This is a genomic window from Burkholderia sp. BKH01, from assembly GCF_025685725.1.
Classification (GTDB): Bacteria; Pseudomonadota; Gammaproteobacteria; order Burkholderiales; family Burkholderiaceae; genus Burkholderia; species Burkholderia pyrrocinia_C.
The window spans coordinates 227,306-284,703 of the sequence record NZ_JAOTQT010000001.1 but is presented as its reverse complement, the minus strand read 5'-3'; the positions used below and the strand labels follow the sequence as shown (position 1 = coordinate 284,703).

General features: G+C 67.9%; 51 protein-coding genes and 2 pseudogenes (1 of these 53 cut by a window edge). 37 read left to right on the top strand and 16 right to left on the bottom strand.

Features of this window, described 5'->3' with window-relative positions:
* Positions 1-134 precede the first annotated feature (134 nt).
* From OEJ37_RS01285 to argE, 14 genes are all read left to right on the top strand, one after another.
* Complete coding sequence (locus OEJ37_RS01285) at positions 135-1,763, top strand: tyrosinase family protein (RefSeq protein ID WP_263342922.1); 1,629 nt, start codon at positions 135-137, stop codon at positions 1,761-1,763.
* An 87-nt stretch (positions 1,764-1,850) separates the two neighbouring features.
* Positions 1,851-2,282 (top strand): hypothetical protein, encoded by a 432-nt coding sequence (locus tag OEJ37_RS01280; protein WP_175946101.1) that lies wholly within the window; start codon positions 1,851-1,853, stop codon positions 2,280-2,282.
* Between the two features lie 141 nt (positions 2,283-2,423).
* The gene (locus tag OEJ37_RS01275; protein ID WP_174418528.1) at positions 2,424-3,053 is read left to right on the top strand and encodes a hypothetical protein; all 630 of its coding nucleotides are present in this window, start codon (positions 2,424-2,426) and stop codon (positions 3,051-3,053) included.
* Between the two features lie 291 nt (positions 3,054-3,344).
* A complete protein-coding gene (locus OEJ37_RS01270; RefSeq protein ID WP_263342920.1) occupies positions 3,345-4,400 on the top strand; it encodes a deoxyribonuclease II family protein in 1,056 nt (351 codons plus the stop codon).
* A 74-nt stretch (positions 4,401-4,474) separates the two neighbouring features.
* Positions 4,475-7,417 (top strand): GTPase, encoded by a 2,943-nt coding sequence (locus OEJ37_RS01265; protein WP_263342919.1) that lies wholly within the window; start codon positions 4,475-4,477, stop codon positions 7,415-7,417.
* A complete protein-coding gene (locus OEJ37_RS01260; protein ID WP_175919694.1) occupies positions 7,414-8,196 on the top strand; it encodes a hypothetical protein in 783 nt (260 codons plus the stop codon). The genes OEJ37_RS01265 and OEJ37_RS01260 overlap by 4 nt, the downstream gene beginning before the upstream one ends.
* Positions 8,193-8,996 (top strand): hypothetical protein, encoded by an 804-nt coding sequence (locus OEJ37_RS01255; protein ID WP_174418532.1) that lies wholly within the window; start codon positions 8,193-8,195, stop codon positions 8,994-8,996. Before OEJ37_RS01260 ends, OEJ37_RS01255 begins: the two co-directional genes overlap by 4 nt.
* Positions 8,996-10,621, top strand: a complete 1,626-nt coding sequence (locus OEJ37_RS01250; RefSeq protein ID WP_263342918.1) for a metallophosphoesterase family protein — start codon at positions 8,996-8,998, stop codon at positions 10,619-10,621. Before OEJ37_RS01255 ends, OEJ37_RS01250 begins: the two co-directional genes overlap by 1 nt.
* A 52-nt stretch (positions 10,622-10,673) precedes the next feature.
* Positions 10,674-11,603, top strand: coding sequence for a hypothetical protein (locus OEJ37_RS01245; RefSeq protein ID WP_263342917.1), 930 nt, complete (start codon positions 10,674-10,676; stop codon positions 11,601-11,603).
* Between the two features lie 30 nt (positions 11,604-11,633).
* Positions 11,634-12,782, top strand: a complete 1,149-nt coding sequence (locus tag OEJ37_RS01240; protein WP_263342916.1) for a ferritin-like domain-containing protein — start codon at positions 11,634-11,636, stop codon at positions 12,780-12,782.
* 256 nt (positions 12,783-13,038) lie between these two features.
* Entirely contained in the window at positions 13,039-14,379 is a 1,341-nt protein-coding gene (locus OEJ37_RS01235; RefSeq protein WP_263342914.1) for a flavin-containing monooxygenase, read from the top strand.
* A gap of 75 nt (positions 14,380-14,454) precedes the next feature.
* Positions 14,455-14,904, top strand: coding sequence for a RidA family protein (locus OEJ37_RS01230; RefSeq protein WP_263342913.1), 450 nt, complete (start codon positions 14,455-14,457; stop codon positions 14,902-14,904).
* A complete protein-coding gene (locus OEJ37_RS01225; protein WP_174418538.1) occupies positions 14,901-15,578 on the top strand; it encodes a DUF1028 domain-containing protein in 678 nt (225 codons plus the stop codon). The genes OEJ37_RS01230 and OEJ37_RS01225 overlap by 4 nt, the downstream gene beginning before the upstream one ends.
* Positions 15,571-16,734, top strand: coding sequence for an acetylornithine deacetylase (gene argE / locus OEJ37_RS01220; RefSeq protein ID WP_263342911.1), 1,164 nt, complete (start codon positions 15,571-15,573; stop codon positions 16,732-16,734). Before OEJ37_RS01225 ends, argE begins: the two co-directional genes overlap by 8 nt.
* 54 nt (positions 16,735-16,788) lie before the next feature.
* Here argE and OEJ37_RS01215 read toward each other — a convergent pair whose 3' ends face one another.
* Positions 16,789-17,712, bottom strand: coding sequence for a LysR substrate-binding domain-containing protein (locus tag OEJ37_RS01215; protein WP_047904165.1), 924 nt, complete (start codon positions 17,710-17,712; stop codon positions 16,789-16,791).
* A gap of 388 nt (positions 17,713-18,100) precedes the next feature.
* On the opposite strand from OEJ37_RS01215, the gene OEJ37_RS01210 reads away from it, so the two are divergent.
* A complete protein-coding gene (locus OEJ37_RS01210) occupies positions 18,101-19,522 on the top strand; it encodes a purine-cytosine permease family protein (RefSeq protein ID WP_263342909.1) in 1,422 nt (473 codons plus the stop codon).
* 132 nt (positions 19,523-19,654) lie between these two features.
* Here OEJ37_RS01210 and OEJ37_RS01205 read toward each other — a convergent pair whose 3' ends face one another.
* From OEJ37_RS01205 to OEJ37_RS01185, 5 genes are all read right to left on the bottom strand, one after another.
* A complete protein-coding gene (locus OEJ37_RS01205) occupies positions 19,655-21,934 on the bottom strand; it encodes an FdhF/YdeP family oxidoreductase (protein WP_263342907.1) in 2,280 nt (759 codons plus the stop codon).
* A 125-nt stretch (positions 21,935-22,059) separates the two neighbouring features.
* Positions 22,060-24,909 carry an ATP-dependent Clp protease ATP-binding subunit gene (locus OEJ37_RS01200; RefSeq protein WP_263342906.1) on the bottom strand — a complete coding sequence of 950 codons (2,850 nt, stop codon included), beginning with the start codon at positions 24,907-24,909 and terminating at the stop codon, positions 22,060-22,062.
* 571 nt (positions 24,910-25,480) lie between these two features.
* Entirely contained in the window at positions 25,481-25,750 is a 270-nt protein-coding gene (locus tag OEJ37_RS01195) for a hypothetical protein (protein WP_263342905.1), read from the bottom strand.
* Positions 25,751-25,843: 93 nt separating this feature from the next.
* Entirely contained in the window at positions 25,844-26,659 is an 816-nt protein-coding gene (locus OEJ37_RS01190) for a family 1 encapsulin nanocompartment shell protein (RefSeq protein ID WP_263342904.1), read from the bottom strand.
* Positions 26,652-27,719 carry a Dyp-type peroxidase gene (locus tag OEJ37_RS01185; protein WP_263342902.1) on the bottom strand — a complete coding sequence of 356 codons (1,068 nt, stop codon included), beginning with the start codon at positions 27,717-27,719 and terminating at the stop codon, positions 26,652-26,654. Before OEJ37_RS01185 ends, OEJ37_RS01190 begins: the two co-directional genes overlap by 8 nt.
* Before the next feature lie 471 nt (positions 27,720-28,190).
* On the opposite strand from OEJ37_RS01185, the gene OEJ37_RS01180 reads away from it, so the two are divergent.
* From OEJ37_RS01180 to OEJ37_RS01160, 5 genes and pseudogenes are all read left to right on the top strand, one after another.
* Positions 28,191-28,640, top strand: coding sequence for a phosphate-starvation-inducible protein PsiE (locus OEJ37_RS01180; protein ID WP_072437823.1), 450 nt, complete (start codon positions 28,191-28,193; stop codon positions 28,638-28,640).
* A gap of 41 nt (positions 28,641-28,681) precedes the next feature.
* Positions 28,682-28,879 (top strand): hypothetical protein, encoded by a 198-nt coding sequence (locus OEJ37_RS01175; protein WP_174418545.1) that lies wholly within the window; start codon positions 28,682-28,684, stop codon positions 28,877-28,879.
* 75 nt (positions 28,880-28,954) lie between these two features.
* The gene (locus OEJ37_RS01170) at positions 28,955-29,410 is read left to right on the top strand and encodes a DUF1269 domain-containing protein (RefSeq protein WP_263342899.1); all 456 of its coding nucleotides are present in this window, start codon (positions 28,955-28,957) and stop codon (positions 29,408-29,410) included.
* A gap of 32 nt (positions 29,411-29,442) precedes the next feature.
* Positions 29,443-29,691: a hypothetical protein gene (locus OEJ37_RS01165; protein ID WP_174418547.1), complete on the top strand. Its 249-nt coding sequence runs from the start codon at positions 29,443-29,445 to the stop codon at positions 29,689-29,691.
* Positions 29,692-30,051: 360 nt separating this feature from the next.
* Positions 30,052-31,476 (top strand): annotated as a pseudogene (locus OEJ37_RS01160) (PLP-dependent aminotransferase family protein).
* Positions 31,477-31,526: 50 nt separating this feature from the next.
* Here OEJ37_RS01160 and OEJ37_RS01155 read toward each other — a convergent pair.
* The gene (locus OEJ37_RS01155) at positions 31,527-32,687 is read right to left on the bottom strand and encodes an NAD-dependent formate dehydrogenase (protein ID WP_174418549.1); all 1,161 of its coding nucleotides are present in this window, start codon (positions 32,685-32,687) and stop codon (positions 31,527-31,529) included.
* Positions 32,688-32,927: 240 nt separating this feature from the next.
* Here OEJ37_RS01155 and OEJ37_RS01150 point away from each other — a divergent pair, with 240 nt between their 5' ends.
* Positions 32,928-34,460: an FAD-dependent oxidoreductase gene (locus OEJ37_RS01150; protein WP_263342898.1), complete on the top strand. Its 1,533-nt coding sequence runs from the start codon at positions 32,928-32,930 to the stop codon at positions 34,458-34,460.
* Positions 34,461-34,565: 105 nt separating this feature from the next.
* Positions 34,566-34,889, top strand: coding sequence for a four-helix bundle copper-binding protein (locus OEJ37_RS01145; RefSeq protein WP_174418551.1), 324 nt, complete (start codon positions 34,566-34,568; stop codon positions 34,887-34,889).
* Between the two features lie 52 nt (positions 34,890-34,941).
* Here OEJ37_RS01145 and OEJ37_RS01140 read toward each other — a convergent pair whose 3' ends face one another.
* The gene (locus OEJ37_RS01140) at positions 34,942-35,997 is read right to left on the bottom strand and encodes a sigma-54 interaction domain-containing protein (RefSeq protein WP_174418552.1); all 1,056 of its coding nucleotides are present in this window, start codon (positions 35,995-35,997) and stop codon (positions 34,942-34,944) included.
* A gap of 347 nt (positions 35,998-36,344) precedes the next feature.
* Here OEJ37_RS01140 and OEJ37_RS01135 point away from each other — a divergent pair, with 347 nt between their 5' ends.
* From OEJ37_RS01135 to dctA, 4 genes are all read left to right on the top strand, one after another.
* Complete coding sequence (locus OEJ37_RS01135) at positions 36,345-37,712, top strand: sigma-54-dependent transcriptional regulator (protein ID WP_263342897.1); 1,368 nt, start codon at positions 36,345-36,347, stop codon at positions 37,710-37,712.
* Positions 37,713-37,788: 76 nt separating this feature from the next.
* Positions 37,789-40,095 carry an ATP-binding protein gene (locus OEJ37_RS01130; protein WP_263342896.1) on the top strand — a complete coding sequence of 769 codons (2,307 nt, stop codon included), beginning with the start codon at positions 37,789-37,791 and terminating at the stop codon, positions 40,093-40,095.
* A gap of 429 nt (positions 40,096-40,524) precedes the next feature.
* Positions 40,525-41,448, top strand: coding sequence for a LysR family transcriptional regulator (locus tag OEJ37_RS01125; RefSeq protein WP_263342895.1), 924 nt, complete (start codon positions 40,525-40,527; stop codon positions 41,446-41,448).
* A gap of 43 nt (positions 41,449-41,491) precedes the next feature.
* On the top strand, positions 41,492-42,814 hold the full coding sequence (dctA, locus tag OEJ37_RS01120; protein WP_263342894.1) for a C4-dicarboxylate transporter DctA: 1,323 nt from the start codon (positions 41,492-41,494) through the stop codon (positions 42,812-42,814).
* A 24-nt stretch (positions 42,815-42,838) separates the two neighbouring features.
* Here dctA and OEJ37_RS01115 read toward each other — a convergent pair whose 3' ends face one another.
* From OEJ37_RS01115 to OEJ37_RS01095, 5 genes are all read right to left on the bottom strand, one after another.
* Complete coding sequence (locus tag OEJ37_RS01115; RefSeq protein WP_263342893.1) at positions 42,839-43,621, bottom strand: substrate-binding domain-containing protein; 783 nt, start codon at positions 43,619-43,621, stop codon at positions 42,839-42,841.
* Between the two features lie 44 nt (positions 43,622-43,665).
* Positions 43,666-44,961 carry an MFS transporter gene (locus tag OEJ37_RS01110; RefSeq protein WP_174418557.1) on the bottom strand — a complete coding sequence of 432 codons (1,296 nt, stop codon included), beginning with the start codon at positions 44,959-44,961 and terminating at the stop codon, positions 43,666-43,668.
* Between the two features lie 207 nt (positions 44,962-45,168).
* A complete protein-coding gene (locus tag OEJ37_RS01105) occupies positions 45,169-45,651 on the bottom strand; it encodes a PRC-barrel domain-containing protein (protein WP_175919676.1) in 483 nt (160 codons plus the stop codon).
* A gap of 95 nt (positions 45,652-45,746) precedes the next feature.
* Complete coding sequence (locus OEJ37_RS01100) at positions 45,747-46,178, bottom strand: CBS domain-containing protein (RefSeq protein ID WP_174418559.1); 432 nt, start codon at positions 46,176-46,178, stop codon at positions 45,747-45,749.
* Positions 46,179-46,272: 94 nt separating this feature from the next.
* Positions 46,273-46,527, bottom strand: coding sequence for a hypothetical protein (locus OEJ37_RS01095; protein WP_263342892.1), 255 nt, complete (start codon positions 46,525-46,527; stop codon positions 46,273-46,275).
* Positions 46,528-46,692: 165 nt separating this feature from the next.
* Here OEJ37_RS01095 and OEJ37_RS01090 point away from each other — a divergent pair.
* From OEJ37_RS01090 to OEJ37_RS01045, 10 genes and pseudogenes are all read left to right on the top strand, one after another.
* Positions 46,693-46,899 (top strand): annotated as a pseudogene (locus tag OEJ37_RS01090) (hypothetical protein); the annotation flags it as partial.
* A gap of 99 nt (positions 46,900-46,998) precedes the next feature.
* On the top strand, positions 46,999-47,163 hold the full coding sequence (locus tag OEJ37_RS01085) for a hypothetical protein (protein WP_263342890.1): 165 nt from the start codon (positions 46,999-47,001) through the stop codon (positions 47,161-47,163).
* 218 nt (positions 47,164-47,381) lie between these two features.
* Positions 47,382-48,821, top strand: a complete 1,440-nt coding sequence (locus tag OEJ37_RS01080; protein ID WP_263342889.1) for an RNA polymerase factor sigma-54 — start codon at positions 47,382-47,384, stop codon at positions 48,819-48,821.
* Between the two features lie 85 nt (positions 48,822-48,906).
* A complete protein-coding gene (locus tag OEJ37_RS01075) occupies positions 48,907-49,095 on the top strand; it encodes a DUF3008 family protein (RefSeq protein WP_174418562.1) in 189 nt (62 codons plus the stop codon).
* A 46-nt stretch (positions 49,096-49,141) separates the two neighbouring features.
* Positions 49,142-49,303 carry a DUF1328 domain-containing protein gene (locus OEJ37_RS01070; RefSeq protein WP_152859985.1) on the top strand — a complete coding sequence of 54 codons (162 nt, stop codon included), beginning with the start codon at positions 49,142-49,144 and terminating at the stop codon, positions 49,301-49,303.
* Complete coding sequence (locus OEJ37_RS01065; protein ID WP_263342888.1) at positions 49,300-49,686, top strand: DUF3022 domain-containing protein; 387 nt, start codon at positions 49,300-49,302, stop codon at positions 49,684-49,686. The genes OEJ37_RS01070 and OEJ37_RS01065 overlap by 4 nt, the downstream gene beginning before the upstream one ends.
* Before the next feature lie 270 nt (positions 49,687-49,956).
* Positions 49,957-50,322, top strand: a complete 366-nt coding sequence (locus tag OEJ37_RS01060) for a hypothetical protein (RefSeq protein WP_175919670.1) — start codon at positions 49,957-49,959, stop codon at positions 50,320-50,322.
* A 180-nt stretch (positions 50,323-50,502) separates the two neighbouring features.
* Entirely contained in the window at positions 50,503-51,051 is a 549-nt protein-coding gene (locus OEJ37_RS01055; protein WP_174418565.1) for a type 1 glutamine amidotransferase domain-containing protein, read from the top strand.
* Positions 51,052-51,055: 4 nt separating this feature from the next.
* Positions 51,056-51,397, top strand: a complete 342-nt coding sequence (locus OEJ37_RS01050; RefSeq protein ID WP_174418566.1) for a DUF1488 domain-containing protein — start codon at positions 51,056-51,058, stop codon at positions 51,395-51,397.
* 248 nt (positions 51,398-51,645) lie between these two features.
* On the top strand, positions 51,646-51,888 hold the full coding sequence (locus tag OEJ37_RS01045) for a hypothetical protein (RefSeq protein ID WP_174418567.1): 243 nt from the start codon (positions 51,646-51,648) through the stop codon (positions 51,886-51,888).
* A 16-nt stretch (positions 51,889-51,904) separates the two neighbouring features.
* Here the strand turns inward: OEJ37_RS01045 and OEJ37_RS01040 are convergent, their stop codons facing one another.
* Positions 51,905-52,087, bottom strand: coding sequence for a hypothetical protein (locus OEJ37_RS01040; protein ID WP_263342886.1), 183 nt, complete (start codon positions 52,085-52,087; stop codon positions 51,905-51,907).
* Positions 52,088-52,227: 140 nt separating this feature from the next.
* Between OEJ37_RS01040 and OEJ37_RS01035 the strand changes: the two genes are divergently transcribed.
* The gene (locus tag OEJ37_RS01035; RefSeq protein WP_174418569.1) at positions 52,228-52,449 is read left to right on the top strand and encodes a hypothetical protein; all 222 of its coding nucleotides are present in this window, start codon (positions 52,228-52,230) and stop codon (positions 52,447-52,449) included.
* An 87-nt stretch (positions 52,450-52,536) separates the two neighbouring features.
* Here the strand turns inward: OEJ37_RS01035 and treY are convergent, their stop codons facing one another.
* Positions 52,537-55,311 carry a malto-oligosyltrehalose synthase gene (gene treY / locus OEJ37_RS01030; RefSeq protein WP_263342885.1) on the bottom strand — a complete coding sequence of 925 codons (2,775 nt, stop codon included), beginning with the start codon at positions 55,309-55,311 and terminating at the stop codon, positions 52,537-52,539.
* Positions 55,308-57,398, bottom strand: the 3' portion of a protein-coding gene (gene malQ / locus OEJ37_RS01025; protein ID WP_263342884.1) for a 4-alpha-glucanotransferase. It continues 117 nt past the right edge of the window; 2,091 of the gene's 2,208 nt are visible here — the last part of the coding sequence; its start codon lies off the right edge, out of view; it ends in the stop codon at positions 55,308-55,310. The genes treY and malQ overlap by 4 nt, the downstream gene beginning before the upstream one ends.

Genomic DNA, 57,398 nt, shown 5'->3' with positions numbered 1-57,398 from the left:
TCAAAATGCCAGGCGATATTTGAATAAAAAGAATTCGATTGAACGCGAGTTTCAATGCTTTATGAATTACCTGCTTACGTTCAAAACATGGCGGCCAGGCCGTAACGCTACCCACGAAGGAGACTGGACACATCATGAATAACGCACCTGGAGTCAGAGTTCGTCCGTCGATCGAATCGTTGCAAGTCGAATATCGGAAAGGCAACAAAAAGCCGCTGGAAGACCTGATGCGCGCGTGGAAAGGCATCAAGGAATTGCCGCCCGACGATCCGAACTCGTTCTTCATGATCGGCGGCTTCCACGGCGAACCGTTCCGCGGCGCCGGCTGGGGATCGGCGTCTTACTGGGGCGGCTATTGCAACCACGGAAACGTGCTGTTCCCTACCTGGCATCGTGCTTACCTGCTGCGGCTGGAACGGGCGCTGCAGAGCATCCCCGGTTGCGAGCAGGTGATGCTGCCGTTCTGGGACGAAACCGGCGAAGAGTCGCTGACGAACGGCATTCCGTGGGCACTGACCGACCCGGATTTCGAGCTCGACGGAAAAAAGATTCCGAACCCGCTGGCCTCCTTCTCGTTCAACAGGGCGATCACCGACAACATCAACGGCGACGATCCGAACTACAGCAAGCCGCTGCCCTACGTCACGGTTCGCTACCCGCTATCGGGGCTCGTGGGCACCGACAAGGACCGAGAGGCCACCAAAAAGCACAACGACAAGTTCCCCGACCCCACGGAGAACGTCATGTTGCTGAACCGGAACATCGTGGACTGGCTCACGTCGTACATCATCGTGGAGGGCAAGGTGGTGCCTACCAACGTGAAGAGCAAGTACGAGCAGTGCCTGGACGCGCCGAACTACACGGTGTTTTCCAATACGACGTCCGCGGCCCAGTGGAACGAAAATCTTCCGGCCGGCGCGATTCCCGTCGTCCCGCTCGAGTCGCCGCACAACAAGATTCACCTTGCCGTCGGCGGGTTCGACGTGCCGCACGGCCCGAACAAGGGCGATTTCTCGCCCATTCCGGGCGCCAACGGCGACATGGGCGAAAACGATACGGCGGGCCTCGACCCGATCTTCTATTTCCACCACTGCTTCATCGATCGCGTGTTCTGGCTGTGGCAGAAGCGGCATGGCTTCACGCAGCACCTCGACGTCATCGCCGATTATCCGGGCACCAACTCCGTCGACTCGCAGGGGCCGACGCCGGGCACGGTACCCAACTCGTGGCTCACGCTCGAATCACCGCTCGATCCGTTCAAGAAGAGCGAGAACGGCAAGGAGCGCGCCTATACGTCGCTCGACTGCATCAACATCGAGGAACAGCTCGGCTACACGTACGGCCCCGGTTCGCTGGACAACCTGCCGAAGGCCTCGCTGGCGGCGGCGACCGTGCCGGCCGGCAACAGCAGCAAGGTCGTGCGCGTCTCCGGGCTGAATCGTGCGCCGATTGCCGGGTCGTTCCTCGTGTCCGCGTACGTCAACGTGGACGGCGAGCGGCACCTGCTCGACACGGAGGCCGTGCTGAGCCGCTGGAGCGTGCAGTACTGCGCAAACTGCCAGACGCACCTCGAAGTGAAGGCGTTCTTTCCGCTGAACCAGTTCGCGGAAAGTGCGGTGGAGGGTGCTCAGTACGAGGTCGAGGTTCATACACGTGACGGCGTACGCCATCAGACGCAACCCGCTTCACCTCCCGCTTCGCAGGCCGTCGCCGGCGCGGTTCCGCAAGCCGCACCGAAACTGTTCCGGGTCGAGGTCCGGTAACCGCCGCGCGTGACGAACCGGCGCCATCGCCTGGCGCCGGTTCACCCGGGTACTTCGACAACGTGGACATGAAGGGGAGGCGCGGGCATGAGCTACACACCCGAAACCGGGAGTCTGGTGGGCCTGTGGACCTATCGCAGTTTCCTGAACGATCCAGACCCGGCCACCGCATTCAACGATCTTGAATTCGGCCTCGGCACGATCGAGATCGCGCAGGCGCCGGCTGGCATTTTCAAGGGGCGCATTTTCGGCCCGGGATGGGAGCTGCAGCTCAACGGCTGGATCAGCTACGGGAATCCGGGCACCGTACGATTCCAGGGGCGCGGCGTGGTCAGCGGCGAGGAATGGGTATACGACTATGTCGGGTACGTGAGCGCACCCTGGCCCAATGGCATCGATCAGCGTCCGGCGCTGACCGGTTCGATCGTCCGTACGGTTCCGCATGCGAGCGGCAACGGCGGCGTCGCGCCGGCCGGTGTGGTGTGCTCGTGGTATGCGGTGATGAGAGATCCCGCGTGAACGGCCATGACTTCTCCGACTGCGCCGCCGGCTGACACGGCCCGGCGTCCGGCAAGGGTGACGGACGCGATCCGCGCATGCGCCGGGATCGCGCCTGCGCGAACGGCCATTCTTTCGATATCCGAACGAGTGCGCGGCGGGATGGCGTTCGCGATCCTCGGTTACCTGGCCTGCGACTTGCCGACCAGGCTGCATGGTGCCCCTCCCAGCTGGATATGGAATGGCATCGGTGCGATCGCCTGCGGCATTGCCGGCTATTCGACGAGAAGCGGATCGCCGGGCAGGTGTGCGCGTCGGTCGATGCTCTGGTGCATGGCCGCCATCTGCGCGGGATTGACGCTCGATGCGATGCGGTCCCCCCTCGATGCCATTCTCAACATCTGCGGTGGAACGCTCGATGCCGGCGCCATGTGGAATACGCTCGTGCTCCATCTCCAATGGTTTCCGATGTCGATGCTGGCCATGCTGGCGCTGTTGATTCTGCGCGAAGCCGACCGCAAGGACAGGCATCGACGCAGCACGGTGCGCGTGCTTGTTCGGGCTCCGGTTCGGGTCGCGCTTGGATGTGCGGGGATGTTGCTCGTCATGGCACTCGGCATGACCGCGATCAAGGCATTGGCGTTCGGTCTGGGGCTGCGTTGGGATACGAGCGGCGTGGCTTTTTCGATGCTCGTGAGCATGCTGGCGTTCTACGCACTGAGCGATCGGGCTGCGCTCGGAGAGGTATCGCTGAAAGATCGCTTGCGAAATAAAAACGGCCAAATTACTTAGGATGACAAAAATAAATTGGAGAACGTATCGGGCGGAACATGATCGTGGCGTAGGTCGATTGCAATAAGAAAGACCATGCATTCGGCGGCGAGCGAACGGAGCGCAACGGCATCGGCCGGCATGCGCGGGGCAACTGCTTGCCCGCGCATTGCCGCATCGGACGTTGCGTCGTGCGCGGAGTGGCGTTCGCGCAGGCTCCGGGCAACGAGCGTGTACGCGAGAGGAACGGCGCGCCGTCGTACCGGGCGCCGATTGCCGCACCCGCGGCGTCAAGATGTAACGGGGAACATCATGAGCATTTCAGCGCGCGACGAACGGAATCAACCGGTCGACATGTGGTTTGCCTACAAGGTGCCGAAACTCACCGGCGGCCAGAACAGCGCGGGCGCCACCGGCTACGAATACGCGTATTACGACCGGACGGTGGGCACGTTCACCAAATCACCGAACCTGATGAACGACAAGCAGGGCGCACTGTTCTACACGCTCGATGCGGTGTTCGGCAACCCGGTCGGGACGTTTGGCTGGGTTCTCTACAACGACGAGATGCCGGCCGACGCCGATCGCAGCAACAACGATACGCTCGGCCACACGAAGGGCATCATCGCGTTCGACACGGCAACGGACTCCGCCTTCTGGCTGCTTCATTCCTGGCCGAAGTATGCGAGCCCGGCCGAACCTGGCGTGCCGACGCCGTTGTACGGACAGACATTCATGTGCCTGAGCCTCGATCTCGGCACGGCCGGCAAGCTGGCCGCCCAGATGGCGCTGAACCAGCAGCCGCAGGTTTACCTGCCGCGCACCGCGAACCTGCCGGCCGACCATCCTCTGACCGTGCTGACCAAGCCGCTCAGCGTGTCGACGCCCGGCGATTCGAGCGTGGTGCCGCTGAGCACGCGCGGCGGCGCGTCGTTCAAGGTGATCGCGAAGAACCGCAAGTGGGGCAAGGATTTCTGGAACGATCTCGTCGGCCCCACGCTCGGCGCCGACCTGGACGTCGAGACCTGGATCCGCGGCAAGATCCCGCCGATCCTCGACAGCGACGGCGTGCACAAGACCTTCGACGTCAAGTACATCGATCTGCGCAAGCTCGGCGCGCCATGGGCCTGGCCGGAAACCCAGGACCACGCGAAGTGGGGCATCACCACGACCGACAACTGGGTGTGCGTCGGCGACATCAACCGCATGGTGTCGCAGGAGAAGCGCGGCGGCGGCACGATCGCGCTCCAGGATCCGGTGCTGTGGAAAGCGCTGTCGCAGACGGACACGATCATTCCGCCGCCCGGCAAAACCAGCGCACAGGCGCTCGAGATGATTCAGGCAACGCATACCGCGCCGGCGTCGTAGCACTCGTGCGCGTCGTCAGCCCCGATCGTCCCGTTCGGATCGACCCGCTTTCCCCTTCTTCCCGGAGTGTCGCCATGAATGCGAATGCCTTGCCGGATACGCTCGCTTCGACCCTGACCCGCCACACCGACATCGCGCCGGAAGTCGTGCCGCGCACGAGTCCGAGCCTGCCGCCCGTCGACTGGCGGAAGATCGGCCAGTCGGCGCCGGTGCGCATCGCATCGGGCGCACGCACGCCGTACGATCCGCTACCGCGCGCCGACATCGTGATCCTGACGTGGACGAGCGCCGAATGGTTCGCGCTCGATCACGTGTTCGTAAACAGCGACACCGTCGGCGATGCGTCGCAATACGGCTGGCGCGACGGCTGGCTGCCGTATTGCCGCGGGGCGTCCGGCTATTCCGCCGACACGCAGGCGGGCACGCTGTGGGGGCTGTTCCAGATGGTGCGGATCGTCGACCGGTCGGGGCGGCCCTGGAACGTGCTGCTGTTCAAGTCGAATGCGCATCTGGCGCATTCGCCGTGGCTGGACGGTCTCGCGGCGATGGTGCGCTGCATCGTCGAGGATGCGCGGCCGGATCGCATCTACACGATCGGCACGGCCGGCGGGGCGCGCACCGATCAGCGGCTCGGCGATACGGTCGTCGCCAACGCGACGTTGCTCGAGTTGCAACGGCCGCAGAACACGGCGAGCCCCGACGACGGCAACATGGCGCGCTGCCCGACCTGGTACCCGTTGACGGCGCTGCTCGGCGACGTGGAACGCGAACTGCTGTTCCGGATGGATCAGGTCGTGACGCAGCAGTCGCTGCAAAGCCTGTTCGACCAGTTGAAGGCACTGCATCCGAACGATCCGGGGTTGAGCGAACTGACGCTCGACGATCTGCTCAACGACGCGTTGCGGCCGGCGTGCCTGAATGCGCCGGCGGTCCTGCCGCTCAAGGACACGCCGCTGCTCACGACGGATTTCTATTACATCGCGGAGGGCCGGCGCGCGGACGCGTATGCGTGCCTGGAGATGGACGACGCCATCATCGCGCAGGAAGCGAACCGGCTCGGCGTGCGCTTTGCCTGCGTACGCAACATCTCGGACCCGGTCGTGCCGAAACATACCCGGCACGGCAGGACGATCGCCGATGCCACCCGCGCCGACTGGTCGGGGCTGATCTACACCACGTTCGGCATGCTGACCAGTTACAACGGCGCGCTCGCCACGTGGGCGACGATCGCGGGCGAAGGATCGGCGGTCTACAACCCGAGCCGCGACCATGTGCCGCACGACGCGCAGGACCCGCTCGAAGTCCAGCTGGCATTCCAGGTGCGCGCGTGCGGGACCTGCTCGTTCTTCTGGCCCGAGGATCTGAAGCAGCGCACCTACGGCCCGTATACGGCATTCGATTTCGACGTCAATGTGCCGTACGCGGCGAGCGCCGGCTACAACGGTGCGTCGCGCTGGGTGCAGGGGCGCACGCGGCCGCCCGCGTTTCCGAACGGCGAGGTGATCGACGGCTGCCGCAAGGCACCGATCATGACGATCGGCATCAATCCGAACCTGACCGCGTTCCTGCCGGGCCAGACGGGGGCGGCATGGTGCTATCCGGATTTCTCGTCCGACGACGACACCAGCGCGTGGGCGAAGTATGCGTGGTACTACCGCTACCGGAGCGTCTACCAGGAAAAGCTGGATCTCGATTTCGTGCGGCGCTTCATGCTGCCCGAAGGCCAGGTCGTCGCACCGCGCGGCGGGGTGGTGACGGCGGCGACCCGCGTCGACGCGAGCGCGGCCTGGACCATCACGGTGCGCTACGACGGCGATGCGGCCGATACGGTGGTCGCCGTGCCCGGCAAGCGGGGCGAGTTTCCGTACGTGCTGCTGTTCGATCCGTATCCGCCGCGCAACCGCTTCGAAAAAGGCGACGTGCTGGTCGCGCAGGTGTCGGTGCCCGAAGGCATCCAGGTCGAAGTGCTGCAGCAGCCCCAGGGCTACTACATGCAGTTCGTCCCGGTGCTCGACCAGTTCGAGGGCGTGCTGCGGCATGCGGGGCACCCGACTGCGTCGCTGCGCGTCGGCGAGGATGTCTGCCAGCTGGACATGGTCGCGTGCGCGTCGCCGCACTGGAACGCCGGTTTTCTCGGCGGCAGCCCCGCGAGCATCGCGACCATCGTCGACAACTGCGTGAGCCGCAACGCGTGGGCGATCAAGCAGATGGTGCAGACGCGGCCGGCGGTGCTCTACGTGGTCAGCCAGTCGAGCTGGAACATGTTCTACTCGGCGTTCGGCGCGCATGTGAAGCGCGACCCGCCGATCTCGACGCATCCGGTCGACAAGGATTTCACGCTGCTGCGCGAAACGACCGATCCCGAGCATCCGGCCTATATCGACTTCGACGTGACGATCGACGGCCAGCGCTACCAGAGCCGCACGCGGCTCGTCATCACGCCGCACTTCTCGTACAACAGCAATTTCCTGTCGCAGTACCGGCTGAGCCCGGGTGACTGGGCGGCGTTCGCGCAGGCGCAGCCGGCTTGCGTCGCCGCGCTGGTGCCGGCCAACGGCTTCACGGTCACGCCGCCCGATCCGCGCTACCCGGACGACTACGTCGCGATCCAGCTGCCGGCCAACGCCGATGCGGCGGCCGCGGCGCGGGTCTGGCTCGCGCATCGGTTTCCGGACGCCTATCGCACGCTCGCGCCGTACTACGTCGAACCGCATGCGCAGATGGCCTCGGTGCTGGCGGATCTGTATGCGCATGGCCAGCTCGCCTGGCAGGACACCGCGACCGGCGGTTACCTGGGCCGCACGCAAGGATCGTGTCAGTTCTGCGTAAACCGGCACTGGCAGTTCCCGAACGAATGCCGCTACGGCAAGAACCGCGAGACGCCGCCGCCGGCCGGCTGGCTCGCGAAGGTCGCCGACTCGATCGTCAGGACCGGCAAGCCGGAGGTGCCCTTCGCCGCAGCCGCGCTGCGCCCGGACGGTCCCGCCGCCATTTACGAATCGGGAGAACCGCGATGAGCGAACAGGATCTTGCCGCCCCCCGGGTTGTCGCGCCCGACGCGGTGCGGGTATGGCGCGGCTTCCGGCTGCCGTCGCTGGCACTCGGCCAGTTCATGAACAAGCTCGGCACGGTGTTCGTGCCGGCCACCGTGAAGATGCAGATCGACGCGGGCCTGTGTTCGTACGCGCCGACCGTGCCGGCCGGGCTGCCGGGCAAGCCCGATTCGGTGCCCGACGAGACCGCGATCCTGTTCTGGGAATCGCAGTCGACGTACTGGAACGGCTTCACGCGGCTCGCGGTGCGGACCTACACGCTCACGCACGGCGGGGTGTATCTGACGCAGGACAACCAGAGCCGCGCCGATTTCCCGGTCCGGTTCGCCGGCGCGCTCACTGCCGACCAGCCGGTCTATCTGTTCGACCAGCCGGCCGACTGGATGCATGGCGCGGTCCGGCACGTGGTGGCGGCGCGCCCGGCTGCGGTCGATCCCGCGTCGTTCCGCGCGTCGATCGCGAAGGCACTGGCCGAGATCGGCAAGACCGTGCAGCTCGATGGGGCGATCGCGTGCGTCGGCACCGACTATCTCGTGTACTGGGAGCTTGGACCGGTGGCGGTGGGCGCCGCGCAGGGCGCCACCGGCATACCGCTGCTGCAGCCGTTGCTGACCGGCTGGAGCGAGACGTTTGCACCGGCGCCGACCTTTCTGCCGATCGGTTTGTGGGATGAATGGGCGGGCATGGACGTGCGCGCCGGCAGCAGTTTCAACCTCCAGTTCGAGCGGGAGGCGCGCGGATGAACACGCCCGAGGAAACCTTTCCGGTCGCGCCGGATGCGGTCTATGTGTGGCGTGGGTTCCGGTCTCCCGCGCTCGGCTACGCGCAGTTCGCGCAATTTCTCGGCAGCGTGTTCGTACCCGCATGCGCGCTGCTGCAACCGCCGGTCGGCCTGCGCGCCTACCTGCCGACGATGGTGCCGCAAGACGGCAAACCGCCCGCCGTGCCCGACCAGACCGCGCTGATGTTCTGGGCCACCCCGCAATCGCACGATCGCGCGACGAAGGCGATCGCGGTGCGGATCTACCAGAACCTGCACGGCGACGTGTACGACATGGCGCGCAGCAAGCTGCCCGAAGTGCCGGCCGCATTGAGCGCCGCGAGCGGTGCATTGCAGGCCGAGCAGCCGTACTTCCTGCTCGACCGGCCGGCAGACTGGATGCTGGGGAGCGTCCGGCACCTGGTGGGCGCGCGGCGTGCGGACCTGAGCCCCGCGGACTTCCTCGCGGCGGCGTATGCGTGGGCGGCGGCACTGCATGCGCATCCGCCCGAAGGCATCGACGGCGCGCTGGTGTGCTGCGGCAACGATTACGCGGTTGCCTGGGTGCATGGCCCGGGTGCACACGTGGAGCCCGGTGCGGCACTCGACGGGCTCGCCGCGCTGACGACGCCGGTGCTGCGGACAGCCGCACGGCCGCTCGCGCTGCCGGCGGGGCTGTGGGACGACTGGCCGGGCCTGGACCTGACGCAGGACAGCAGCATCAACCTGCAGTTTGCGCGGCCACGCACATCGCGCGCCGCGCCGCGCGAGCCGGAGGCGTGATGAAGCCGATCGAGCATTTCGAGGCGCCGCATCTCGCGCTGTGGAAGTCGTGCGTGGCCGAGGTGCTCGCGAGTGCGCCCGGCGCGGAACGCAATTCGGCTGCCGCGATCGATTGCGGGCATCCGCTCGTCGACGCCACCGACCGCTATTGCCGCGCGATGCACGACAACCTGCCGCTCGACCCGCCGGCGGCGGACAGCGACGACGAAGCGGCGGTGCAAACCTATCTGTCGTACCTGCATCACCGGCGTGCGCATGCGCGCATCGCCGGGGCGGCCGACATCGAGCGCGACCTGGAACAGCAGACGCAGCAGTACAAATTCGGCAATCCGCTGTGGCAGCAGATGTATGTGCAGTACTACGAGTACTACTGGCAATACCCGTTCCACAAGGGGGGCGAGCCGCAGTACCGGTCATGGCAGGCGCCCGGTCCCGGCAACGGCGACCTGGGCTACGGCGTGATCGAGTGGCGGCTGCCGTCGCGCGCGCGGATCGCGATCGTCGGCGACATCGGCACCGGTACCGATGTCGCCGCCGCGGTGCTGGTCGCCGCGCTGAAGTTCGAGCCCGACGCGATCCTGCATCTCGGCGATGTCTATTTCTCCGGCACGCAGTTCGAGACCGAGCACCGGCTGGTCGGCCTGGTGCGCGACGTGCTGCGCAGCGAAAAGCAGCGCGTGCCGTTCTTTACGGTGCCGGGCAATCACGAGTACTTCACCGGCGCGGTCGCGTACCTGCAGGCGCTCGATTCCGGCGCGCTGATCGACCAGCCGTCGCAGCGGCAAGCCGCCAGCTATTTCTGTCTGCGCAGCGCCGACGACGGCTGGCAGTTTCTCGGGCTCGACACCGGCTATCACGGGCACTACATGAACGTCGCGGCCTCGGCGCAGCAGGCGACGCTCGCGCGGCTGCACATCGGCCCGGTCGAGGCCGCGGGCGCGGCGGCGAGCCCGCACTGGCCAGCCGACGTCAACCCGTATTTCCGTCACGCATCGCTCGCCGACCTGCCGCGCCGGGACCCCACCGCGCCGGCCGATCAGGTGTTCGTGCGCCCCGACGAGCTCGCCTGGCATCTCGACAAGCTCGCGCATTTTCCCGGCCGCTCGATCCTGCTGTCGCATCACCAGCTGTATTCGGCGCTCGACGTATGCGGTATCGCGCAGCGGCCGCTTGCAGGATCGAATGCGCCGGATCCGGCCGACTTCAACCGCGCGTGGGTGGACACCGCGCTGTGGCGGCAGTTCGGCGCGACGTTCGGCGAACGGGTGGCCGCGTGGATCTGGGGCCACGAGCACAATCTCGGCATTTTCGCGGACGGCTATCGGCCGGCCGACTGGCCGACGGGCGAGGGCGATGCCACACGGATCTTCAAGCCGCTGCCCAAAGGGCGCTGCGCGGGACACAGCGCGATCCCCGTTCAGGCGAGCGAAGCGCCTTACGCGCAGAAATTCCCGGTTCCGCTGCAGAGGCCGGACCTGACGCTCGGCCTGACGGACGGCTGGTACAACCGCGGCTTCCAGCTGCTCGAGCTGATGGGGGCCGGACAGCCGGCCCGGCTCAGCTATTTCCAGATCGAAGGCGCGGATCCCGCGCCCCTGCCGATTTACGTCGAATCGATTGCCTGAGCCGGCGCGGCGCCGCTCGTCCGATCGTTCATTGCCAGAGGAGCGCATGCATATGAGCAGCATCTATTCGATCAGTCCGGTCAAGGGATCGGACCAGGTGGCACTGGAGCAGGTATGCAGCGGTGCGCAGCTGCCTGCCGGCTACAGCAGCTTCACGGTGCTGCGGACCGGCGAGCGGACCCATTTGATCGCCTACGACAAGGCCACGCAGAGGACGGACGCCTACGCGTTGACCGGGCAGGCGCCGTGGGTGAGCGCCGTCGACGCGAAGCTCGATCTGCCCGGCGGGCCGTGGGACAACCTCGACACCTTCGTGCTGGGCAACGTTCACTACCTGCTCACGTACCGCGCCGACACCGGCACGTTCGGCTTCTTCACGGTCAAGGAGGGGCTCGCGACCTCGCCGCCGTATACGTTCGCACTGCCGCGCAACACGCCCACGCACAACTTCACCGACATCGCGCCGTATACGTCGCTCGGCCAGCAATATCTGCTCGGCTACGACGTGAACACCGGGCAGGTCGCCAACTTCAGCGTCGCCGTGACGCCGGTGTCGAAGGGCGGCGTGCCGCCGCTGCTCGCGCTCAACGTCTGGTATCACCAGTGGGCGAAAGGCTGGACGCAGTTCTCGTTCTTCCAGCTCGGCGGCGCCAACTTCTTCTTCAAGATCAACACGGCGAAGCTCAACGTGAACATCGATCACATCCAGGACAATCCCGCGCTCGGCACCGTCGAGGTCGGCAGCTATCTGCAGGGTCAGCTGCCCGACGCGCTGCGTATCAGCAGCGCGGCCTGCGTGCCGTGGGCGCATGGCGAGCCGTATCTGATCACGTACATCGCGCAGGACGGCACGACGGCCGTCTACCGGATCCACGCCGACTGCCTCGGCTGGACGCCGGTGGGCTCGACCGCGACGCCGTCGGGCGCGGCCCGTGTCGTGCCGTACCGGCTCGGCGACACTTCCTACGCACTGTTCTATTGACTATCGACGCCGACCGACAGGAGAAACGCCATGAACCCGAGCACCGTATCGCCGGCGGATCGCGATCTGGCCTGGATCAAGACCGCGCTGCAGAGCGCCATCGAACTCGAATACTCGACCTTGCCGCTCTACCTGTCCGCGATGTTCTCGCTCGAAGTGCAGAACTATTCGGCGTACAACGCGATCCGCAGCGTCGTGATGGAAGAGATGGTGCACATGGCCATCGTGTCCAACCTGCTCGCCGCGCTGGGCGGCACGCCGCAATTTCGCGGCATCCGCATCGACTATCCGGTGCATGGCCTGCCGGGCGGCGCGGAGCCCGACCTGAAGGTCGGACTCGCGCAGTACTCGAAGCCGCAACTGAAGAATTTCATGCGGATCGAGATGCCGGCGTTCCTGCTGAAGCAGCTCGGGCGGACCGAGACCTATCCGACGATCGCGGCGTTCTACGCGGGCATCCGCGATGCGATCGCCCGCAACGCCGACGCGGTGCGGGCTGCCGTGAAGGCGGGCGGCACGTCGAATCAGGTAGGCGACGATATCGGCTTCACGACGGTGACGTACTCGCCCGATGCCGATCCCGTCGACGCGTTTTATGCGGGCATCGACGAAATCCTTCAGCAGGGCGAAGGGGCCTGCAAGGGCGACGTGCTGACGTCCGGCGCGTTCGAAGGAGAAAAGTCGCACTACGCCCGCTTCGCCGAGCTGTACTACGGCGCGTGCTATCAGGTGCCGGTGCCGCCGGTGCCGTTCGACCGGCAGACCGAGCCGCGATTCTTTGCCGGCACCGCGCTCGACGCACCGGTGGTCGTCAACACGCTCGCGGTGCCGCGCGACGGCTACGCCGCACTGCTCGCGCTCGATCCGAACCAGGCTGCGGTGAGCGCCGACCTCGATGCATTCGATACCGGGTTCTCGACGATTCTCGCGACGCTCGACGTCGTGTGGAACGGCCCCGCGGGCGGCTCGTGGAAGTCGCTCGGCGCGGCGGTGCACGGGATGGTGGATCTGCGGGTGTTGTCGTGCTTCAACATCCTGCGCCACCCGGTGCCGACGGCCGCGCTCGCGCGGCTGGGCACGCTGTATCCGGACGAGTTCGCATACTTGCGAAGTTATTCCGATCTGTCGAAGCCGCTGTTTTACGGCCCGCGTTTCCGTAACGTGAACCCGCCGGTGTAGGCGTGTGACGCGCGGCGCGGATCATGCGCGCCGCGCCGGCGGGCGTGGCTTGCCATCCGCGCAGTGGGTAAGGCGGGCGCCCGCCGTGGTGGCCGGCCCGCGCCGCCGGTCACCCCGTCCACACCCAGCTTTTTGCTCATCAACACCAACAAAAATCATCATTTCGCCGCCGGCGGTGTGTCAGCAGAATGTCTCCATTCCAACTCGTGCGACAGCAAGAACGTCGCATCGAGCCGCACTTCAGAAGGAGACAGCCGTGGCAGTCGAAACAACCTCAATCGATACGCTCGTCGTCGGCGCCGGTCAGGCCGGCGTGGCCATGAGCGAGCACCTGGGCAAGCTGGGCGTGCCGCATCTCGTGCTGGAGCGCAGCCGCATCGCCGAACGCTGGCGCACGGGGCGCTGGGATTCGCTGGTCGCGAACGGCCCCGCGTGGCACGACCGCTTCCCGGGGCTCGAATTCGACGGGCTCGATCCCGATGCGTTCGCGTCGAAAGACCAGGTCGCGGACTACTTCGAAGCGTATGCGCGCAAGTTCAACGCGCCGATCCGCACCGGCGTCGACGTGAAGAACGTCGTGCGCAATACGGGCAAGCCGGGTTTCGTCGTCGAGACATCCGACGGCACGATCGAGGCGAACCGCGTGGTCGTCGCGACAGGGCCGTTCCAGCGCCCGGTGATTCCGCCGATCGCGCCGGACGACGCGCGCCTCGTGCAACTCCATTCCGCCGACTATCGCAACCCGGGCCAGCTCCCGGAGGGCGCGGTGCTGGTGGTCGGCGCGGGTTCGTCGGGCGTGCAGATCGCCGACGAACTGCAGCGCGCGGGCCGGCAGGTCTACCTGTCGGTCGGCCCGCACGATCGCCCGCCGCGCGCGTATCGCGGCCGCGATTTCTGCTGGTGGCTCGGCGTGCTCGGCGAATGGGACAAGGAAGTCGCGACGCCCGGCCGCGAACACGTGACGATCGCGGTGAGCGGCGCGCGCGGCGGCCATACGGTCGATTTCCGCAAGCTGGCGAACCAGGGTGTGACGCTCGTCGGGCTGACGAAGTCGTTCGACGGCGGCGTGGTCGCATTCGAACGCGATCTCGCGATCAATCTCGCACGCGGCGACGAAAACTACCTGTCGCTGCTCGACGCGGCCGATGCCTATGCGGCACGCAACGGCCTCGACCTGCCGGAACAACCCGAAGCCCGCCAGATCCTGCCGGACCCCGAATGCGTCGCGCATCCGATCCTCGCGCTCGACCTCGCCGGCGCGGGCGTCACGTCGATCGTCTGGGCGACCGGCTATGCGGTCGACTACGGCTGGCTGAACGTCGACGCATTCGCGGCGAACGGCAAGCCGCAGCACCAGCGCGGCGTGTCGAAGGAGCCCGGCATCTATTTCCTCGGGCTGCCGTGGCTGTCGCGGCGCGGCTCCAGCTTCATCTGGGGCGTGTGGCACGACGCGCGGCACATCGCCGATCACATCGCGACGCAGCGCACCTACCTCGAATACCACGACGCATCGCGGCGCCGCTCGACATCGCGCCCGGAGCAGGACGGCGCCGCGGCGCACGCCGACGCGCAGCCGCTTGCCGACGCGGTGAACTGACCGAACACATGCTGCCTGCCGCACCGCGTTCGCGTCCGGTGCGGCGGCGTGATCATCGACGACTGAAGGATTTCTATGAGCCAACCCACTCATACCCGTATCCGCATGTTCAACACGAAGGATACCTACCCGAACCAGACGCTCGACAACGACCTGTGCCAGGCCGTGCGGGCCGGCAACACCGTCTACGTGCGCGGCCAGGTCGGCACCGATTTCGACGGCAACCTGATCGGCCTCGGCGACGCGCGCGCGCAGGCCGGGCAGGCGATGAAGAACGTCAAGCAGTTGCTGGAGGAAGCCGGCAGCGACCTCACGCACATCGTGAAGACGACGACCTACCTGATCGACCCGCGTTACCGCGAGCCCGTGTACCAGGAAGTCGGCAAGTGGATGAAGGGCGTGTATCCGATCTCGACGGGGCTCGTCGTGTCCGCGCTCGGCCAGCCGCAGTGGCTGATGGAGATCGACGTGATCGCGGTGATCCCGGACAACTGGCAGCCGAACCGCGCACAGGGGGCGACATGACTTTCTCAATCGTCGGGCGCTGCCCGGAGACGGGCCAGCTCGGCATCGCGATCAGCTCGTCGAGCATCGCGGTGGGCGCGCGCTGCCCGTGGGTGCGCGCGGGCGTGGGCGCCGTCGCGACGCAGAACATCACGCTGCCGGCGCTCGGCCCGCAGATTCTCGACCTGATCGAGCACGAGCAGCTCGCGCCCGCCACGGCGCTCGACCGCGCGCTCAGCGCGAACGGCTGGAGCCAGTATCGGCAAGTCACGGTGATCGACGGGCAAGGGCAGACGGCATGCTTCACCGGCAAGGAAGCGCTCGGCACGCATCACGCGGTGAAGGGCGAGCAATGCGTGGCGGCCGGCAACCTGCTGGCCGCGCCGGCCGTGATCGATGCGATGGTGCGTGAATTCGAACAGGCGCCCGGCCTGCTCGCCGATCGCCTGCTGGCCGCGATGCACGCGGCAATGGCAGCCGGCGGCGAGGCGGGGCCGGTGCATTCGGCCGCGCTGAAGGTGGCCGGCGACGTGACCTGGCCGGTGGTCGACCTGCGCGTCGACTGGGCCGATGCCGACCCGATCGGGCAGCTCGACGCGCTGTGGCGCGCGTATCGGCCGCAGATGCAGGATTACCAGACCCGCGCGCTGAACCCGACCGCCGCGCCGAGCTACGGAGTGCCGGGCGATGAGTGATACGTCGAGCCGCGCGCTGCTCGAACGGTTGATCGCGTTCGCGACGGTCAGCCGCGATTCGAATCTCGAGATGATCGAGTTCATCCGCGACTATCTCGCGGGCTTTGGTGTATTGAGCGAACTGTTCTACAACGAGGAACGCACGAAGGCGAGCCTGTACGCGACGATCGGGCCGCGCGATCGCGGCGGCATCGCGCTGTCGGGCCATACCGACGTGGTGCCGGTCGACGGGCAGGCGTGGACGGTCGAGCCGTTCCGGCTGACCGAGCGCGGCGGCCGCCTGTACGGCCGCGGCACGGCCGACATGAAGGGCTTCATCGCGTCGGCGCTTGCGGCCGTACCGAAGTTCGTCGCGCGGCCGCTGAGCGTGCCCGTGCATCTCGCATTCTCGTACGACGAGGAAGTCGGCTGTCTCGGCGTGCGGCCGATGCTCGCGGAACTGGCCGTGCGCGAGCACCGGCCGCGCCTGTGCCTGATCGGCGAGCCGACCGGCCTGAAGCCGGTACTCGGTCACAAGGGCAAGCTCGCGATGCGCTGCCACGTGAAGGGCGCCGCGTGCCACTCGGCGTACGCGCCGTCGGGCGTCAACGCGATCGACTATGCGGCGAAGCTGATCGGCCGGCTCGGCGAGATCGGTGCGTCGCTCGCGCGGCCCGAACGGCACGACAGCCGCTTCGATCCGCCGTTCTCGACCGTGCAGACGGGGCTGATCAAGGGCGGCCGCGCGCTGAACATCGTGCCGGCCGAATGCGAGTTCGATTTCGAGGTGCGTGCGCTGCCGGACTTCGACGCGCACGACGTGCCGAGGAAGCTGCGGGACTATGCGGAATCCGAACTGTTGCCGAGGATGCGCGCGGTGCAGCCCGACACCGACATCCAGCTGCAGCCGCTGGGTGCGTACCCAGGGCTCGCGACCGCGCCGGACAGCGAAGCCGCGCGTCTGCTCGCGATGCTGAGCGGGTCCGATGCGTTCGGTACGGTCGCATTCGGCACCGAGGGCGGGCTGTTCGGGCAGGCGGGCATTCCGACCGTGGTGTGCGGGCCCGGCAGCATGGATCAGGGGCACAAGCCCGACGAGTTCGTCACGCTCGAACAGCTGCACGGATGCGACGCGATGCTGGGCCGTCTGGTCGCGCATTTTTCCGCGGCCGCCTGATCGGGTTGCCGATACGCACGCGCCCGTCCTGCGGCGCGTGTGTCGTTTGCTTCGTTATCGCGCCGATTCCGCGACGATCTGCGCGAGCCGCTCGCGGCAGAAATCGACGAACGACTGCGCCTGCTTGGTGAGCTGCCCGCGTTTCAGGCGTGCGCTCACGAGCCCGGACGGGCTCACCGTTTCGCTGAGGCCGATCGTCACGACGCGCCGGCCGTCGTACGTGTATTCGGAATGCGGGCGCGTGACGAGCAGCGAAAAGCCGAAGCCCTGGCCGACCATCCCGCGCACCATCTCGATCGACGGCGAGCCGAACACGATGTTCGGCGTCAGCCCGAGCTCATGAAACAGGCTGACGAAATACGTGCGGCTCGGCTGCACGTCGAGCAGGATCATCGGCTCGACACAGAGGTCGCGCAGCGACACGTGCGGCTGGCCCGCGAACCGGTGGTTCTCCGGCAGCAGCACATACGGCTGCTGCGGCGGCATCAGCGGCTCGGTTTCGATCGTGCCGTCGAGATCGTGGTCGTACATCAGCGCGAGATCGAAGGTGCCGGACGTCAGGCCCTGCACGAGTTCCTGCTGGTCGCCGTCGCGCAGCCGGATGTTGACGCCCGGGTAGCGCTCGCGAAACCCGGCGATCAGTTGCGGCAGATAGAGCGGCGCGACCGTCTCGAAGCAGCCGATGTCGATCTGCCCGGTGATCACGTCGTTGTCGGCGAGCGCGTTCTGTTCGAATTCGTGCGCGATGCGCAGCAGCTCCTGTGCTTTCCGGTAGAAGCGTGTGCCGCTCGGCGTCAGCGACACACCCTGCGCGTGATGGCGGATGAACAGCTTCACGCCGAAGCTTTCCTCGAGCCCCTTGATCGCGCTGGAGATCGACGGCTGCGCGATGAAGAGCTGGCGCGACGCCTCGGCGACGCTGCCGGATTCGACGGTCGTCACGAAATACTTCAGTTGCCGCAAAGTGTAGTGAGCCACAAGCACCTCTGATACCCGGCCCCCGGCATGCCGCCGCGGGCGAATTCTGTCCATGGTTTCGCGTAGCACCTTACCTGAAGACTGCCGGCGCCAGAATTTCCGCTACAGAGCTTTTTCGTATGTCCCGGAAATATTTTTAGTATTTTCCGGCCCCGGCGCGCGTGGCGCACCATCGTCTCCAATCTGGATCGCAACGAGGCCGCACACGTGACGGCGGGACATGTCATCCGTCCCCGCATGCCGCGCATTGTCCGCTTCGGCCGACACCGCCGCGCGTGCACGCGGCGCGTCGTCGCTCGCGTATCCGGACCCGATTGCCGCGCGCACCCCAACGCGCGCCGGCTGAAACGGCAAGCGCGCATCGCCGCGCAGGACAGGAGACTTCACCATGACGAACGTGGACCGCAACGCGTCCCCGATGATAGAGAAACACACGATCGGCTACGTGCCGCCCGCGGAACGCCACGGCAAGGTGCGCGATCTGTTCACGCTCTGGTTCGGCGGCAATATCGCGCCGCTGCCGATCGTGACCGGCGCGCTCGGCGTGCAGCTCTTCCACCTGAACCTGATGTGGGGCATCGTCGCGATCGTTGTCGGCCAGGCGGTCGGCGGCGTGCTGATGGCGCTGCATTCCGCGCAGGGGCCGCAGATGGGCATTCCGCAGATGATCCAAAGCCGTGCGCAGTTCGGTTCGTGGGGCGCGCTGCTCGTCACGGTGATCGCGGCCGTGATGTACGTCGGCTTCTTCGCGTCGAACATCGTGCTCGCCGGCAAGTCGGTGCACGGCATCGCGGCGTCGGTGCCGGTGCCCGTCGGCATCGTGATCGGCGCGGTGGGCTCGGGGCTGATCGGCATCGTCGGCTACCGCTTCATCCATATCCTGAACCGCATCGGCACATGGGTGCTCGGCATCGGGATCATGGTCGGCTTCTGGATGATCCTCACGCACGTGACGACCGACGATTTCCTGACGCGCGGCGGCTTCGACTTCGCGGGCTGGCTCGCGACGGTATCGCTGTCGGCGTTGTGGCAGATCGCGTTCGCGCCGTACGTATCGGACTACTCACGCTATCTGCCGGAGGATGTCGGCGTCGCGTCGACGTTCTGGGCGACCTACCTCGGCTGCACGATCGGCTCGACGCTCGCGTTCATCTTCGGCGCGGTCGCGGTGCTTGCGGTGCCGGCCGGCGCGGACACGATGGATGCGGTCAAGCAGGCGACCGGCCCGCTCGGCCCGATGATGCTCGTGCTGTTCCTGCTGAGCGTGATCAGCCACAACGCGCTGAACCTGTACGGCGCGGTGCTCGCGGTGATCACGTCGGTGCAGACGTTCGCATACAAGTGGATTCCGACTGCGAAAACCCGCGCCGCGGTGTCGGTCGTGATCTTCGTCGCGTGCTGCTATGCGGCGATCGGTGCGTCGACGAACTTCGTCGGCAACCTCGTCGATCTCGTGCTCGCGCTGCTGGTCGTGCTCGTGCCGTGGACGGCGATCAACCTGATCGACTTCTACGTGATCCACAAGGGCAACTACGACATCAAGTCGATCTTCATGGCGGACGGCGGCATCTACGGCCGTTTCAATCCGCAGGCGCTGCTCGCGTATGCGATCGGCATCCTCGTGCAGATTCCGTTCATGAACACGCCGATGTATGCGGGCCCGATTCCCGCGCATCTCGGCGGCGCGGACCTGTCGTGGCTCGTGGGGCTCGCGCTGACGTCGCCGCTGTACTACTGGCTCGCGTCGCGCGACAGCGCGTACCGGCGCCGGCAGGGCGGTGCGCATCTGCCGCCGACTGCAGCGCAGTAAGCGGGGCGCCTTTCGCAGCGGAGCAGGAAGAGGGGGCCACCGCATCGGTCGAGATGCGGTGGGCCGTGGAAGCGTTTCGACATGACGAAGGCAGGCCCGCGGCGGGTGATGCGCCGCAAGCCTGCCCGCGCATCAAACGACCGCCGAGCGCGCGACGCGCACCGGCACCGACTTGTACGACGGCGTGCCGCTTTCCTTGTCGATGTAGTCGAGCGGCACGAGCACGTTCGCTTCCGGGTAGTACGCGCCGACCGAACCCGGCGCGATGTCGTACTCGATCGCGGTGATCTTCTCGAGACGCAGCGTCCGGCCCGACGCGGTGATCGTCTCGATGTCGACGAGGTCGCCGTGTTCGAGCCCGTACTTCGCGAGATCCGCCGGGTTCATGAACAGCACGTCGCGCCGCCCGAACACGCCGCGATAGCGGTCGTCGAGCCCGTAGATCGTCGTGTTGTACTGATCGTGGCTGCGCAGCGTGATCAGCCGCAGCACATGCTCGCCGCCGAGCACTTCCGCGTCTTCCGCGACACCCTTGTACACCGAGAACATCGCCTTGCCGGTCGCCGTGGGCCACACGCGCTCGGTGGGCGGCAGCGGCAGCCGGAAACCGCCCGGCGTGCGGATGCGCTCGTTGAATGCCTCGAAGCCGGGCACCGTGCGGTCGATCAGGTCGCGGATACGGTCGTAGTCGGCGATCAGGTCGAGCCATGCGACCTTGCTCGCCGGCAGCGTCGCATGCGCGATCCCCGCGACGATCGCGGGCTCCGAGCGCAACTGGTCGGACGCCGGCTTGAGCTTGCCGGCCGATGCGTGGACCATCGACATCGAATCTTCGACCGTGATCGATTGCCGGCCGCTCGCCTGCATGTCGAGCTCGGTGCGGCCGAGCACGGGCAGGATGAAGGTTTCCTTCCCGACCAGCAGGTGCGAGCGGTTCAGCTTCGTGCCGAGATGCACGCTCAGGTCGAGCTTCGCCATCGCCGGGAACGACAGCTCCGGATCGGGCAGCGCGACCGCGAAGTTGCCGCCGAGGCACAGCAGCGCTTTCGCGCTGCCGTCGACCATCGCCTGCATTGCCTGCACGGCGTCATGCCCGTGATGCGCGGGCGGCGTGAAGCCGCATACGTCCTCGATCTTCTTCAGGAACTCGGCCGACGGCTTCTCGGTGATGCCGACCGTGCGGTTGCCCTGTACGTTCGAATGGCCGCGCAGCGGGCAGATGCCGGCGCCGGGCTTGCCGATGTTGCCGCGCATCAGCAGCAGGTCGGCGATCAGGCGCACGGTTGCTGTGCCCTTGTTGTGCTGCGTGACGCCCATCCCGTACGTGACGATCGTCGCGTTCGATTTCGCGTAGGCGAGCGCGACCTGTTCGAGCTGCGCCTGGCTGAGGCCGCTCGCGCGCTCGATGTCGTCCCACGACGTGACCTGCAGGTCGGCCGAGAACGCGTCGAAGCCGTTGGTGTGCTGCGCGATGAAGTCGCGGTCGAGCACGTCGCCGCGCTCGGCTTCGAGCTGCAGCAGCGCCTTCATGATGCCCTTCAGCGCGGCCGCGTCGCCGCCCGCGTCGAGCTGGTAGTACGTCGACGCGATCCGCGTCGAGCCGAACGACGCCATCTCGATCATGTCCTGCGGATCCGCGAAGCGTTCGAGCGCGCGTTCGCGCAGCGGATTGAACACGATGATCGGCACGTTGCGCCGCGAGCACTCGTGCAGCGTACCCATCATCCGCGGGTGGTTCGTGCCGGGGTTGTGGCCGATCGAGATGATCAGCTCGCAGTGGTCGAAATCCTCCAGCGACACGGTGCCCTTGCCGATGCCGATCGACTGCGGCAGGCCGACGCTGGTCGGCTCGTGGCACATGTTCGAGCAATCGGGGAAGTTGTTGGTGCCGAGTTCGCGTGCGAACAGTTGGTACAGGTACGCGGCTTCGTTCGACGCGCGGCCCGACGTATAGAACTCGACCTGCTCGGGCGGCAGCGCGCGCAGCACTTCGCCGATGTGCGCGAACGCGTCGTCCCATTCGATCGCGCGGAACGTGTCGGTCGCACGATCGTAGACGAGCGGATGCGTGAGCCGGCCCATGTTCTCCAGTTCGTAGTCCGACATGCGCAGCAGCGACGACACCGTGTTCGCCGTGAAAAACTCGGGCGTCACGCGCTTGGTCGTCGCTTCCCACGTGACGGCCTTCGCGCCGTTCTCGCAGAACTGGAACGTCGACTTGTGTTCCTTGTCGGGCCAGGCGCAGCCGGGGCAGTCGAAGCCATCGGGCTGGTTGGTCCGCATCAGCACGATCGGCGCCTCGATGGTTTCCATCTGCGTGCGCACGGCGTCGGCTGTCGCGCGAAGCGCGCCCCAACCGCCGGCGGGCCCATCGTACTTCCTGATGCCTGGCACTTCGCGTCGATTTGTCATTGTGAATCTCCATGAGCCGGGCCCGGTGCGGGCGGCTCGGGTTGCGCCGCGTCGCGGCGTGGGGCGGCTCCGTCCGGTGGACGGAACCGGTCATGCGTGCCCCGGGGTGCAGGGCAGGTGGGGTTTCAGTGCGCGTCCTTCTTCGCGCCGGAAGACTTCTTGCCGGACGGTTTCGCGGCGGGTGTGGGCGGCGGTGCGTCGGCGGGCGTGTCGCCCGTCTTCGCATCGTCGCCTGCCTTGGCCGCCTTGCCGTTCGGTTTCGCCTTGCCGCCGGCGTCCTTCTTCGCGTCCTTCGTGTCCTTCGCTTCCGGCGCCGCGAGCTTGTTGAACTTCACTTCGTCGCTGTCCTTGTCGTAGTCGACCTCGACGCGATCGCCCGACTTCAGCCGGTCGGCGAGGATCTCCTTCGCGAGCTTGGTCTCGATGGTCTGGCGGATCTGGCGCTTCAGTTCGCGTGCGCCGAACTCCGGCTGGTAGCCGGCTTCGGTCAGGTGCTCGACGAGCGAGTCGCCCATCACGAGCGTGATGTCCTGCGCGGCGGCCGTGCGCACCACGCGGTCGAGCTGGATCTGCACGATCGCGCGGATGTTCTCCTTCGACAGCGCGTGGAAGACGATCACCTCGTCGATCCGGTTCAGGAACTCGGGGCGGAAATGGCCCTTCAGCACCTGCATCAGTTCGTCGCGGATCGCCTTGTCGGTCTTGCGTGCGGCTTCCGGCTGCGTCAGGTTGTCCATGATGATCGCGGCGCCGAGGTTGCTCGTCGCGATGATGATCGTGTTGCTGAAGTCGACCACGCGGCCCTTGCCGTCGGTCAGGCGGCCGTCGTCGAACACCTGCAGCAGTACGTTGTAGACGTCCGGGTGCGCCTTCTCGATCTCGTCGAGCAGGATCACGCTGTACGGGCGGCGCCGCACGCGCTCGGTGAGCTGGCCGCCTTCGTCGTAGCCGACGTAGCCGGGCGGCGCGCCGATCAGCCGCGCGACCGCATGCCGTTCCATGTACTCGGACATGTCGATGCGGATGATCGCCTGCTCGTCGCCGAACACGGTCTCTGCCAGCGCCTTCGCGAGCTCGGTCTTGCCGACGCCCGTCGGCCCGAGGAACAGGAACGTCGCGATCGGCCGGTGGGTCTGGCCGAGCCCCGCGCGCGACAGCCGAACCGCGTCGCTGACGGCCACCACCGCGTCGCTCTGGCCGACCACGCGCTCGTGCAGCTGCTCTTCCATCTTCAGCAGCTTCTGGCGCTCTTCCTGCGTGAGTTCCGACACGGGAATGCCTGTCAGCCGCGACACGACTTCGGCGACCGACTCGACCGTGACTTCGAGCGTTTCGGAGCCGGTCTTGCGCTGCCACGCCTCCATTTTTTCATCGAGCGTCTTCTGCTTCGCGTTGATCTGCTCCTCGAACTGCTTCGCTTCGTCGAAGCGCTTGCGCGACGTCGCGTAGTCCTGTTCGCGCTTCAGTTGCGCGATCTGCGCTTCGCCTTCCTGGATGTCGACGGGGCGCGACGTCGCGCCGATCCGCACGCGCGCGGCGGCCTGGTCGATCAGGTCGATCGCCTTGTCGGGCAGGAAGCGCGACGTGATATAGCGGTCGGCGAACTCGGCGGCTGCGACGAACGCGTCGTCGGCGAACGTCACCTGGTGGTGCGCCTCGAGGCTGTCGCGCAGCCCGCGCAGGATCACGATCGTCTGCTCGACGCTCGGCTCCGGCACGAACACCGGCTGGAAGCGCCGTTCGAGCGCCGCGTCCTTCTCGATGTACTTCTGGTATTCGTTGAGCGTCGTCGCGCCGATCAGGCTCAGCTCGCCGCGCGCGAGCGCGGGCTTCAGCACGTTCGCGATGTCGAGGCCGCCTTCGCCGCCGCCCTGGCCCGCGCCGACGATCGTATGCAGTTCGTCGATGAACAGGATCAGTTCGTCCTGCTTTGCAGTCACTTCGTCGATCAGCTGCTTCGCGCGCTCCTCGAACTCGCCGCGATACTTGGCGCCGGCGACCATCGAATTGATGTTGACCTCGACGAGCCGCTTGTTGCGCAGCACCTCGGGCACGTCGCCGTTGACGATCCGCTGCGCGAGCCCTTCGACGATCGCGGTCTTGCCGACACCCGGCTCGCCGATCAGCACCGGGTTGTTCTTCTTGCGGCGCGCGAGCACCTCGATCGTGCTTTCGATTTCCTGCGCGCGGCCGAGCACGGGGTCGAGCTTGCCCTGGCGCGCGATCGCGGTGAGGTCGCGGCCGAACTTGTCGAGGTTCGGCGTGCCGGTCGGCGCGTCGACGCGGCCGTCCTCGGCGCCCTTGCCGACCACCTTCACGACTTTCTGGCGCAGCGCCTCGGGCGTCACGCCGTATTTCTTCAGCAGCGTGCCGGCGATGCTGTCCGGCACCGATGCGAGCCCGATCAGCAGGTGCTCGGGGCCGATATACGAGTGGCCCAGATCGCGCGACGCCTGGAACGCGTATTGCACGGCCTTCTTCACACGCGGCGAGATCGACAGCTTGTCGAGCGGCGCATCGGGAGCGGCCGTGCCGGTGTGCGCATGCTCGTCGATATACGACTTGATGTCCTGCGGCGACAGCTTCAGTTCTTTCAGCAGCGCGGCGCATACGTCGGTGTCCGCGAGCGCGTAGAGCAGGTGTTCGGAGTCGAGCTCGCTGCGGCGCAGTTCGTGCGCCTTCTCGGCCGCGCGCTGCAGCAGTTCGAGCGTCTGTTCGCTGAACGCGTCGGTCGGGTCGACCGATTCGCGCGGCACCTCGGCGGCGAGCGGCGATTCGTCGCCGAGCTCACCGAACAGCGACGACGAGCCACCGCCGCCCAGCAGCGAATCGAATGGGTTCAGCATGCTCTGATGCCGCATCAACTGACGGAAATGGTAGTCGCAGATCGAGATCGTCTTGCGCTCGCGGTCCTGCATCACGGTTGCGCGCGCAACGGCCGGCCGGGCGTGGCAGATATCGCAAAGTGCGGGCATGGTGGTTTGGCTCCTGTCTGTGAAGGTGGGTCGAACGGTGAAGTCACGATGCGGTGCAGCGCTGGCGCGTCCCGACCGCGAACACGCGACGCGCGGCGCGGCGCGGCGGCGCGCGGGCCGCACCCACGCTGTCGCGCCGCGCGCGTCGGCGAGGCGCACGGTCGCGGCGGGGAGCGCGCATGCTGCGAGGAGCCCACGGCATCGCTTCGACTGCGTTCAAAATAGCGCCTCGGCGGGAGGCATCCAAGACACAGTTTCGCGCCGGACCGACTGCGAATTGCACCCTCACATGCGCGCACGCACGGGGGACAAGGAGTACAGACGGGCGCGCACGCGGCGACGCGGGCGCGCGCGGCATGTGCAGCGTGCGGTGACTGGAGGCACGGGGGAGGGAAACGCGAACGGATCGCGGTGCGACATCGGCGCGCAGGGTGCCAGTCGGCGGCAAACGGACGGTGATGCGGGTGGGCCTGCCGCGCGCGCATCGCAGCCGATGCGTGCGTGGTGGCCGAACGAGAGGTCCAGTTGCACGGTACGGGCCGGACATGGCGCCAACCGTGGCGAACCGCGATCAGTCGGACAGTTTCATCGCGAGCCGCTGGCGGGCGATCTGCTTCACGTCCGTCGACAGTGCCGCATTCGGCAGACCATTGGCCCAGACGGAGAACGAATCCTCGATCAGGTTGCGCGTGTCGGGCGGCAACTCGGCCAGCATCAGCGACACGACGGTAAACAGCACGGCGGTATCGCCGGCCTCTCTGCCCGCGTTCGCATCGACCGTCTTCTTCAGGCTGTCGACCGACGCTTGCAGTGCCTGCAATGCATCATTCGTATCGCTCATGACATTCTCCATGCAAGATGGGTTCGATCGGCGACGAACATGCGGCCGGTCGCGCGCGACGCCCGGGCGGGCATCGCGCGCAGGCAACCTGGATCAGGCCGCGGTGCTGGCCTGCGGCGCCACGGCCACCGATGCTTCGCTCGTCAGCATCAGGAACGTGAACGTTTCGCGCAGGTACAGGCGGACGACCTTGTCGGTATGGCTCGTGTAGCCGATCGATACGTCTTCCCCGAGGTGCAGCGCGTAATCGCCGCCGCGCATCGACAGCACGCAGCCGCCGCCGAGCGCCGGCGCCCAGATGATCTCGCCGCTGACGATCCGCTTGATGTGGCCGAGGACCGGATAACCCTGGTCGCGCGCCTCGCTGAGCGCGGTATACGCGTCCGAGCCGAGCACCACCGAGTACGGGCCGTCGACGCCGGCGAGCCGCAGCGCCTCGAGCGCGTCGCTGATCGCGTCCGGGTACGCGCCGACGTCCGCCGGCAGCGTGAGCTTGCGGTTCGACGTGCCTTCGCGGATACCGAGGATGCCGGCGGCCGGGTAGCCGTCGAAAATCGCGTTGTCCTCGGCGAACGCGAGCCGCTGCGCGGCATCCTTCGCCGGTTGCCAGTCGGCGTCGCGCGCGCCGCGCTCGACGCTGTCGATCGCATCGCGGCTCAGCTCGAACGGCACCGTCAGCTCGACGATCGTGCGGACTTCGCGCAGCCGTGCGCTCACCTGCTCGCGCGGCGCGACGACCTCCACCAGATGCCCGGTGCCGACGGCCGACAGCTCGGGGCCCGCGGGGCCGTCGACGTCGACGACGCGGCGGCCGGCCACCGATCGTTTGAAGGTGCGCGCCACTTCCTCCTCGATTTGTTCCCAGGCGGACGACGAGATCGGGGCGAGTTCGCGGTGCAGGTTATTCATGGGCTTGGGTTCCTTTCAGCGAGCCGATTTTCAGCGAGCCGTCGCGCTGCGGCGCGGACGACGAGGATTCCGGTTGCGCGGCGTCGGCAGCTGGCGCCGCGCGATCGGCGAGCGCTTCGAGCAGGTCGGCCGACGGCACGAAGAACAGCGAGCCGGTGACCGCGCGGCTGTAGTCGAGCAGGCGGTCGTAGTTGCCGGGCGGGCGGCCGACGAACATGTTCTCGAGCATCTGCTCGATCGGCGCCGGCGTGCGCGCATAGCCGATGAAATAGGTGCCGAATTCGCCGGCGCCCGGGCGCCCGAACGGCATGTTGTCGCGCAGGATCTTCACTTCCTGGCCGTTCTCGTCGAGCGTGGTCAGCGAGCTGTGCGACGACGACGGCTTCACGTCCGGCGCGAGCTCGATGTCGGACAGCTTGGTGCGGCCGATGATGCGCTCCTGCGTCTCGACCGCGAGCGCGTTCCAGCCGGCCATGTCGTGCAGGTACTTCTGCACGATCACGTAGCTGCCGCCGGTGAATTCCGCGTCTTCATCGCCGATCACCGTGAAGTCGACCGCCTCGCGGCCTTCGGGGTTCTCGGTGCCGTCGACGAAGCCGATCATCGCGCGCTGGTCGAAATTGCGGAAGCCATGCACCTCGTCGACGACCGTGACGGCGCTGCCGAGCGCGCCGAGCAGTTGCGTCGCGAGTTCGAAGCACATGTCCATCGCTTCGGCGCGGATGTGCAGCAGGATGTCGCCCGGCGTCGCGACCGCGACGCGCTGCCCGGCGCCGAATTCGCGGAACGGATGCAGCGACGCGGGGCGCGGGTCGCCGAACAGCGTATCCCACGCGTCGGCGCCGAAGCCGCACACGCAGGTCAGGTTGCCGCCGGGCACGCGCTTGCCGACCGAGCGCACGAGCGCGGCGATGTCGCCGCACCATGAACGGATCGTGTCGGCGTGATCGGCGCCGGGATTGATCGTCGCCACGAGGAAGATCGCGCTGCGCGTGATCGGGCTGTGAACGGCCTGGGAGAGCGGGGGAGGTGTCTGCATCGCGGCCTGCCGGTCAGTCATGTCGGGGCGGACGGGCCACGGTTGCCGCGGCGCGCGAAGGCGAACGGTTGGACTGTGTCATGCGACTGTTCTCTTTGTGACATGCGGATGAAGGACGTTGCGCGGGCATTGCGCAACGGGCCGCAGCGGCGGCGGCCGGCCGCCCGGCGCGTGACTTGCCCGCACCGCGCAACGTCGTCGAGCATGCAATCTAGCAGCTTCGGCGGGTCTTTGGAACACGTATCGTCAATCTGTCATTCGAATGCGTCAAACGGGGCCGGAATTTGCGCGGAGGCCGCGCAGCTGTACTCCTGGCATGCGCGGCGCTGTGCTCTTGAGCGTGCGTGCAGCGTGCAGTAGATTAGGTTCCGCTGCGCCGCCGACGAGGAGCGTCACCATGAACCTGCTGGAAGCGATGCGTGTTTATGTCGCGGTGGTCGAGCATGGCGGCCTGTCCGGCACCGCTCACGCATCATCACACCGACCGTCAACTTGAATACTTCCACCGTTTCCTGTTCTCCGTCCGAGCGCATCCGTCGCCGCTTCGGCCATTTCCTTCACGCGGCCGAGCTGGCCGGGCTGATCGTGATCGGTCTCGCGACCGCGTTCGCGATGACGCAGGAAGCGTGGAAGGTCGTGCTCGCGGGCGAGGTGTCGCTGACCGACCTGCTGCTCATGTTCCTGTATCTGGAAGTGCTCGCGATGAACGTGCGCTACCTGCGGCTCGGCCGGCTGCCCGTGCGGTTTCCGCTGTTCATTGCGATGACGTCGCTCGCGCGCGATCTGATCCTGCGCGGCGCGACCGACGGCCCCGAGCGGATGCTGATGACGACGTTCGGGATCGTGCTGCTCGCGGTGGGCGTGCTGATCCTGAGCTTCGGCCAGCATCGTTTTCCGGCCGACGTCGACGATGTCGAGGAGGACGCGCATGTGGGCCGGTGACGCGCGAACGATATGCACCATGTTTCTACAGGAGGAGCCGGATGAGCACGCATTCCGTCGCAACGAAGCAGGCGATCGATTTGCAGCACGCGTCGTCGGACGCGTATCGGCAGGCGCGCGACGCGCGTGACACCGATCCGGCGCGCACACGTGCGCCGTCCATCGTCGCGATGCAGCAGGCGGCCGCGCACGCATATGTCGATGCGGCCCGCGCGCGTGTCGCGGCAACAGGCATCTGAATGAACACCGGGTTGCCGGCGCGCTGCGCGATGTGCGCCGGCAGCGTATGCCCATCTACACGAGAGAGGCGTCGCATGACCAAGCAACTGATCGTCGCCGTGTTCGGCAGCGTCGACACGGCCCGCCAGGCCGCGAACGATTTCGAGGCGCTGTCGGAGAAGAATGAAGGATTCCACATCGAGAACGGCGTCGTCGTCGAAAAGGACGCAGCCGGCAAGCTCGCGGTGCTCGCCGCCGAATCGCGGCCGTTCAAGGGCGGCGTGATCGGCGCGATCGCGGGCGGCCTGCTCGGGATCCTCGCCGGGCCGCTCGGCGTGGTCACGGGCCTGGCGGCCGGCGCGGGTGCCGGCATCCTCGCGGACGCGGCCGGCAACGCGCTGCTCGACGGCACGTTCGTCGAGACGGTGGCCGCGCGGCTCGTACCCGGCAGCGTCGCGATCATTCTCGAGGCGAAGGAAGCCACGCCGTTCTCGGTCGACAACGTCGTGACGGGATTCGGCGGCAAGGTCTTCCGCCAGGCGCTCGGCTGAGCGCCGCCTTCCAACCGCTTCGGGAGAACAGCATGCGAATCGATCAATCGTACCGGCGCTTCGACATCGCGGCGACGCTGTCGCCGCTGCCTGGCAACCGCGCGATCGCGACCGTCGACGTGACGACCGAGGATCCGGCCCGCATCGCCGATCTCGGCACCGGCTACTTCCTGCAGATCCGCAAGTGGGTCGAGTCGAACGACGTCGAGCAGCTGACGGTGGTGTTCGACGAGTGCAAGGTCGCGATCGACCACTACGCGGACAACGTCGACGACGCGTGAGTCCACGCATCGCCACGCCGTACGCGCATCGAGTCGTCGCCGGCTGACGGCGATCGGAAATACAAAACGACTTGTGCCGGCGCAGCGCGGCGCCGCACCGGCGCGTTTGAATCTGTTCACCACGCCAACCGGATTTGGCGTTTGATCGCCAAACTGTCACTTACATTCGTCGAAATGACGCAGTAGGATGCCGATCCTTGTCTTGATGGGATCCGCATTGCTATCCGCCTTCAATTTCGGTAACGGACGAGGCTCGAACCGGGACGCCCGCGGCCGGGCACGGCTATCCGGCTTCGTGCGTCGGCGCGGCCGGGACGCGCACGCGTCCCGGGCCGGTTCACCGCTGGCGGGGCGAGGCGGATGAAGCTCTACGAGAAATTTGCGAACGACATAGAGAGACTCATCCGGCAACGCGTGTATCGACACGGCGATCGTGTGCCGTCGGTGCGGCAGGCGAGCCAGCAGCACCGGATCAGCATCACGACCGTGCTGCATGCGTACCTGCTGCTCGAAAGCCGCGGGCTGCTGGAAAGCCGGCCGCAGTCGGGTTACTTCGTGAACCTGCGCCGCGACGACAGCCATGCGCCGGTGCGCGAGCTGCGGCCGTCGAAGCCGATCGCGATCTCGTCGTCGGTGGACGTGAGCCGGCTCGTGCTGTCGACGCTGCGCTCGATCGGCACCGACGATGCGGTGCCGCTCGGCTCGCCGTATCCGGACCCGAGCCTGTTTCCGTTCGAGAAGCTGAACCGCTACGCATACGCGGCCGGCCGCGACAAGTCGCTGTGGGGTGTGACGGACGGGCTGCCGCCGGGCCACCCGCGGCTGATTCGGCAGATCGCGCGCCGCTACCTGGAAAACGGGATGTCGGTGGACCCGAACGAGATCATCGTGACGGTCGGCGCGACGGAGGCGATCAACCTGTGTCTGCAGGCGGTGGCGAAGCCGGGCGATACGATCGCGGTGGAGTCGCCGACGTTCTACGCGATGCTGCACGCGATCGAGCGGATGGGGATGAAGGCGATCGAGGTCGCGACGCATCCGGAATACGGGATCGACATCGCGGCGCTGGCCGCGATCGCGAAGTCGCAGCCGATCGCCGCATGCATGGTGATGCCGAACTTCCAGAACCCGCTCGGCTTTCAGATGCCCGACGAGCGCAAGCGCGAGCTGGTTGAGTTCGCAACGAAAGCGGACCTGCCGATCATCGAGAACGGGGTGTACAACGAACTGTACTTCGGCAACATGCATCCGAGCACGCTGAAGTAGTACGACCGCAACGACATCGTGCTGCATTGCTCGTCGTTCTCGAAGAGCCTGACGGCCGCGTACCGGATCGGCTGGGCATTGCCGGGCCGCTATCGCGAACAGGTCGAGAAGCTGAAATTCCTGAACACGCTTGCGACGCCTTCGTTGCCGCAACTGGCGATCGCGGAGTTTCTCGAGCGCGACGGTTACGAGCATCACCTGAGGCGGATTCGCAAGGCGTACGCGCAGCAGGCGAACCTGATGCGCGCGATGGTGTCGCGGTTCTTCCCGGGGGGCACGCGCATTTCGAGTCCGGCGGGCGGGTACGTGCTGTGGGTCGAACTGCCCGCGCAGGTCGATGCGATGCGGCTGTATCAGCTCGCGCTGGAGCAGGGGATCACGATCGGGCCGGGCTACATGTTCTCGATCGCGGACAGCTACCGGAACTTCATCCGCTTGAACTACAGCAGCCCGTGGTCGCCGGAGATCGAGCAGGCGGTCGTCGCCGTCGGCAAGCTCGCCGCGTCCTGTATCGGCTGACCGCGGCCGCGGGCGCGTGCAACGACTCGCAACCCGCGCGTCGTGTTGCGTCAGGTCAGCCGGTACGATTGCGCGCCCGTTCCCGCGAGCGTGCCGCCGTCGACGATCAGGTATTCGTTGCGGATCGGCTTGCCGTCGAACCAGCATTGCAGGATCTCCAGCGTGCCGGCCGCATAGCGCGCCTGCGCGGACAGCGACGTGCCCGAGATGTGCGGCGTCATTCCGTTGAACGGCATCGCGCGCCACGGATGGTCGGGCGGCGCCGGCTGCGGAAACCACACGTCGCCGCCGTAGCCCGCGAGATGGCCGGACGTAACGGCGCGCACGACCGCGTCGCGGTCGACCAGCTTCGCGCGCGCGGTGTTGATCAGGTACGCGCCGCGCTTCATCCGCGCGATCATCGCCGCATCGAACAGGTGCTCGGTCGACGGGTACAGCGGGATCTGCAGGTTCACGATATCGACGGCGCCGGCGAGCGACGCGGCATCGGCGTGATACGTGAGCGCGAGTTCCTGCTCGATCGCGGCGTCGAGCCGGTGCCGCTGCGTGTAGTGCAGATGCAGGCCGAACGGCTTCAGCCGGCGCAGCACCGCGAGACCGATGCGCCCCGCGCCGACCGTGCCGAAATGCATGCCTTCGACGTCGTAGCTGCGCGACACGCAATCGGCGATGTTCCAGCCGCCTTGCTGCGCGATCGCATGCGACGGCAGATAGTTGCGCACCAGCGCGAGCGTCGTCATCACCACGTGTTCGGCCACGCTGATGCTGTTCGAGCCCGTGACTTCGGCGACGGTGACGTGCGCGCGCGCCGCGGCGTCGAGATCGACGTGATCCGAACCGATGCCGGCCGTCAGCGCGAGCTTCAGCTTCGGCGCGCGGGCGATCCGTTCGGCCGTCAGGTACGCGGGCCAGAACGGCTGCGAAATCACCACATCCGCTTCGGGCAGCCGGCGCTCGAATTCGGAGTCGGGGCCGTCCTTGTCGCTCGTCACGATCAGCGTGTGACCGTGCGCTTCCATATAAGCGCGCAACCCGAGCGCGCCGGATACCGAGCCGACGAGTTCGCCGGGCCGGAAGCCGACGGGGCCGGCCGGCGTCGGCGCGGTTTGTCTGTCCGCGTATTGCGCGATGACCGGAATCGCGTCGCGCACGTAGCGCGGCGGATAGCCGTCGACGGGATCGGGATAGAGCACGCACAGGACGGTGGCCATCGGGAGAACCTCTGGTGACGGAATGAAGGCGGAGCGGCACGCGAATTGCGCGGGCCGCGCGGAAGTACGATGCCGCGGCGGCCGCGTGCTGCGTCGCAACGTCGATGACGTTCTACGCCGGTCATGGATCGCGTACAAGCTACAGTCGGTGTTTGCGTGCGCTGCGGGGCGTCTGTACCTGTTCTTTTCATGAAGGACGCCGATAATGGGATCGTCACCTGACTTTGCGGGAGCGACATCATGTCCGGAAGCGACTCCTCGTCTTCACACCCCGATCTCGCGCAGGGCATCGCGCTCGACGACCTCGCCGACGGCGCGATGATCGAGGGCCATGTCGGCGATGCAGCGGTGCTGCTCGTGCGCCGCGCCGACGAACTGTTTGCCGTGGGCGCGCAATGCCCGCACTACGGCGCGCCGCTGGCCGACGGCCTGCTGGTCGGCGACACGATCCACTGCCCGTGGCACCACGCGGCGTTCTGCCTGCGCACCGGCGAGATGCTGCGCGCGCCGGCGCTCGACGGGCTGCCTTGCTGGCGCGTCGAACGCCGCGACGGCCGCGCCGTCGTGCTCGATGCGCGGCCGGCCGCCGCGCCGCCTGCGCTGAATGCGGCCGGGTTGCCCGCATCGGTGGTGATCGCCGGCGGCGGTGCCGCTGCGATCGCTGCCGCCGTGACGCTGCGGCAGGAAGGTTATCCGCATCCCGTCACGCTGCTGAGCGCCGATGGCGATCCGCCGTACGACCGGCCGAATTTGTCGAAGGACTATCTCGCGGGCACGGCCGACGCCGACTGGCTGCCGCTGCGCGCGCCGTCGTTCTATGCCGACCAGCGCATCGACGTGCGATGCGGCACGCGCGTCGCGCGGATCGATCCCGCGCAGCATGCGGTCGAGCTGGCCGACGGCAGCCGCGTCGGATACGGCGCGCTGCTGCTTGCGACGGGCGCCGAGCCGAACCGTCTGACCGTACCCGGTGCCGACTTGCCGCACGTGTGCGTGCTCCGCTCGCGCGCCGATTGCGACGCGCTGATCGGCAAGCTGAAAACGGCGCGCCGCTGTGTCGTGGTCGGCGCGAGCTTCATCGGGCTCGAAGTAGCTGCCGCGTTGCGCACGCGCGGGCTCGACGTGCATGTCGTCGCGCCCGAAGCGCAACCGATGGCGCGCGTGGTGGGCGAAGCGCTCGGCAACACGATCAAGGCGCTTCACGAAGCGCACGGCGTCGTGTTCCATCTCGGTGCGACGCCCACGCGGATCGCACCGGACAGCGTGACGCTGTCGACCGGCGACGTGCTGCCGGCCGATGTCGTGGTGGTCGGTATCGGGGTGCATCCGAACGTCGCGCTTGCGCAGGACGCGGGGCTTGCCGTCGAGCGCGGCGTGACGGTCGACCGCTTCCTGCAGACGAGTGCGCCCGACATCTATGCGGCCGGGGACATCGCGCGCTGGCCCGATCCGCTGACGGGCGAGCGCATTCGCGTCGAGCACTGGGTTGTCGCCGAGCGGCAGGGTATCGTCGCGGCGCGCAACATGCTCGGGCAGCAGCGGCCGTTCGACGCGGTGCCGTTTTTCTGGAGCCAGCATTACGACATGACGGTCAACTATGTCGGGCATGCGGAGCAATGGGATCGCGTCGAGATCGACGGCGACCTCGGCGCGCACGACTGCTCGATCGCGTACTGGCGCGGCGACACGCGGCTCGCGGTCGCGACGATCGGCCGCGATCTCGACAGCCTGGAGGCGGAAGCGGCACTCGAGCGGCATATTGCCGCCGCGTGACAGCGGCCCGGCGATACGAATCGCGGGTTCGACGCGCGCGCACCGGGCCGGATGAAGGTGAAGCTCGAACCCTGACGTATGCGAACCGGAACGAGGAGCGATGCGATGGACGATCGATACGACAACTGCATGGCCGCGTGCGATGCATGTGCGCACGCATGCGATGCGTGTATGGCCGCGTGCCTTGCGGAACCCGACGGGCACACGCTGGCGGGCTGCATCGCGCTCGATGTCGAATGCGCGCAGCTGTGCCGCTTCGCGTCGGGCGCGATGGCGCGCCGCAGCGTGCTCGTGCCGGGCGTGTGCGCGCTGTGTGCGCAGGCGTGCGACCTGTGCGCGACCGAATGCCTGCTGCACGCGCACGATCATTGCCGCAACTGCGCGCTCGCATGCGAAACGTGCGCGGCGATGTGCCGCGCGATGGCATGAGGATGCGCGGTCACGGAGCGCGCTGAACCCGGTGCGCGACGCGCCGCCGCGCTCACTGATTCGGTGTGCTCGGCGGTGGGGCTGCGCTTGCGTTGGTGGTGACGGTGGTGGCGCCGGCGGCACCGGGGTTCGGCACCGAAGCGCCGTTCGCCGCGCTGCGCTCGTGCTCGGGCAGCATGGCGAGACGGTTGTACAGCGTCTTCAGGCTGATGCCGAGCGCCTTCGCGGTGCGCGGCTTGTCGCCGTTGAAATGCCGCAACGACGCGACGATGAAGCGCTGCTGCGTGTGCGCGAGCGTCGTGCCGATATGCAGCGTCATCGCGTTGTGTCGCGGTTCCTCGCGCGGCGGCTGGCGGTGCGGCAACTGCAGCTCGATCTGCTCGTCCGCGAGGATGAACGCGCGCTCGAGCGCGTTGCGCAACTCGCGCACGTTGCCGGGCCACGTATACGCGCGCAGCGCCTTCATCGCCTGTATCGAGAGTCGCTTGCGCGTGCGGTGCCGCGCATTCAACCGCTCGACGATCTGCAGCGCGATATCGCCGACGTCGTCCTCGCGCTGCCTGAGCGCGGGCACGTGCAGCGCGACCGTCGCGATCCGGAAGAACAGGTCCTCGCGCAGGCGCCCGCTGCGCACGGCCTCGACGGGATCGTGATGCGTGGCCGCGACGATCCGCAAGTCGAGCGGAATCGATTCGTGGCCACCGACCCGCACGATCGTGTTCGATTCGAGCGTGCGCAGCAGCTTGACCTGCAACTCGGCCGGCATTTCCGCGATCTCGTCGAGGAACAGCGTGCCGCCGCATGCGGCTTCGAACATGCCCACATGCTGCGCGACCGCGCCGGTGAAGCTGCCTTTCTCATGACCGAACAGATGCGATTCCGCGATGTCGTGCGGGATCGCGCCACAGTTGACGGGGACAAAAGGCCCGCGCCGCCGCGGGCTCAAGTCGTGCAACAGCCGTGCGACGATGTCCTTGCCGGCGCCGCTTTCGCCGACGATCAGCACGCTGGCGTGCGTGGTCGCGACGCGCGACACCTTCAGTAAAAGGGCCTGGATCGTACGCGAGCGACCGAAGAGCCGCGCGCCGTCATCGCCGGTTTTCGCCATGGCGCGATATCGGATCGGGAAGATTTGACCGAATATTGTCGAGGTCTGATGAAAAAACGACGTGGCATGCGTCGTTTTCCCGTAAGGAGCTTAGCTTTTATACCAACGGTGCGACATTGAATCTGGCAATGCGGGTCGCCGCGACAGATAGATTTATTCGATGGGCGACGAATGCGCAACCGCCGTCTTCTATACTTCGAAGCAGCGTTTTTCATTTCAGGACGGCCGATCCGCTCATTGGCTTGCAGGGCGGAAGGCGTCGCCATGTGCCGGCCGCGCGTGCTGCGCCGCATATCCGTCGCGGTTCCGGCCAGCGACTGCGCCGGGCCGCCTCACCAGGAGCCTCGATGCCCTATGTCCTGATCGTCGAAGACGATGCCGATACGCGCACGATGCTCGCGACGCTCGCTCGCACGCAGCAGCTCGCATGCGATACGGCCGCCACGCTCGAGGAAGCGCGCACGCTCGTCACGACGAATACCCCCGATCTCGTGCTGTGCGATCTCGTGCTGCCGGACGGCAACGGCATGGATCTGTTCGACGCGTTGCCGAAACGATCGCACTGCGAAATGGTATTGACCACCGGCCACGCGAGCCTCGAAACCGCGATCGATGCGTTGCGGCGCGGCGCGACCGACTATCTCGTCAAGCCGCTGAACATGCAGCGGCTTAACAGCATCTTCGCGCGCGTGCCGCGCACGACCGCGCTGCACGAAGAGATTGCCGAGCTGCGCTCCGAGCTGAAGCGCCTCGGGCGTTTCGGCCGCATGCTCGGCAGTTCGCCCGCGATGCAGGCCGTCTACGACGCGATCGGCCGCGTCGCGCGCACCGAGGCGTCGGTGCTGCTGACGGGCGAATCGGGAACCGGCAAGGAACTCGCCGCGCAGACGGTGCACGACCTGAGCCTGCGCCGCCGCGGCCCGTTTCTCGCGGTGAACTGCGGCGCGATCGCCGCGAACCTCGTCGAGAGCGAGATGTTCGGCCACGACCGCGGCAGCTTCACGGGCGCCGAGCGCCAGCACAAGGGCTTTTTCGAACGCGCGGACGGCGGCACGCTGTTCCTCGACGAGATCACCGAGATGCCGGTCGAATCGCAGGTCAAGCTGCTGCGCGTGCTGGAGACCGGGCGGCTCACGCGGCTCGGCTCGACACGCGAGATCGACGTCGACGTGCGCATCGTCGCCGCGACGAACCGCGATCCGGAAGCCGCGATGGCTGATGGCAAGCTGCGGCCCGACCTGTTTCACCGGATCAACGTGTTTCCGATTCCGTTGCCGCCGCTGCGCGAGCGCGGCGACGACATCCCGATGCTCGCCGACGCGTTCCTGCAGCACTTCAACGAAGAGAGCGGCCGGCATCTGCGTTTCGCGCCGGCCGCGCGCGAGGCGCTGAAGACCTACGAATGGCCGGGCAACGTACGCGAACTGCGCAACTTCGTGCAGCGCGCGAGCATCTTCAGCGACGCGGACGTGATCGACACGCTGCCGCCGCCGATCATGGACGAGCTGTCGAATATGGTCGATTCGAACGAGGATCGCGTGACCGTGCCGTTCGGCACGCCGCTCGAGGAAGTCGACCGGCGGCTGATCCTCGGCACGATCGCGCAATGTGGCGGCGTGAAGGCGCAGGCGGCCGAAATGCTCGACGTCAGCCTGAAGACGATCTACAACCGGCTCGCACAACTGGAAGACGACGCGAACAAGCCGGATTCCTGATGCCGCTGCAACCGCGCTCATGCCCTCGTTTCCGTGTGGCGCGGCGCATCGTCGTCGCGCGGCGGGAGCGTGCCCGATGATCGATTTCTCGCGAACGCACGCCGGGAATTACGTAACGGCCGTGATGCTGGTCGCGATCGCGACCGTGCTGCAGGCCCTCGCGATCCGCTTCGGCGGCGTGAACCTGCCGCTCGTCCTCTACTACCCGCTGCTCGCGGGCGTCGCATGGGCCACCTCGTTCCTGTTCGGGATGGTGGCGACCGTGATCAGCGGCATGCTCGTGTGGACGCTGTTCCTGTCCGATCCGGCTGCCTATACGGAGCCGCTGCCCGAGCGGCTCGTCCGGCTCGGGACGCTCGTGCTGGTCGGCGCGCTCGTATGCGCGATTGCGTCGATGCTGCGGCATGCGCGATTCACGAACGAATATGCGCGCCGGCGCGAAGCGGCCGCGCATCGGCGCCTCGAGGCCGTATTTCAGGCGTTGCCGCACGGTGTGATCGCGACCGATACGAACGGACGGCTCACGTACATGAACGCGGCCGCGGCCGCACTCGTCGGCTGCGCGCCGGGCGATGCGACGGGCCGCGCCGCGCGCGACGTGCTGCGGGTGTTCGACCGCACCGGCCGCCGCGTGCCGGCCACGCCGCTCGATCGCGCGCTCGGCGGTGCGGGCGTCGTGTCCGACCAGCACTGGCTGCATGCGGACGGCCGCGAGCCGGTGCCGATCGTCGAGGTCGCGTCGCCGATCGCCGATGCCGACGGCAACATCGACGGCGCCGTGCTGTTGTTGCGCGATGCCGGCGCGGATCGCTCGCGTACCGACGCGTCGCGGCTGCAGCGCGCGGTTGTCGACGCATCGCCGGACGCGATCGTCGGCGTCGATGCCGACGGCCGCATCGTCAGCTGGAACCCGGCCGCGCAGCGCCTGTTCGGCTATGACGAAGGCCATGCGCTCGGGCGCGCGTTCGAATCGTTGGTCGCGATGCGCTGGCTGAAACGCAGGCCGTTCGCCGAATCGTTCGACGATATGCGCGAAGCGGTCGGGCCGATCGACCTGCTGTGCGTGCGACGCGATGGCCGGCGCTTTCGTGCGACGGCGGCGGCGGGCCCGGTGAGCGGCGACGCGCGTGCGTGCGTCGCGCTGTCGCTGACATTGCGCGAAACCGGCGCGCAGCGCCTGCGCGACCTGCGCACGCTGCGCTCGCTGCAGCGCGCGCGCCATGCACGCGACCAGGCCGATACGTCGAACCGTCTGAAGGACGAATTGCTTGCGACGGTGTCGCACGAATTGCGCACGCCGCTGAACGTGATCTACGGCTGGGTCGAGGTGCTGCGCAACTCGGGCGATGACGCGCTGCAGCAGCAGGCGATCGACGCGATCGACCGCAGCGCGCGCTCGCTCACGCGGATGGTCGGCGACATCCTCGACGCATCGTCGCTCGCGACCGGCAAGCTGCAGCTCGACGCGATGCCGGTGGATGTCGTGCGGCTGTTCTCCGACTCGGTCGGCGCGTTCCAGACGGCCGCGTCGTCGGCTGGTATCGTGCTCGAGTTCGAATGCACGGCGGCCACCTGCATCGTGTCGGGCGATGCCGAGCGGCTGCGGCAGATGCTGTCGAATCTCGTGTCGAACGCGCTCAAGTTCACGCCGAGCGGCGGTGCCGTGACGGTCGCGCTGGCGCGTGTCGATACGCGCGTGGTACTCACCGTGTCCGACACGGGGCAGGGTATCGCGGCGGAGTTCGCACCGTTCGTGTTCGACATGTTCCGCCGTGCGGACGATTCGCCCGCGTCGTCGCGGCGCGGCCTCGGTCTCGGCCTGTCGATCGTTCGGCATATCGTCGAACTGCACGGCGGCAGCGTGGTCGTCGAGAGCGCGGGCCGCAATCGCGGCGCAACGTTCACGGTGACGCTGCCGGCCGGCTGGCAGCCGATGGGCGCGATGGCCTGGGGGATCGCGCAGGCGGATGGCCGTCACGAGCCGCTCGTGCTGGATACGCAGCGCATCCTGATCGTCGACGACGACGCAACGACGCGCGCGAGCCTGACCGCCGCGCTGACCACGTTCGGCGCGACCGTCGCGATCGCGTCGTCGGGCCGGGAAGCGCTCGCGGTGGCCGCCGACATGCGGCCGACCGTCGTGCTGTCCGATCTCGCGATGCCGGACGGCGACGGCTTCTGGCTGCTCGACGCGCTGAGGCGCAGCGCGATGAACGGCGACGGCGGGCTGCCTCGCCTGCGCGTGCTGGCCGTGACCGCGCACGCGGGCCTCGCCGACGAACGCCGCGCGCTCGAAGCCGGGTTCGAAGGCTATCTGTGCAAGCCCGTCGACGTGCGCGAACTGGCGCGCAAGATCGCGCATGTGACGAAGCGCGCCGGCTGATGGCGCGGATGCGGTAGCGCGCCGTCAGCCGAGGATTCCGCGGGTATTTCCTTTCCCGCGCCGGCGCGCGTTCGCCGATCGATGCGATTCCCTGATGATGTCGCCCCGATGCGAGCGGGCGCGCCGACGCGCGCCCGTTACCCATCGCCCGGCAATCGTCATGCCCGGCAGATGCATGCCGAAAAAGTTACAACGCATTGGATGAAAGCACCTCCGCAAGGCGCCACGCGCGTGCATGCGGCCGCCGACGACGCGCCACACCATGCGAGCGCGACGGCGATCGCCGCCAGGCATCGCGCGCGATCTCCGTCGTGATCGATGCGCGGCGGCACCGCGCGTAGCCGGCGTCGGAGCCGGGCATCTCCCGGCTGGGTGCGCTTGCCCGAATCATGCAAAATACCCGGCATCTGAAATGCGGAGACGTGGCCCGTGGGAATCAACTTCGATTTGACCGATTTGCAGGCGTTTCGCGCGGTGGTGGAACTGGGAAGCTTCCGAAAGGCCGCCGACGCGATCAGCATTTCGCAGCCCGCGCTGAGTCGCCGGATCGACAAACTCGAGGAAGCGCTCGGCGTGCGGTTGTTCGAGCGCACCACCCGCAGCGTCACGCTGACCACCGTCGGACGCGTGTTCGCGCCGAGCGCCGAGCAACTGCTGGACGATCTCGACGTCGCGCTGCTCGGCATCCGCGACGTTTCGTCGAGCCGCCTCGGTCATGTGACGATTGCATGCGTGCCGTCGGTGGCCTACTACTTCCTGCCGAACGTGATCGCGAGCTATCATCGCCGCTTTCCGCGCATCAGGGTCAAGCTGCTGGATGCGAGCGCGAACGACGTGCTGGGCGCGGTCCTCAGCGGCGAGGCCGATTTCGGCGTGAGTTTCATGGGCAGCCAGGAGCCGGAGATCGAGTTCAAGCTGTTGCTGCAGGAACGGTTTGTTGCCGCGTGCCGGCGCGATCATCCGCTCGCGCGCAAGAAGCGCGTGACCTGGAACGAGCTTTACGAGTACGAGTATGTGTCGGTGGACAAGACTTCCGGCAACCGGCTGCTGCTCGACCAGGCATTGACGACCGTCGCGCCGCGGGCGCCGAGCGTGTGCGAGACGCGCCACGTGACGACCCTGCTCGGGTTGATCGAAGCGGGGCTCGGCGTCGCCGCGGTACCGTCGATGGCGATGCCCGGACACGACCATCCCGTGCTCACGAGTGTGCCCCTCGTCGAACCGGTGGTCAAGCGCCGGGTGGGCATCGTGAAACGGCGCGGACGCGCGCTGACGCCGGCCGCGGAGGAGTTTCACCGGGCGATCGTCGACGCGAAACGCGGCGCTGCGGCAAGCGGCGACGCATCCCGATGACGACGATCGAGCATACGGCCGGAACATCGGGGAACACCGCATCGTGAGGCCGGCAAGACCGCTCCGTTCGCTCTACGTGCAGGTTCTGCTGGCGATGGTGCTCGGCGTGAGCGTCGGCCACTTCTGGCCGTCGGCGGGCGCGCTGCTCAAGCCGCTCAGCGATGCTTTCGTCGGCCTCGTGCGGATGATGATCGCACCGGTCGTGTTTTGCACGATCGTCTCCGGCATCACGTCGCTGGCGAACGGCAAGGCCATCGGGCGCACGATCGTGCGCGCGCTGGCGCTGTTCTATCTGCTGACCGCCGCCGCACTCGCATTCGGGCTCGTCACCGCGTTCGTGCTGCGGCCCGGCGCCGGCATGCACGTCGACGTGCGCCATCTCGATTCGAGCCTCCTCGTGCAATACGTACGGCATGCGCAACCGCACGGGCTCGTCGAGTTCGCGCTGAGCGTGATCCCGGACACGATGCTCGGCGCGTTCCGCACGGGCGAGGTGCTGCCGGTGCTGCTGCTGTCGCTGCTGTTCGGTTTTTCGCTGAATGCCCATCCGCAGGCCGGTCGACCCGTGCTGGCGCTGATCGACGGCATCGCGCAGATCGTCTTTCGCGTGCTCGCGATGATCATGCGGCTCGCTCCGCTCGGCGCATTCGGCGCGATGGCGTTCACGGTGGGCCGCTTCGGCATCGGCTCGGTCGGCTCGCTCGCGAGGCTGATGGCGTCGTTCTACGTGGCCTGTGCGCTGTTCGTTGCGCTGGTGCTTGCGCCGCTCGCACGACTGCACGGTTTCGCGTTGTGGCGGCTGTTGCGCTACCTGCGCGAGGAATTGCTCATCGTCCTCGCGACCTCGTCCACGGAGCCGGTGTTGCCGCGGCTGATCGTCAAGCTGGAGTCGCTGGGGTGCGACAAGGGCGTCGTGGGGCTCGTGCTGCCGGCCGGCTACTCGTTCAACCTGGACGGCACCGCGATCTACCTGACGCTCGCGGCATTGTTCATCGCGCAGGCGTGTGACGTACCGCTTTCCGCGCCGCAAATCGCGGCGATGCTCGCCGTCATGCTGCTCACCTCGAAGGGGGCGGCCGGCGTGTCCGGCAGCGGGCTCGTCGCGCTTGTCGCGACGCTCGCCGTGATGCCCGACCTGCCGGTTGCCGGGGTCGCGCTGCTGGTCGGCATCGATCGCTTCATGTCCGAGGCGCGCGCGCTGACGAGCGTGATCAGCAATGCGTGCGCGGTGATCTTCGTTTCGTCGTGGGAAGGGGAGTGCGATCGTGCGCGGCTCGCGCGGATGCTGAGCGCGGCCGAGCCGGTGAACCCGGACTGCGCCGATGATGCTGCGGACCACGCCGGGCGCGACGGGAAGGCGGTCTGACGCACGCCTTCCCGTGGTTCGTGCTCAAGGTGCGGAGACGGAATCCAGTCCGGTCGACTTTACTTGCGCCTGTACGTCGGGCGACGCGAGATAGTCGAGGAGTGCCTTCGCTTCCTTTGGATGTTGCGCGCCGACGGGGATGCCGGCGGCGAAGCGTGTGACGGACTGCAGCGATTCGGGAATCTTGCCGACGAAGGTCGCGCCCTGGACGGGCAGCAGTTCGCTCACCTGTTGGAAGCCGATTTCGTAGTCGCCGTTCGCGACCACGGACGCGACCGGAATCCGCGGGATCATCTTCGCCTTCGATTTCACCTGGTCGTCGATGCCGAGCTTCCTGAACAATTCCCGCTCGATGTAGACGCCACTCGCGCTATCCGAGTAGGCGATCGACTTTGCATGCAGCAGCGCCTGCTTCAGGCCTTCGGCCGAGCTGATGTCGGGTTTCGCCGCGCCGTCGCGCACGACCATGCCGATGCGGGAATCGGCCAGCTCGACGCGCGACCCGGGGATCACCCTGCCTTGCTTGATCAGGTCGTCGAGCGCGTAGCCGACCATGATCACCGCGTCGGCAGGCTCGCCGCGCGCGAGCCGGTTCGGAATCGCTTCGGGCGACTTGCCCATCGACGGGCCGAGCGCGGTGTCGAGCGTGTTGCCCGTGCGGGACGCGAACTGCGGGCCAAGGAGCTTGTAGGCCGCGGTGAAGCCGCCCGAGCTCATCACGTGCAGGTCAGCGGCCTGTACGTTCGCGGCGACTGCGGAGGTGGCGACGAGCGCGGTCGCGCACAGTTTCAGGAGCAGGTTTTTCATGGTTGTCGACGTGCGGAGTCGGGGTAGGTTGCTCGGCATGGGCTTCAGTGCGCGGGCGTCAGCGTCGGCGTCTGGCGGCGATAGAGGGCGAACGTCGCAAGCAGCGCGCACACCGCGGCGAGGCTCATCCAGTAGCCCGGTGCAGCCTTGTCACCGGTCATGTGAATCAGCGCCGTCGAGATGGCGGGCGTGAAACCGCCGAATACGGCCGTCGCGAGGCTGTAGGCGAGCGAGAAGCCTGCCACGCGCACCTCCACCGGCATCACTTCCGTCAGCGCGACGATCATCGCGCCGTTATAGATCCCGTACATGAACGACAGCCACAGCAGGACGAGCAGCATGTTGACGAACGACGGTGCATGAGCGAGCAGCGACAGCGCAGGATAGGCGGTCGCGATCGCGAGCACCGTCATGCCGACGAGCAGCGGCCGGCGGCCGATCCTGTCCGACAGCACGCCGCCGATCGGAAGCCAGACGAAGTTCGACACGCCGACGCACAGCGTCACGAGCAGGCTGTCCGCGGTGCTCAGGTGCAGAACCGTCTTGCCGAAGGTCGGCGCGTAGACCGTGATCAAGTAGAAGCTCGTGGTCGTCATCGCGACCAGCATCATGCCTGCGAGAACCACGCCCCAGTTCTGGACCAGCGTCCCGAACACTTCCTTCATGCCGGGACGATGCTGGCGCGCCTTGAACTCCTGCGTTTCTTCCAGGTTGCGGCGCAGCATGAAAATGAACGGCACGATCGTACAGCCGACGAAGAACGGCACGCGCCATCCCCATGCGGCGATGGCCGATGCGCTGAGCCATTGATTGAGCGCGAAGCCGAGGCCCGCCGCGACGACGATCGCGACCTGCTGGCTGGCGGACTGCCAGCTCGTGTAGAAGCCCTTGCGGCCGGGCGTGGCCATCTCGGCAAGATAGACCGACACGCCGCCCAGCTCGGCACCTGCCGAAAAGCCCTGCAGCAGCCGCCCGATCAGCACGAGCGCGGGTGCGAGCAGGCCGATCGTCGCGTAGCCCGGTACGAACGCGATCAGGATGGTGCCGCTTGCCATGATGGCAAGCGTGACGATGAGGCCCTTGCGGCGGCCGACGTCGTCGATGTACGCGCCCAGCACGATCGCGCCCAGCGGCCGCATCAGGAAGCCGGCGCCGAACACGGCGAACGTCATCATCAGCGAAGCGAACTCGCTCGCGGCGGGAAAGAATACGGCGGCGATCTGCGTCGCATAGAAGCCGAACAGGAAGAAGTCGAACTGCTCGAGGAAGTTGCCGGCCGTGACGCGGAATACCGCGGCGGCCTTCGAACGTCCGGTCGGAAGGCTGGGCGAGGGGTGCATCGGGGGTGTCTCCAGAAAAATCCTGACAACGCGCGGAAGGCGATCGATTGTCGTTTTGGCAATGTTCGCCCGGAGACGGAAAAACGATAAGTGCGATTTTTGGATGGATTGATGTCGTATGGTTATCAATAGGGGGCGGCCGGCAGACGAAAAAAAGCCCCGCATGCGCGGGGCGCGTCGGTCGGCGCGCCGGCCGGTCGCGAACGATCAGTGACGGCCGCGCGTGCGCGGATCGTTCAGTTCCTCGGTCGGATCGGTCAGGCCGAGCTCGTCGCCGGGGCGCCAGTACGGCGCGCTGCCGTAGTACTCGTGCAGCGGCTCGGCCCATTGCGGATCGGCCATTGCCGGCCAGTGGTCCTTGTCGAAGCCGGGGGCGTTCTTGATCCGCTCCGACGACACCGACAGCAGGAAGCACTTGCGTTCGGTGTCGAGCGTCAGCGCGCTCCACGGGAGCGCGAGCAGCTTGTCGCCGATGCCGAGCACGCCGCCGCTCGACAGCACCGCGTACGCGATACGGCCCGAGCGCACGTCGAGCATGATGTCCTTGATCTTGCCGACGTCGTCGCCGTCGGTCGTATAGACCTTGTCGCCTTCCAGCGTGTTGGCCGCCATGACGTCGGGGCCGGGGCCGGCCGCCGTCGCGGCGCCCTTGCCGATGATGCGGGTCTGACCTTGATCGGAAGTCTGCATGGTGTTTCCTCCAGGCTGCGTGGTGCGCGATCGTGCCCGGGCGGGCCGCGGGTCGCGCGGGTGGTCGGGACGGGGCGAAGCAAAGGCTCGACCCGTCACGTCTGCCTCGGCTGCGACACGCCTTCGAGCGTGTTCGCGACGTCGTCGTGCGTCGGGCCGGCCGAGCGCGTCGCGATGTCCGCGAGCGACAGCATGCCGACCAGCCGCTTGTCGTGATCGACGACGGGCAGGCGGCGCAACTGCGCGTCGGCCATGTAGCGCTGGATCTCGTCCAGCGAATCGTCGTCGAAGCACCATTCGATCGGGCCCGACGCGACTTCGTGGATCCGCGTCTCCGGCGGCTTGCCGGCCGAGATCGCGCGCACCGCGAGATCGCGGTCCGTCACCATCCCGACCAGCCGGTTGTTGTCGCACACGGGCAGCGCGCCGATGTCGTAGCGCTCCATCAGTTGCGCGGCATGACGGATCGAGTCGGTCGGCGCGATGCACACGACGTCCTGCGACATGATTTCGTTGACGCGATGCATGAAAGTCCTCCTTGCGGGTTGGGGGTCGGCGATGCCTCGGCACATTCAGCAAACCGCATGCCGTGCGGCGCACGCGGCCTGTCGTTCGTCGTCGTCATTCGTTGTGGCGTTGGCGCTTGTCCTGCCACGGCCCTTCGTCGTGCGTGCCGGGCGGCGTGTCGGGCTCGATGCGCGTGATGCCGCCGGTCGCGGGCGGGTCGCTGGCCGGAAACGTGTCCTCGAGCTGCTTGTCGATATGGCGTTCCGAATGGCGCGTGTGCGTGCGTTCCTCAGGCTTCAGCGGCCGCGACGGGTCGGTTCGCTGCTTGCGCTCCGGCGCGCCGTGGCCGGACCGGATCGAATCCTTCATGGCGAAGCTCCGTGTCGGTGACGAAACCGCCGATTTCCCGCAACGGCCGTTCCCGGATCGCACGCGGCACGCGACTTGCCACGTCGACCGCGACGACGAAGACGCCCATGGCAGCAACGCGCGGCGCACCCGGTGCCTGCGGTGCGCGCATCAAGCGGAGACACGATGACGATTCCGAAACGACGACCAGGCGTGCGCTACGAGGTCAACGTATGCGGCGGCGGATTCGATTCGGTGAAGAGCCGTTTCGATGCGTGGAAGCACGAACCGCTGATCTACCGGCCCGAGCGCCGGATGTTCGAGGGCAAGGCCGACGTGAGGCCGCTCGGCGACGAGACGTTCGGCTCGACCGAGCCGGCGCGCCTGGCGCTGCCGGGCACGCCGCCGCCGATGCAGTACTGACCTGACGCGTCGCGTGTCGCACGGCATGCGCGCCGAGCATCGCACCGCGCGGCATGCGCCGCATTCGTGATGCAGCGAAGGAACGTGATCGCGAAGATGAAATCCGTCGCGTGCTGCGAGCGGATCCTGCGGCAGGAGCGCGACATGGTCGCGTGGCTGCTGCGCGACCTGCGGGAGCTGACGATGGTATTTCTCGATCACCCGGCTGTCGATCGCATCGATGCGAAGCGGTAACGAAGCGGTAACGATGCGCGCGATCGGGCACACTTCTTGACGCGCGAAATGCGTGCCCCAAACTTGCCGCCGGCTTGTAAAAAAGCGGCCCCGTCACGTTGAGTGATGGGGCACGAACCCGCGAAAGCCCCGGTACGACGTGCGTGGACGGATTGGCACGAAAGCTGCATGAACCCTGTCGACGAAATTCCGCGAACCGAACCGTCAGGAGGCTTTCGATGTCCGTCTCGCTTGCGCTGCAGATGCGGCAGCATCTCGCACTTACGCCGAGGCTTCAGCAGTCGCTGCGGCTGCTGCAGTTGTCCTCGCTCGAGTTTCAACAGGAATTGCGGCAGGCGCTCGACATGAATCCGTTTCTCGAGGACGGCCAGGGCGAAGGCGAAGACGAAACCGCTGCCGGAACGCCCGAGCAGGCGGCCGAAGCCGCCGCGCCCGAAGCGGCGCCTGAACCCGACGACGTGCGCCCGCCGGACGGCGAGGTGTCGTATACGGCCGCGCCCGCGCCGCGCGGTACGGGCCGCCAGGGCGACGACGCCGACGGCCTGTCGCCCGGCGAATGGATGGCCGCCGAGCCGTCGCTGCATCAGCAACTACACGACGCGCTGCGGCTCTACCCGCTGAACAAACGCGATCGCGAAGCCGCGCGCATCGTGATCGACGCGCTCGACGACGACGGCTACTTGCGTCAGGAGCTGCCCGAACTGCTGGTCGCGGCCGATCCGGCTTTGCTGCTGTCGCAACAGGATCTCGCGGTCGCGGTGCGGCTCGTGCAGATGCTCGACCGCCCGGGCATCGCCGCGCGCTCGCTGTCCGAATGCCTCGTGCTGCAGCTCGACGCGATCCCGGCCGGCACGCCGGCGCTCGCGGAAGCGAAGGCGATCGCGCGCGAGCATCTCGAACGGCTCGCGCGCCGCGAGACGGCCGAGATCCAGCGGCGCATCGGCTGCAACCCGCAGACGCTGCATGCGGCGTGCGCGCTCGTGCGCGGGCTCGATCCGCGCCCCGGCAATCACTACGGCAGCACGCGCGGCGACTACGTGGTGCCCGACGTGATCGTGCGCCAGGTGCGCGACGAATGGATCGTGACGATCAACCCGGCCGTGCTGCCGCGCGCGCGCCTGCACGAGCGTTATGCGACGCTGTTCGCGCAGTCGAGCGGCGAGCGCGATTCGCCGCTCGGCCAGCAGTTGCAGGAAGCGCGCTGGCTGATCCGCAACGTGCAGAAGCGTTTCGAGACGATCCAGCGCGTCGGCGAATGCATCGTCGCGCGGCAGCGCGATTTCTTCCGCTACGGCGAAATCGCGATGAAGCCGCTCGTGCTGCGCGACATCGCGGAAGAGCTCGACCTGCACGAATCGACCGTGTCGCGTGCGACGGGCAACAAGTACATGGCCACGCCGCACGGCACGTTCGAGTTCAAGCACTTCTTCCCGCGCAAGCTCGAGGCGGCGGGCAAGGGCGTGTGCTCGGCGTCGGCCGCCAAGGTGCTGATCCGCGACATGATCGCGGCCGAGCGTCACACCGATCCGCTGTCCGACGTCACGCTCGCGCAGAACCTCGCGGGGCGCGGCATTCTTCTTGCGCGCCGCACGGTGACGAAGTATCGCCAGGCGATGAAGATCCCGCCGGCCGACCTGCGGCGACGCGACGCCGCGTGACGGCTCGGGCGACCCAACCGCGCGCGTGCCGCCTGTCGCGTCGACATGGCATCGTATTGCGCGCGCCAACGAGAGGAGCGCAACCATGCCAGCAAAATCCCAGGCCCAGCAACGTGCCGCCGGGGCCGCGCTGTCGGCCAAGCGCGGCGACACGAAGATGAAGGATCTCAAGCCGCCGGCGAAGTCGATGGCCAGGTCGATGAGCGAGAAGGAACTCGAGAGAATGGCTTCCACGCCGGTGCGCGGCAAACCCAGGCACAAGCACGATGCGTGATCGACGACGACGTGTGTTCGCGACCGCTGTCATCCAGGAGGGCTCCATGCTTCGATATGCCGTCATTTTCTTCATCATCGCGCTCGTCGCGGCCGTGCTCGGCTTCGGCGGCATCGCGGCCGGCGCGGCCGAGATCGCGAAGATCCTGTTCTACATCTTCGTCGTGATCTTCCTGGTCACGCTGCTGCTGGGCGTCGTGCGACGATGAGCAACGCACCCGACCGCTCGCAGCGCGTCGCGGAACTCGAGCACGCGCTCGCGAACGGCTTTCCGTCGGAGTCGACCATCGTCGTGCATGCGGACGACGCATCCGGGCGCTTGACGATCCAGGTGTCGTGGGTGCGCGTGCCGGCCGACGAAAGCGCGCGCGAATGGCGTTGCGCGGTCGACCTGCGATTCGATCCGCACGTGGTCGAGCGATATGCGTGGCTCGACGAGGACGGCCGGCTTCGCGTGCGCACGTATCTGTGCGACAGCGCGCGACGCGCGGTGGACGAACGCAAGCCGCGCGTCGAGGACGACGCGATCGAATGCAACGTGGCGCTCGATATTACGGATACCGAACTCGATGCGGCGTTGCGCGCGCCCTGACGCCGGGGCCGACCGCCGCCGGCGCGGCGTGCGGTGGCCGCTCGCGCGATGTCCATCCCCATCGGCACCGCGCCGACGATCAGGTACCACGGTGTTTCGTGCACGCGAGCGATCGGGGCGGGTCGATGCGGCGGTGGCCGGCCGCCGTCACGGCTTGCGGCCGAGGGCCTCGCGCAGTTTCAGCACGAAAACCTCGTGACATCCGCATTCGAACCGAATGGCCGGCGCCGTTTGAAGCAAGCGCGCGCGGCCACCACGCAGGAGGACATCATGCGATCGAACTCCCGGATCAGTCTGGAAGACGACGCGACGGACGCCGACATGGTCGACGCCGGCGATCTCGATACGACGGTCCGTCTCGACGTCGAGACAGGCACGGTCACGTTTCATGCGGCGTGGTCGATGGAGGCCGATGCGCCACCCGATACGGGGCGGCATTCGGTCGTGCTGGTGCTCGACTGCGACACGATGGAACGCTATGCGGGCCTCGACGACGGCGCCCGGATGCGCGTGCACGCGATGCTGCACGAGGCCGTGCAGGACATGCTCGACCGGGTTCCCGACGACGACGACGATCTGACACTGACGGTCGAACTGACCGACGCGATGCTCGATGCGGCGATCCGCCTGCAGTAATCGTGCCGGGTCGGGTTACACGCCGTTGAAATCTTTTCAGCCCGTGCGCGGCGAAGCGGCACGGGCCGGTTTCGGCCGGTCTCTTCCGTCGCCGTTGCCGTCGTCCGGCCGCACGCGGCACGGAGATTGCTCCGTGACCGGGACGGCATAAAGGGTGCCGCGGCATCCACGGAGGTCTCCATGAGCGGCAGACTGGACCATTGCAAGGTAGCGATCCTCGCGGTCGACGGCTTCGAGGAAGCCGAGCTTGTCGAACCGCAACGTGCGCTGGCGGCCGAAGGCGCGCAGGTCGACGTGATTTCGCAGAAACGCGGCGAAATCCAGGGGTTCACGCACGTCGACAAGGGCAAGCGTGTGAAGGTCGACCGCACGTTCGACGACGCACGCGAGGGCGACTACGACGCGGTCGTGCTGCCGGGCGGCGTCGTCAACGGCGACGCGATCCGGATGATCCCGGCCGCGCGCGAGTTCGTGACGGCGGCCGTCGGCGCCGGCAAGCCGATCGCCGCGATCTGTCACGGCGGCTGGCTGCTCGTGTCGTCCGGGCTCGTGGAAGGGCGCACGATGACGAGCTGGCCGAGCCTGCAGGACGACATCCGCCATGCGGGCGGCAAGTGGGTCGACGAGGAAGTCGTGCGCGACGGCAACCTGATCACGAGCCGCAAGCCCGCCGACCTGCCGGCATTCAGCGGCGCGCTGGTCGAAAGCCTCGCGTCGCGGAGCGTGTGATCCGATGCCGGCCGATTCCCCCCGCCACGTCACGCTGGCCGATGCGCCGCCCGAGTTCGACGGCGCGGCGCTGCAACTGTGCTTCACCGTCGACGTCGACGGTCAACCGGAACACTGCGCGATCACGGCCGAGGCGCTCGAGGATCATTTCGGCGCGCCCTCGGTGCTGGAAGCCGATCTGCTCGACGCGTTCGAGCGCGGCCGCGCGCGGATCGAGGCCGCCTGCGCGGATGTGCTGGCGGACGGCAAGGGCGGCGTGGTACTGCACAGCGGCTATTTTCGCGCGCACGGCCGTGCGGCGGCGGGCAGCGTGAAGGCCGGCATGTCCCGTTCGCGGCGCTCCTGATCGAAGCGCCGTGGCCGACGCGTTCGGCCGGCTCGCGTCCGGCATTACATATCGTTGAAAACTTTGCACGGGCGGCCGGGCGCCGCGCGGTGCCATATCGCGCCGCACGCACGCGGTGCGGACGATCGCTGCTTCGCGCGTATTGGCATGGTCCGTGCACGCATCGACAGTCGCCGGCGCGCGTGTCGCGCCGCATGCCGATGCGACGCCGTGGTCGCATCGCGTGAAGCCGTCAACGGGGAACGAGCATGCTGACCGCCCATGAACTTGCCGCGCTGTTCCTGGTGTATCGCGCACCGGAACAGATCCAGATCGATCGCGAGGACGTCGCCGCGCTGGTCGAACAGAACCTGATCGTGATGCAGGGCGACGACGCGTCGGGCGAGCGCCGGCCCACGCTGACGGCCGACGGCATGTCGGTGCTGCAGTGCGTGCAGCGGCACGACAGGAGCGAGCCGGACGGTACCGAGCCGGACGGCACCGACGCATGACGCGCGGGCGCGCTGCTCACGGTGCGATCGCGACGGACGCGTTGACCGGCACGACGGGTGTGCGCAATTGTTCGCCGGCCTGTGCGCGCGCGTCTGCAGCGATCTTTTCGCGGAACGCGGCCACGTGCTCTTCCTCGCGGGTCAGCCGTTCGCCGAGCCGGCGGCGCGCGGAGGGCGGCGTGTGGGGTTCGGTCGGCATCGTCGGCTCCTGCGGCTGGACTCGGTATGAACCTGCAGCAGGAAGCTTGCCCGGGGGCGGAATCGATATTGCGGCGGCCTGTTCACCGGTTTTCAGTTTTTCAGTGACGCAGGAGAGAAAGGAGGAATGCGGTTTCGAATATGCGGCAGACGAAAGGCACGGCATCGGCCGACGAGCGGCGGGGCGGCGGGCAGCGCACGGTGGCGCCGGCGCGTGCGCGGATTCGTGCGCTGCCCGGCGAGACGCGCCGGTCGAAGGATCGCAATGCGAAAGGGGTCGTGACCGCGGGCCATGGCGATACCCCGGACGCGCCGCTGTGGGAGGACGACGGCGGGACGATGCCGCCGGACGAGTGGTCGTGATGTCGTCGGCCGCGCCCGCGCCCGCTTCCGACAAGCCACCGGTTGCGGTCGGCCGATGCAGGGTGCGCAGGCCGGGGTCGAATCGGCTCAGTTCGCCGCGCGCGTCGCGACGAGCACGGCAACGGGCAACGCCGCAAGGCAGCGATCGAGCGCCAGCCTGCCGTCCGCTGCGTCGATTCCGTGCCGCGCGTCCCGCGCATTCAGCCAGTCCGTCCAGGGCCCTTTGACGCCACGCGGCAACACGACCGCCGTATCGCCCCATAACGCGGGCTCCACGCGCGGCAACCGGGGCATGTCGCCGAGCAGCCGGCACGCAAGCCGCGTTGCAACGACCACCACGGTCGCCGCATCATCGCACCGCGCGAACGCAACCGCGTGACGCCCGAGCGTGCCGCGCACGCGCAGCGGCACATACGCACCGTCGGCGAACGTCGTCGGCCAGCGCGCGCGCAGCGCGAGCATCCGTTCGACCAGCGCCCGTTTCACGCGCGCATCCGGCCAGGTCGGCAGGTACGATTCGACCGGCCCGTCGACGCGCTCGGCCGCCAGCGCCGCGAACGGCACGTCGTGCCGGTTGTCCGGATCGACGAGCGAATGATCCCATCGCTCGGTACCTTGATACAGATCGGGCACGCCGGGGGACGCGATCCGCAGGGCCGTCTGCGTCAGGCTGTTGACGATGCCGGCCGGCGCGATCCGCGCAACGAACCCATGCAGCCGGTGCGCGAAATCGCCGGCGCCGCGCGGCGTCAGGATCGCGCGGACGAACGCTTCGCATGCGCGCTCGTAGTCCGTCTCCGGTGCATGCCAGTCCGTATGCCGCTTCGCTTCGCGCAGCGCCTTCGTCTGCCAGCGCACCACGCGTTCGGCGAGCGCCGCGAGCCCCGCCGCGTCGTCGGGCGCCAGCGACGGCGGCCAGCAGCCGACGAGCGTCTGGTACAGCATCGCCTCGGCGGCCGGCCCCGGCGCCCACGCCAGGTCGCGATGCGCGCCGCCGCGATGGGGTCGGTTGAGCGCGGACCAATCGAGCGATGCCGCACGCCATGCGTCGGGCATCTCGCTGAGCACCGCGAGCCGCGCGCGTGCGTCCTCGCCGCGCTTGTGGTCGTGCGTGGCCGTCGCGACCAGCGCATGCGGCGCGATTCGAGCACGGCGCCGGTTGCGCGCATGGAACGCGCCGCGCGACAGGCCGAAGTCGCTCGCGTCGGCGCCGACCTCGTTGCGCGACAGCAGCCGACCGTAGCGATAGCAGGCCGTATCCTCGACACCCTTCGCGGCGAGCGGCGCGGTGAGCTGCGCGAACGCGACGCGGGCCGCATGCAGCGCGGCGGCGTCCGCGCGCGGCACGCGTACGACCGGCAGCCCGAGCCACGCGGCAACATGGTCGAGCGCGTAGCGGTCGGCCGGATCGATCGCCGCGCATGCCCGTTCGTACGCCTGCGTGAGCACCCGGCGGTCGGTGTCGGCGGGCGCATCTTCCTGCACCGGATACATCCGGTACACGGGCAGCCGTACCGCGAGTTCGCCCAGCACGCGCTGAATCGCGACCAGACTGACGTCGCGCGTCGCGGGCGACGCGCGTGCAATGCCGTGCAGCGTCCGTGCGACGCGCGCATGCTCGGCGGCGAGCTGGCGCATCAGCACGCGCCGCTTGCCGTCGAGCGCCTCCTGCTCGAACGTGCGCGACGAACCCGACACCGCGGCCCAGTGGGCGGCCAGCGGCGCGGCGCCGGCCGGGTCGTGCAGCAGCGCGCCGACGTCGTTCATGAAGTCGTAGCCGGTCGTGCCGTCGACGGCCCAGTCGTCGCGCAGCGCCTCGCCGGGCGCCAGGATTTTTTCAACGACAACGTACGGCCGCTCGTCGCGCAGCGCCGCGAGTTGCGCATGCAGCCGCCGGCAGTACGCGCGCGGATCGGCGAGCCCGTCGACGTGATCGACGCGCACGCCGTCGATGGTCCCGGCCGCGTAAAGGCGCAACGGCAGCGCGTGGACGGCGTCGAACACCGCATCGTCGTCGATGCGGATGCCCGCGAGCGTTGCGATGTCGAAGAAGCGCCGCCAGTTCAGTTCGTCCGCGGCCGTGCGCCACCACGCGAGCCGGTAGTGCTGGCGTTCGAGCAGTCGGTGCAGCCACGCGCGCGAGCGTGGGCTGCGCGGATCGGCGCCGCGCAGCACGGCGTCGAACGCATGCGGGCCGTGCGCGGCCGCGTAATCGCGCAACGCCGCATGCGCGGCGGCCAGCCGGGCGCTGCCGTGCGCCGGCGCGGCGCCGAAGCGTTCGGCGAGCGTGTTCAGGTCCGAGCGGTTCGCGATGCGCAGGATGTCCGCGTAGGTGGCGGCGGCCACGGGCAGCTGCCGCCCCGGGCACGCAACGAAGAAGCGGCCGGTCGACGGATCGGCGCCGAGCGCGATGTCGCCGGCCGCGAGCGCGTCGCCGTACGGCGTGCCGAGGCAGGGCAGCAGCACCTTGCCGTCGAGCGCGGCGTCGGGCGGATGCCAGTCGATGTCGAAGCAGCGTGCGTACGGGCTCGCCGGCCCCCATTCGAGCACGTCGTTCCACCAGCCGTTCGACGAGCCGCCGACGCCCATGTGGTTCGGCACGATGTCGACGATCACGCCGATGCCATGCGCGCGCAGCGCGCCGACGAGCCGGACCAGGCCGGCTTCGCCGCCGAGTTCGGCGCTGACCGACGCGTAGTCGACGGTGTCGTAGCCATGCAGCGAACCGGGCTCGGCCGTCGAGACCGGCGACAGGTACAGGTGGCTCACGCCGACGCGCGCGAAGTAGTCGGCGTGCGTGGCCGCATCGTCGAACGTGAAGCCCGCATGCAGCTGCAGCCGCAGCGTCGCGCGCGGCGTCATGGGTCGCGCTCCCGCGAGCGGCGCGCGTGCACGACAGCCGCGATGCGCTTGCGCGCGTCGTCGTCGAACAGTGTGTCGACGGCGCGCGGCAGGCGCCGCAGCCAGTTCGGATGGCCGCAGGGCGGCCCCGGCAGGTTCGGCTGCTCGTCCAGCCCGAGAAGATCCTCGAGCGGCAGGATCGCGAGCGGCGACGGGCTCAATGCGACATACGCGAGTATCGCGCTCACGGGTGGCGCGCCGGCCGGCGGGACGGCGCTGTTGGCGGGCGCGCAACCCGCGTGCTGCAATGCGTGCCACAGCGCCGCGCGTTCGGTTGCGCGTTCCGCCTGGGCGGCGATCAGGTCGGGATCGGACGCAGGCGGGGGCGTGGCGCGGTCTGCTTCGGTGCGGGGTGCGGTGTCATGCCCGCCGTCGGCGCCTTGCACGATTTCGTCCGGCCCTGGTGCACTCGCATCGCTCGGCGTGCTTTCGGCCGCGCCGTTTTGCTGCTTCCGGCTGTCGGCCGCCACCCGCCGCCACCCCAGATCGACCCCGCGCCACCAGCCGGCCACGGTCGGCAAATCGTGCGTCGACGTCATCGCGAGCGCATCGCGATCCCACGCGGACGGCGGCCGGAACGCGCCGTTCGCAGCACGCTCGAACCACAGCACGCGCATCCCCGCGATCCCCTGCGCGCCAAGCCGTTCGCGAAAACCGCCCGGCACCGTGCCGAGATCCTCGCCGATCGCGATCGCGCGATGGCGTGCCGCCTCGAGCGCGACGAGCCGCACGAGATCGTCGACCGGATAGCGCAGGTAGGCACCGTCGCGCGGCGTGCCGCCGTCCGGCACGATCCACATCCGCGCGAAGCCGAGCACATGATCGATGCGGATGCCGCCCGCATGCGCGAACGCCGCGCGCAACAACGCGATGAACGGCGCGAAACAGTCGGCGCGCAGCGCGGCGGGCGTCCATGTCGTGACGCCCCACGCCTGGCCGGCTGCATTGAACAGGTCGGGCGGCGCGCCGAGCGACACGCCGCGCAGCAGCGTCGCGCCGTGCGCCCATGCGTCGCTGCCCGCACGGTCGGAGCCGACCGCGAGATCGGCGATCAGCCCGGTCGCCATGCCCGCGCCGCGCGCCGCATGCTGCGCGTCGCCGAGCGCGCGCGATGCGCACCATTGCAGGAACGTGTGGAATGCGACTGTGTCGGCATGCGCGTGCGCGAACGCATCGACTTCGGCCGATGACGGCATGCGCCACGGCGCCGGCCATTGCCGCCAGTCCGCACCGATCCCGTGTTCGATGCAGAACGCCTGCAGCGTGTCGAAGCGCGCATGCGCGTCGAGCGCCGCGCCGCCGGCCGCGCGAAAGCGCTGGTACGCGTCGCGCGATGGCGCGCCGTCGGCACGCCATGCGTCGAAGCATGCGCGCAGGCGGCGCAGCTTCGGCGGCAGCACGCGCGGCCAGTCGATCAGCGGCATGTCGGCCGCTGCATCGGGCCCGTGATGTGCAGCCTCGGCGCCCGGCACCGCGTCGCAGTCGAGATACGCGACGTTGTGCCAGCGTCGCGACGACGGCGAATACGGGCTGTCGTGCGCGGGCAGTGCGGGATAGCCGGCGTGCGTCGGGCTGATCGCCACCGCCTGCGCGCCGTGTCGCGCCGCGTGCGCGGCGAGCCGCGCGAGCGCAGTGTAGTCGCCCGCGCCGTCGTCGCCGGTGCGGCGCAGGCTATAGAGCTGGGCTGCGACGCCCCAGCGGCGGCCTGCGTCGGGCGCGCGCGCGAATGCGCCGAACGGGCGCGCGCGCGGCGGCGCGATCGCGAGCCCGATGCGCTGCTCGCCGATGTCGAGCGCGTGATAGCCGGGCATCGCGAGCGGCGGCAGCGTGCCATGCTCGCCCGCACCGGCCACGCGCCCGTCGACGTAGCCGCCCGTTTCGAGCGCGACCCGGAAGTGTGCGCCCGGCAGCGCGATCGTATGCGGCAGCGTCAGCGGCAGGTCGGCATCGCCGGTGACGAAACGCGGTGGCGCCGCGTTCGCATCGGCGAGCGCTGCCGCGCTGTCGACGCGTTGGACCGCGGTGCCGCACGGCCAGCCGAGCGCGTC

Bases quoted from the DNA above. Each gene is read 5' to 3' on its own strand.
- OEJ37_RS01285 (WP_263342922.1), top strand. From the start codon at position 135: ATGAATAACGCACCTGGAGTCAGAGTTCGTCCGTCGATCGAATCGTTG.
- OEJ37_RS01280 (WP_175946101.1), top strand. From the start codon at position 1,851: ATGAGCTACACACCCGAAACCGGGAGTCTGGTGGGCCTGTGGACCTAT.
- OEJ37_RS01275 (WP_174418528.1), top strand. From the start codon at position 2,424: ATGGCGTTCGCGATCCTCGGTTACCTGGCCTGCGACTTGCCGACCAGG.
- OEJ37_RS01270 (WP_263342920.1), top strand. From the start codon at position 3,345: ATGAGCATTTCAGCGCGCGACGAACGGAATCAACCGGTCGACATGTGG.
- OEJ37_RS01265 (WP_263342919.1), top strand. From the start codon at position 4,475: ATGAATGCGAATGCCTTGCCGGATACGCTCGCTTCGACCCTGACCCGC.
- OEJ37_RS01260 (WP_175919694.1), top strand. From the start codon at position 7,414: ATGAGCGAACAGGATCTTGCCGCCCCCCGGGTTGTCGCGCCCGACGCG.
- OEJ37_RS01255 (WP_174418532.1), top strand. From the start codon at position 8,193: ATGAACACGCCCGAGGAAACCTTTCCGGTCGCGCCGGATGCGGTCTAT.
- OEJ37_RS01250 (WP_263342918.1), top strand. From the start codon at position 8,996: ATGAAGCCGATCGAGCATTTCGAGGCGCCGCATCTCGCGCTGTGGAAG.
- OEJ37_RS01245 (WP_263342917.1), top strand. From the start codon at position 10,674: ATGAGCAGCATCTATTCGATCAGTCCGGTCAAGGGATCGGACCAGGTG.
- OEJ37_RS01240 (WP_263342916.1), top strand. From the start codon at position 11,634: ATGAACCCGAGCACCGTATCGCCGGCGGATCGCGATCTGGCCTGGATC.
- OEJ37_RS01230 (WP_263342913.1), top strand. From the start codon at position 14,455: ATGAGCCAACCCACTCATACCCGTATCCGCATGTTCAACACGAAGGAT.
- OEJ37_RS01225 (WP_174418538.1), top strand. From the start codon at position 14,901: ATGACTTTCTCAATCGTCGGGCGCTGCCCGGAGACGGGCCAGCTCGGC.
- argE (WP_263342911.1), top strand. From the start codon at position 15,571: ATGAGTGATACGTCGAGCCGCGCGCTGCTCGAACGGTTGATCGCGTTC.
- OEJ37_RS01210 (WP_263342909.1), top strand. From the start codon at position 18,101: ATGACGAACGTGGACCGCAACGCGTCCCCGATGATAGAGAAACACACG.
- OEJ37_RS01205 (WP_263342907.1), bottom strand. From the start codon at position 21,934: ATGACAAATCGACGCGAAGTGCCAGGCATCAGGAAGTACGATGGGCCC.
- OEJ37_RS01200 (WP_263342906.1), bottom strand. From the start codon at position 24,909: ATGCCCGCACTTTGCGATATCTGCCACGCCCGGCCGGCCGTTGCGCGC.
- OEJ37_RS01195 (WP_263342905.1), bottom strand. From the start codon at position 25,750: ATGAGCGATACGAATGATGCATTGCAGGCACTGCAAGCGTCGGTCGAC.
- OEJ37_RS01190 (WP_263342904.1), bottom strand. From the start codon at position 26,659: ATGAATAACCTGCACCGCGAACTCGCCCCGATCTCGTCGTCCGCCTGG.
- OEJ37_RS01185 (WP_263342902.1), bottom strand. From the start codon at position 27,719: ATGACTGACCGGCAGGCCGCGATGCAGACACCTCCCCCGCTCTCCCAG.
- OEJ37_RS01175 (WP_174418545.1), top strand. From the start codon at position 28,682: ATGAGCACGCATTCCGTCGCAACGAAGCAGGCGATCGATTTGCAGCAC.
- OEJ37_RS01170 (WP_263342899.1), top strand. From the start codon at position 28,955: ATGACCAAGCAACTGATCGTCGCCGTGTTCGGCAGCGTCGACACGGCC.
- OEJ37_RS01165 (WP_174418547.1), top strand. From the start codon at position 29,443: ATGCGAATCGATCAATCGTACCGGCGCTTCGACATCGCGGCGACGCTG.
- OEJ37_RS01155 (WP_174418549.1), bottom strand. From the start codon at position 32,687: ATGGCCACCGTCCTGTGCGTGCTCTATCCCGATCCCGTCGACGGCTAT.
- OEJ37_RS01150 (WP_263342898.1), top strand. From the start codon at position 32,928: ATGTCCGGAAGCGACTCCTCGTCTTCACACCCCGATCTCGCGCAGGGC.
- OEJ37_RS01145 (WP_174418551.1), top strand. From the start codon at position 34,566: ATGGACGATCGATACGACAACTGCATGGCCGCGTGCGATGCATGTGCG.
- OEJ37_RS01140 (WP_174418552.1), bottom strand. From the start codon at position 35,997: ATGGCGAAAACCGGCGATGACGGCGCGCGGCTCTTCGGTCGCTCGCGT.
- OEJ37_RS01135 (WP_263342897.1), top strand. From the start codon at position 36,345: ATGCCCTATGTCCTGATCGTCGAAGACGATGCCGATACGCGCACGATG.
- OEJ37_RS01130 (WP_263342896.1), top strand. From the start codon at position 37,789: ATGATCGATTTCTCGCGAACGCACGCCGGGAATTACGTAACGGCCGTG.
- OEJ37_RS01115 (WP_263342893.1), bottom strand. From the start codon at position 43,621: ATGAAAAACCTGCTCCTGAAACTGTGCGCGACCGCGCTCGTCGCCACC.
- OEJ37_RS01110 (WP_174418557.1), bottom strand. From the start codon at position 44,961: ATGCACCCCTCGCCCAGCCTTCCGACCGGACGTTCGAAGGCCGCCGCG.
- OEJ37_RS01105 (WP_175919676.1), bottom strand. From the start codon at position 45,651: ATGCAGACTTCCGATCAAGGTCAGACCCGCATCATCGGCAAGGGCGCC.
- OEJ37_RS01100 (WP_174418559.1), bottom strand. From the start codon at position 46,178: ATGCATCGCGTCAACGAAATCATGTCGCAGGACGTCGTGTGCATCGCG.
- OEJ37_RS01095 (WP_263342892.1), bottom strand. From the start codon at position 46,527: ATGAAGGATTCGATCCGGTCCGGCCACGGCGCGCCGGAGCGCAAGCAG.
- OEJ37_RS01085 (WP_263342890.1), top strand. From the start codon at position 46,999: ATGCAGCGAAGGAACGTGATCGCGAAGATGAAATCCGTCGCGTGCTGC.
- OEJ37_RS01080 (WP_263342889.1), top strand. From the start codon at position 47,382: ATGTCCGTCTCGCTTGCGCTGCAGATGCGGCAGCATCTCGCACTTACG.
- OEJ37_RS01075 (WP_174418562.1), top strand. From the start codon at position 48,907: ATGCCAGCAAAATCCCAGGCCCAGCAACGTGCCGCCGGGGCCGCGCTG.
- OEJ37_RS01070 (WP_152859985.1), top strand. From the start codon at position 49,142: ATGCTTCGATATGCCGTCATTTTCTTCATCATCGCGCTCGTCGCGGCC.
- OEJ37_RS01065 (WP_263342888.1), top strand. From the start codon at position 49,300: ATGAGCAACGCACCCGACCGCTCGCAGCGCGTCGCGGAACTCGAGCAC.
- OEJ37_RS01060 (WP_175919670.1), top strand. From the start codon at position 49,957: ATGCGATCGAACTCCCGGATCAGTCTGGAAGACGACGCGACGGACGCC.
- OEJ37_RS01055 (WP_174418565.1), top strand. From the start codon at position 50,503: ATGAGCGGCAGACTGGACCATTGCAAGGTAGCGATCCTCGCGGTCGAC.
- OEJ37_RS01050 (WP_174418566.1), top strand. From the start codon at position 51,056: ATGCCGGCCGATTCCCCCCGCCACGTCACGCTGGCCGATGCGCCGCCC.
- OEJ37_RS01045 (WP_174418567.1), top strand. From the start codon at position 51,646: ATGCTGACCGCCCATGAACTTGCCGCGCTGTTCCTGGTGTATCGCGCA.
- OEJ37_RS01040 (WP_263342886.1), bottom strand. From the start codon at position 52,087: ATGCCGACCGAACCCCACACGCCGCCCTCCGCGCGCCGCCGGCTCGGC.
- OEJ37_RS01035 (WP_174418569.1), top strand. From the start codon at position 52,228: ATGCGGCAGACGAAAGGCACGGCATCGGCCGACGAGCGGCGGGGCGGC.
- treY (WP_263342885.1), bottom strand. From the start codon at position 55,311: ATGACGCCGCGCGCGACGCTGCGGCTGCAGCTGCATGCGGGCTTCACG.